Origin of the sequence: Acinetobacter sp. TSRC1-2 (assembly GCF_049895885.1) — a bacterium.
Lineage (GTDB): Bacteria > Pseudomonadota > Gammaproteobacteria > Pseudomonadales > Moraxellaceae > Acinetobacter.
Genome location: NZ_JAFCTF010000005.1, coordinates 1 through 57,671 on the forward strand (window position 1 = coordinate 1; position 57,671 = coordinate 57,671).

53 protein-coding genes and 7 pseudogenes (1 of these 60 running past the window's edge) are annotated in these 57,671 nt (G+C 37.2%); 36 read left to right on the forward strand and 24 right to left on the reverse strand.

Annotation, left to right across the window (positions count from 1 at the left end; translation table 11 throughout):
• Positions 1 to 173 (reverse strand): FAD-dependent oxidoreductase (locus ACP69Y_RS06780; protein WP_425917636.1); only part of this gene is annotated, 173 nt, incomplete at its 3' end.
• A gap of 388 nt (positions 174 to 561) precedes the next feature.
• Here ACP69Y_RS06780 and ACP69Y_RS06785 point away from each other — a divergent pair.
• Positions 562 to 1,770 (forward strand): MFS transporter, encoded by a 1,209-nt coding sequence (locus tag ACP69Y_RS06785; protein WP_425917291.1) that lies wholly within the window; start codon positions 562 to 564, stop codon positions 1,768 to 1,770.
• Here ACP69Y_RS06785 and ACP69Y_RS06790 read toward each other — a convergent pair.
• Positions 1,733 to 2,638 (reverse strand): LysR family transcriptional regulator, encoded by a 906-nt coding sequence (locus ACP69Y_RS06790; protein ID WP_425917293.1) that lies wholly within the window; start codon positions 2,636 to 2,638, stop codon positions 1,733 to 1,735. The two genes, ACP69Y_RS06785 and ACP69Y_RS06790, sit on opposite strands and share 38 nt — an antisense overlap.
• Positions 2,639 to 2,882: 244 nt before the next feature.
• Between ACP69Y_RS06790 and ACP69Y_RS06795 the strand changes: the two genes are divergently transcribed.
• The 8 genes and pseudogenes from ACP69Y_RS06795 (at position 2,883) to ACP69Y_RS06830 (ending at position 8,075) form a co-directional block, all read left to right on the forward strand.
• Positions 2,883 to 3,377, forward strand: coding sequence for a cyclophilin-like fold protein (locus tag ACP69Y_RS06795; RefSeq protein ID WP_425917295.1), 495 nt, complete (start codon positions 2,883 to 2,885; stop codon positions 3,375 to 3,377).
• Between the two features lie 46 nt (positions 3,378 to 3,423).
• Complete coding sequence (locus ACP69Y_RS06800) at positions 3,424 to 4,494, forward strand: alpha/beta hydrolase (RefSeq protein WP_425917297.1); 1,071 nt, start codon at positions 3,424 to 3,426, stop codon at positions 4,492 to 4,494.
• A gap of 77 nt (positions 4,495 to 4,571) precedes the next feature.
• Positions 4,572 to 5,693: an MBL fold metallo-hydrolase gene (locus ACP69Y_RS06805; protein ID WP_425917299.1), complete on the forward strand. Its 1,122-nt coding sequence runs from the start codon at positions 4,572 to 4,574 to the stop codon at positions 5,691 to 5,693.
• Between the two features lie 26 nt (positions 5,694 to 5,719).
• Positions 5,720 to 6,113 (forward strand): annotated as a pseudogene (locus ACP69Y_RS06810) (winged helix-turn-helix transcriptional regulator); the annotation flags it as partial.
• A gap of 37 nt (positions 6,114 to 6,150) precedes the next feature.
• A complete protein-coding gene (locus ACP69Y_RS06815; RefSeq protein WP_425917301.1) occupies positions 6,151 to 6,312 on the forward strand; it encodes a hypothetical protein in 162 nt (53 codons plus the stop codon).
• Positions 6,312 to 6,494 carry a hypothetical protein gene (locus ACP69Y_RS06820; RefSeq protein ID WP_425917303.1) on the forward strand — a complete coding sequence of 61 codons (183 nt, stop codon included), beginning with the start codon at positions 6,312 to 6,314 and terminating at the stop codon, positions 6,492 to 6,494. Before ACP69Y_RS06815 ends, ACP69Y_RS06820 begins: the two co-directional genes overlap by 1 nt.
• 591 nt (positions 6,495 to 7,085) lie before the next feature.
• Complete coding sequence (locus ACP69Y_RS06825) at positions 7,086 to 7,319, forward strand: VF530 family DNA-binding protein (protein ID WP_131218144.1); 234 nt, start codon at positions 7,086 to 7,088, stop codon at positions 7,317 to 7,319.
• 522 nt (positions 7,320 to 7,841) lie between these two features.
• Positions 7,842 to 8,075 (forward strand): VF530 family DNA-binding protein, encoded by a 234-nt coding sequence (locus ACP69Y_RS06830; protein WP_425917305.1) that lies wholly within the window; start codon positions 7,842 to 7,844, stop codon positions 8,073 to 8,075.
• 820 nt (positions 8,076 to 8,895) lie between these two features.
• Here ACP69Y_RS06830 and ACP69Y_RS06835 read toward each other — a convergent pair.
• Together ACP69Y_RS06835 and ACP69Y_RS06840 are read right to left on the reverse strand one after the other, a co-directional pair.
• A complete protein-coding gene (locus ACP69Y_RS06835; RefSeq protein WP_425917306.1) occupies positions 8,896 to 11,100 on the reverse strand; it encodes an OsmC domain/YcaO domain-containing protein in 2,205 nt (734 codons plus the stop codon).
• Between the two features lie 333 nt (positions 11,101 to 11,433).
• Positions 11,434 to 12,000, reverse strand: a complete 567-nt coding sequence (locus ACP69Y_RS06840) for a DUF4385 domain-containing protein (protein ID WP_425917308.1) — start codon at positions 11,998 to 12,000, stop codon at positions 11,434 to 11,436.
• Between the two features lie 51 nt (positions 12,001 to 12,051).
• On the opposite strand from ACP69Y_RS06840, the gene ACP69Y_RS06845 reads away from it, so the two are divergent.
• Positions 12,052 to 12,219 carry a hypothetical protein gene (locus ACP69Y_RS06845; RefSeq protein ID WP_425917310.1) on the forward strand — a complete coding sequence of 56 codons (168 nt, stop codon included), beginning with the start codon at positions 12,052 to 12,054 and terminating at the stop codon, positions 12,217 to 12,219.
• A gap of 45 nt (positions 12,220 to 12,264) precedes the next feature.
• On the opposite strand, the gene ACP69Y_RS06850 is transcribed toward ACP69Y_RS06845, so the two are convergent.
• Complete coding sequence (locus ACP69Y_RS06850; protein WP_425917312.1) at positions 12,265 to 12,480, reverse strand: cold-shock protein; 216 nt, start codon at positions 12,478 to 12,480, stop codon at positions 12,265 to 12,267.
• A gap of 410 nt (positions 12,481 to 12,890) precedes the next feature.
• On the opposite strand from ACP69Y_RS06850, the pseudogene ACP69Y_RS06855 reads away from it, so the two are divergent.
• Positions 12,891 to 13,970 (forward strand): annotated as a pseudogene (locus ACP69Y_RS06855) (zinc-binding metallopeptidase family protein).
• 392 nt (positions 13,971 to 14,362) lie between these two features.
• Here ACP69Y_RS06855 and ACP69Y_RS06860 read toward each other — a convergent pair.
• A pseudogene (locus tag ACP69Y_RS06860) lies at positions 14,363 to 14,649 on the reverse strand (biotin/lipoyl-containing protein); the annotation flags it as partial.
• Positions 14,650 to 14,848: 199 nt separating this feature from the next.
• Here ACP69Y_RS06860 and ACP69Y_RS06865 point away from each other — a divergent pair.
• Together ACP69Y_RS06865 and ACP69Y_RS06870 are read left to right on the forward strand one after the other, a co-directional pair.
• Positions 14,849 to 15,238 carry a hypothetical protein gene (locus tag ACP69Y_RS06865; protein WP_425917314.1) on the forward strand — a complete coding sequence of 130 codons (390 nt, stop codon included), beginning with the start codon at positions 14,849 to 14,851 and terminating at the stop codon, positions 15,236 to 15,238.
• A 300-nt stretch (positions 15,239 to 15,538) separates the two neighbouring features.
• Positions 15,539 to 15,988: a universal stress protein gene (locus ACP69Y_RS06870; RefSeq protein ID WP_425917316.1), complete on the forward strand. Its 450-nt coding sequence runs from the start codon at positions 15,539 to 15,541 to the stop codon at positions 15,986 to 15,988.
• A 561-nt stretch (positions 15,989 to 16,549) separates the two neighbouring features.
• Here the strand turns inward: ACP69Y_RS06870 and ACP69Y_RS06875 are convergent.
• Positions 16,550 to 16,761, reverse strand: a pseudogene (locus tag ACP69Y_RS06875) (IS5/IS1182 family transposase); the annotation flags it as partial.
• Between the two features lie 711 nt (positions 16,762 to 17,472).
• Between ACP69Y_RS06875 and ACP69Y_RS06880 the strand changes: the two are divergent.
• The 4 genes from ACP69Y_RS06880 to ACP69Y_RS06895 all read left to right on the forward strand — a co-directional run bounded on the left by ACP69Y_RS06880 (position 17,473) and on the right by ACP69Y_RS06895 (position 22,020).
• Positions 17,473 to 18,069, forward strand: coding sequence for a hypothetical protein (locus ACP69Y_RS06880; RefSeq protein WP_425917318.1), 597 nt, complete (start codon positions 17,473 to 17,475; stop codon positions 18,067 to 18,069).
• 85 nt (positions 18,070 to 18,154) lie between these two features.
• The gene (locus tag ACP69Y_RS06885) at positions 18,155 to 18,703 is read left to right on the forward strand and encodes a hypothetical protein (protein WP_425917320.1); all 549 of its coding nucleotides are present in this window, start codon (positions 18,155 to 18,157) and stop codon (positions 18,701 to 18,703) included.
• A gap of 1,047 nt (positions 18,704 to 19,750) precedes the next feature.
• Entirely contained in the window at positions 19,751 to 20,599 is an 849-nt protein-coding gene (otsB, locus tag ACP69Y_RS06890) for a trehalose-phosphatase (protein WP_425917322.1), read from the forward strand.
• The gene (locus tag ACP69Y_RS06895; RefSeq protein ID WP_425917324.1) at positions 20,587 to 22,020 is read left to right on the forward strand and encodes an alpha,alpha-trehalose-phosphate synthase (UDP-forming); all 1,434 of its coding nucleotides are present in this window, start codon (positions 20,587 to 20,589) and stop codon (positions 22,018 to 22,020) included. Before otsB ends, ACP69Y_RS06895 begins: the two co-directional genes overlap by 13 nt.
• Before the next feature lie 105 nt (positions 22,021 to 22,125).
• Here the strand turns inward: ACP69Y_RS06895 and ACP69Y_RS06900 are convergent, their stop codons facing one another.
• On the reverse strand, positions 22,126 to 23,316 hold the full coding sequence (locus tag ACP69Y_RS06900; RefSeq protein WP_425917326.1) for an MFS transporter: 1,191 nt from the start codon (positions 23,314 to 23,316) through the stop codon (positions 22,126 to 22,128).
• A 646-nt stretch (positions 23,317 to 23,962) separates the two neighbouring features.
• Between ACP69Y_RS06900 and ACP69Y_RS06905 the strand changes: the two genes are divergently transcribed.
• Positions 23,963 to 24,286, forward strand: a complete 324-nt coding sequence (locus tag ACP69Y_RS06905; protein WP_425917328.1) for a pyrimidine/purine nucleoside phosphorylase — start codon at positions 23,963 to 23,965, stop codon at positions 24,284 to 24,286.
• Between the two features lie 104 nt (positions 24,287 to 24,390).
• On the opposite strand, the gene katE is transcribed toward ACP69Y_RS06905, so the two are convergent.
• Positions 24,391 to 26,520 carry a catalase HPII gene (katE, locus tag ACP69Y_RS06910; protein ID WP_425917330.1) on the reverse strand — a complete coding sequence of 710 codons (2,130 nt, stop codon included), beginning with the start codon at positions 26,518 to 26,520 and terminating at the stop codon, positions 24,391 to 24,393.
• A 77-nt stretch (positions 26,521 to 26,597) separates the two neighbouring features.
• Positions 26,598 to 28,016, reverse strand: coding sequence for an iron-containing redox enzyme family protein (locus tag ACP69Y_RS06915; RefSeq protein WP_425917332.1), 1,419 nt, complete (start codon positions 28,014 to 28,016; stop codon positions 26,598 to 26,600).
• 240 nt (positions 28,017 to 28,256) lie between these two features.
• On the opposite strand from ACP69Y_RS06915, the gene ACP69Y_RS06920 reads away from it, so the two are divergent.
• The 4 genes from ACP69Y_RS06920 (at position 28,257) to ACP69Y_RS06935 (ending at position 31,008) form a co-directional block, all read left to right on the forward strand.
• The gene (locus tag ACP69Y_RS06920) at positions 28,257 to 28,727 is read left to right on the forward strand and encodes a CinA family protein (RefSeq protein WP_425917334.1); all 471 of its coding nucleotides are present in this window, start codon (positions 28,257 to 28,259) and stop codon (positions 28,725 to 28,727) included.
• A gap of 219 nt (positions 28,728 to 28,946) precedes the next feature.
• On the forward strand, positions 28,947 to 29,087 hold the full coding sequence (locus ACP69Y_RS06925) for a hypothetical protein (RefSeq protein WP_425917336.1): 141 nt from the start codon (positions 28,947 to 28,949) through the stop codon (positions 29,085 to 29,087).
• Between the two features lie 120 nt (positions 29,088 to 29,207).
• Positions 29,208 to 29,510: a hypothetical protein gene (locus tag ACP69Y_RS06930; RefSeq protein ID WP_425917338.1), complete on the forward strand. Its 303-nt coding sequence runs from the start codon at positions 29,208 to 29,210 to the stop codon at positions 29,508 to 29,510.
• Between the two features lie 631 nt (positions 29,511 to 30,141).
• Positions 30,142 to 31,008, forward strand: a complete 867-nt coding sequence (locus ACP69Y_RS06935) for an SDR family oxidoreductase (RefSeq protein WP_425917340.1) — start codon at positions 30,142 to 30,144, stop codon at positions 31,006 to 31,008.
• 107 nt (positions 31,009 to 31,115) lie between these two features.
• Here the strand turns inward: ACP69Y_RS06935 and ACP69Y_RS06940 are convergent, their stop codons facing one another.
• Positions 31,116 to 31,316: a hypothetical protein gene (locus tag ACP69Y_RS06940; RefSeq protein WP_425917342.1), complete on the reverse strand. Its 201-nt coding sequence runs from the start codon at positions 31,314 to 31,316 to the stop codon at positions 31,116 to 31,118.
• Between the two features lie 488 nt (positions 31,317 to 31,804).
• Here ACP69Y_RS06940 and ACP69Y_RS06945 point away from each other — a divergent pair.
• Both ACP69Y_RS06945 and ACP69Y_RS06950 read left to right on the forward strand, forming a co-directional pair.
• A pseudogene (locus ACP69Y_RS06945) lies at positions 31,805 to 32,381 on the forward strand (lipocalin family protein).
• A gap of 107 nt (positions 32,382 to 32,488) precedes the next feature.
• A complete protein-coding gene (locus ACP69Y_RS06950; RefSeq protein ID WP_425917344.1) occupies positions 32,489 to 33,910 on the forward strand; it encodes a cryptochrome/photolyase family protein in 1,422 nt (473 codons plus the stop codon).
• A 57-nt stretch (positions 33,911 to 33,967) separates the two neighbouring features.
• On the opposite strand, the pseudogene ACP69Y_RS06955 reads toward ACP69Y_RS06950, so the two are convergent.
• Positions 33,968 to 34,287, reverse strand: a pseudogene (locus ACP69Y_RS06955) (IS3 family transposase); the annotation flags it as partial.
• Positions 34,288 to 34,490: 203 nt separating this feature from the next.
• On the opposite strand from ACP69Y_RS06955, the gene xseA reads away from it, so the two are divergent.
• Together xseA and xseB are read left to right on the forward strand one after the other, a co-directional pair.
• Positions 34,491 to 35,753, forward strand: coding sequence for an exodeoxyribonuclease VII large subunit (xseA, locus tag ACP69Y_RS06960; RefSeq protein ID WP_425917346.1), 1,263 nt, complete (start codon positions 34,491 to 34,493; stop codon positions 35,751 to 35,753).
• Entirely contained in the window at positions 35,746 to 35,940 is a 195-nt protein-coding gene (gene xseB / locus ACP69Y_RS06965; RefSeq protein ID WP_425917348.1) for an exodeoxyribonuclease VII small subunit, read from the forward strand. The genes xseA and xseB overlap by 8 nt, the downstream gene beginning before the upstream one ends.
• A 339-nt stretch (positions 35,941 to 36,279) precedes the next feature.
• Here the strand turns inward: xseB and ACP69Y_RS06970 are convergent, their stop codons facing one another.
• The 6 genes from ACP69Y_RS06970 to ACP69Y_RS06995 all read right to left on the reverse strand — a co-directional run bounded on the left by ACP69Y_RS06970 (position 36,280) and on the right by ACP69Y_RS06995 (position 41,203).
• Complete coding sequence (locus tag ACP69Y_RS06970) at positions 36,280 to 36,489, reverse strand: hypothetical protein (RefSeq protein ID WP_425917349.1); 210 nt, start codon at positions 36,487 to 36,489, stop codon at positions 36,280 to 36,282.
• Between the two features lie 284 nt (positions 36,490 to 36,773).
• Complete coding sequence (locus ACP69Y_RS06975; RefSeq protein WP_425917351.1) at positions 36,774 to 37,445, reverse strand: glycosyltransferase; 672 nt, start codon at positions 37,443 to 37,445, stop codon at positions 36,774 to 36,776.
• The gene (locus ACP69Y_RS06980) at positions 37,442 to 38,041 is read right to left on the reverse strand and encodes a class I SAM-dependent DNA methyltransferase (RefSeq protein WP_425917353.1); all 600 of its coding nucleotides are present in this window, start codon (positions 38,039 to 38,041) and stop codon (positions 37,442 to 37,444) included. The genes ACP69Y_RS06975 and ACP69Y_RS06980 overlap by 4 nt, the downstream gene beginning before the upstream one ends.
• Positions 38,034 to 38,816 (reverse strand): PIG-L deacetylase family protein, encoded by a 783-nt coding sequence (locus ACP69Y_RS06985; RefSeq protein WP_425917355.1) that lies wholly within the window; start codon positions 38,814 to 38,816, stop codon positions 38,034 to 38,036. The genes ACP69Y_RS06980 and ACP69Y_RS06985 overlap by 8 nt, the downstream gene beginning before the upstream one ends.
• Positions 38,804 to 39,793, reverse strand: a complete 990-nt coding sequence (locus ACP69Y_RS06990) for an acyl-CoA dehydrogenase (protein ID WP_425917357.1) — start codon at positions 39,791 to 39,793, stop codon at positions 38,804 to 38,806. The genes ACP69Y_RS06985 and ACP69Y_RS06990 overlap by 13 nt, the downstream gene beginning before the upstream one ends.
• A 246-nt stretch (positions 39,794 to 40,039) precedes the next feature.
• The gene (locus tag ACP69Y_RS06995) at positions 40,040 to 41,203 is read right to left on the reverse strand and encodes a zinc-dependent alcohol dehydrogenase (protein ID WP_425917359.1); all 1,164 of its coding nucleotides are present in this window, start codon (positions 41,201 to 41,203) and stop codon (positions 40,040 to 40,042) included.
• Positions 41,204 to 41,726: 523 nt separating this feature from the next.
• On the opposite strand from ACP69Y_RS06995, the pseudogene ACP69Y_RS07000 reads away from it, so the two are divergent.
• Positions 41,727 to 42,440, forward strand: a pseudogene (locus ACP69Y_RS07000) (IS982 family transposase).
• Between the two features lie 418 nt (positions 42,441 to 42,858).
• Positions 42,859 to 44,046, forward strand: a complete 1,188-nt coding sequence (locus ACP69Y_RS07005; RefSeq protein WP_425917361.1) for a catalase family protein — start codon at positions 42,859 to 42,861, stop codon at positions 44,044 to 44,046.
• A gap of 185 nt (positions 44,047 to 44,231) precedes the next feature.
• Here the strand turns inward: ACP69Y_RS07005 and ACP69Y_RS07010 are convergent, their stop codons facing one another.
• The 4 genes from ACP69Y_RS07010 to ACP69Y_RS07025 form a co-directional block, all read right to left on the reverse strand.
• On the reverse strand, positions 44,232 to 44,456 hold the full coding sequence (locus tag ACP69Y_RS07010; RefSeq protein ID WP_131215394.1) for a hypothetical protein: 225 nt from the start codon (positions 44,454 to 44,456) through the stop codon (positions 44,232 to 44,234).
• 290 nt (positions 44,457 to 44,746) lie between these two features.
• Entirely contained in the window at positions 44,747 to 44,968 is a 222-nt protein-coding gene (locus ACP69Y_RS07015) for a hypothetical protein (protein WP_425917363.1), read from the reverse strand.
• A 493-nt stretch (positions 44,969 to 45,461) separates the two neighbouring features.
• Positions 45,462 to 45,731, reverse strand: coding sequence for a hypothetical protein (locus tag ACP69Y_RS07020; RefSeq protein WP_425917365.1), 270 nt, complete (start codon positions 45,729 to 45,731; stop codon positions 45,462 to 45,464).
• Between the two features lie 171 nt (positions 45,732 to 45,902).
• On the reverse strand, positions 45,903 to 46,337 hold the full coding sequence (locus tag ACP69Y_RS07025; RefSeq protein ID WP_425917638.1) for an I78 family peptidase inhibitor: 435 nt from the start codon (positions 46,335 to 46,337) through the stop codon (positions 45,903 to 45,905).
• A gap of 423 nt (positions 46,338 to 46,760) precedes the next feature.
• Between ACP69Y_RS07025 and ACP69Y_RS07030 the strand changes: the two genes are divergently transcribed.
• A complete protein-coding gene (locus ACP69Y_RS07030) occupies positions 46,761 to 47,198 on the forward strand; it encodes a DUF2147 domain-containing protein (RefSeq protein WP_425917639.1) in 438 nt (145 codons plus the stop codon).
• Between the two features lie 216 nt (positions 47,199 to 47,414).
• On the opposite strand, the gene ACP69Y_RS07035 is transcribed toward ACP69Y_RS07030, so the two are convergent.
• Together ACP69Y_RS07035 and ACP69Y_RS07040 are read right to left on the reverse strand one after the other, a co-directional pair.
• The gene (locus ACP69Y_RS07035) at positions 47,415 to 49,103 is read right to left on the reverse strand and encodes an AMP-binding protein (protein ID WP_425917367.1); all 1,689 of its coding nucleotides are present in this window, start codon (positions 49,101 to 49,103) and stop codon (positions 47,415 to 47,417) included.
• A 101-nt stretch (positions 49,104 to 49,204) separates the two neighbouring features.
• On the reverse strand, positions 49,205 to 49,831 hold the full coding sequence (locus ACP69Y_RS07040; RefSeq protein ID WP_425917369.1) for a TetR/AcrR family transcriptional regulator: 627 nt from the start codon (positions 49,829 to 49,831) through the stop codon (positions 49,205 to 49,207).
• A gap of 147 nt (positions 49,832 to 49,978) precedes the next feature.
• Here ACP69Y_RS07040 and ACP69Y_RS07045 point away from each other — a divergent pair, with 147 nt between their 5' ends.
• The 7 genes from ACP69Y_RS07045 to ACP69Y_RS07075 form a co-directional block, all read left to right on the forward strand.
• Positions 49,979 to 51,151: an isovaleryl-CoA dehydrogenase gene (locus ACP69Y_RS07045; RefSeq protein WP_425917371.1), complete on the forward strand. Its 1,173-nt coding sequence runs from the start codon at positions 49,979 to 49,981 to the stop codon at positions 51,149 to 51,151.
• Between the two features lie 42 nt (positions 51,152 to 51,193).
• Entirely contained in the window at positions 51,194 to 52,795 is a 1,602-nt protein-coding gene (locus ACP69Y_RS07050) for a carboxyl transferase domain-containing protein (protein WP_425917373.1), read from the forward strand.
• An 11-nt stretch (positions 52,796 to 52,806) separates the two neighbouring features.
• Positions 52,807 to 53,607, forward strand: coding sequence for an enoyl-CoA hydratase/isomerase family protein (locus ACP69Y_RS07055; protein WP_425917375.1), 801 nt, complete (start codon positions 52,807 to 52,809; stop codon positions 53,605 to 53,607).
• A gap of 13 nt (positions 53,608 to 53,620) precedes the next feature.
• Complete coding sequence (locus ACP69Y_RS07060; RefSeq protein WP_425917376.1) at positions 53,621 to 55,615, forward strand: acetyl/propionyl/methylcrotonyl-CoA carboxylase subunit alpha; 1,995 nt, start codon at positions 53,621 to 53,623, stop codon at positions 55,613 to 55,615.
• Positions 55,612 to 56,514: a hydroxymethylglutaryl-CoA lyase gene (locus ACP69Y_RS07065; RefSeq protein WP_425917378.1), complete on the forward strand. Its 903-nt coding sequence runs from the start codon at positions 55,612 to 55,614 to the stop codon at positions 56,512 to 56,514. Before ACP69Y_RS07060 ends, ACP69Y_RS07065 begins: the two co-directional genes overlap by 4 nt.
• A 75-nt stretch (positions 56,515 to 56,589) precedes the next feature.
• On the forward strand, positions 56,590 to 57,297 hold the full coding sequence (locus tag ACP69Y_RS07070) for a CoA transferase subunit A (protein ID WP_425917641.1): 708 nt from the start codon (positions 56,590 to 56,592) through the stop codon (positions 57,295 to 57,297).
• Positions 57,298 to 57,671: the 5' portion of a CoA transferase subunit B gene (locus ACP69Y_RS07075; RefSeq protein WP_425917380.1), read on the forward strand. It continues 256 nt past the right edge of the window; 374 of the gene's 630 nt are visible here — the first part of the coding sequence; its start codon is at positions 57,298 to 57,300; the stop codon falls past the right edge of the window.

The window sequence follows — 57,671 nt, forward strand, 5'->3', positions numbered from 1 at the left end:
TGTGCACCGACTTCAGAGCCCTTTTCCACGACACAAACGGACAGATCGTTTAGATTGTTTTCAATTGCAAGTTGGCGAATTTTGATCGCTGCAGAAAGACCCGCAGGGCCTGCGCCTACGATAACGACGTCAAACTCCATCGATTCACGATCAATCTCATCTTCTGGAAACATGCCTATACCATCTGTTAACAAAATCTATGTGTAGATAAGTATAGTTAGACAATTAATAAGTAAATTGCTTAAAACTCATAAATGTAGAACATACAGGAATAAGAAAGTGAAAATAGTCCAAATAATAGACTAACTTTTTCTAAGAGAATTATGGTAGTTCAACACAAGCGCTAAAACATACTAATAAAAACTTGTGTATTCCAATTGATGAACGATATCTTTTTAGATAGTCAAAAAATTTAAATGCATCATCGAATTTTAAACATTCATGTATAGAACTCATAACTCTATTCGTATTTCAGAATCTAATCTATTTCTCCAATTTTTGTTAATCTGCTGACTTCTTCGAACACCTCAATGCTTTGTTATTCTCAAAGCGGGAAGTCATATGCCTATTTCTCCCAATCAAATTGATCCAGTCATGGCACCATCAAGCACTCCTTCTTGGGGAGCTGTCTGGGTGATGTCTTTGTGTTGTGCTGTTTTGATTGCTTCTGAATTTATGCCAGTCAGTTTACTTACTCCCATCGCCTTCGATTTAAATATGCGCGAAGGACAAGTCGGACAAGCGATTGCCATTTCAGGGATTTTTGCAGTGATGAGCAGTTTAACCATCAGCAAAATCACCAAACACTGGGATCGACGTCATGTGATTCTTGCTTTGACCATCCTGATGATTATTTCAGGCCTCTTGGTGACCTTGGCACACAATGCCGTATTATTTATGACTGGACGTGCCTTACTGGGGATTGTGATTGGTGGCTTTTGGGCCATCTCCACTGCAATTGTGATGCGATTGGTACCTTTTAACCATGTACCCAAAGCATTGGGACTTTTAAATGGTGGCAATGCTTTGGCCATGACTGTGGCTGCGCCGCTTGGAAGTTTTTTAGGTTCGATCATTGGCTGGCGTGGTGCCTTCTTTTGTATTGTGCCTATTGCAATCATGGCTTTGCTTTGGCAACTCAAAAGTATGCCATCTTTGCCAGCCTTGAATACGCAACAAAAATCTGGACATGCATTTTCACTGTTAAAAAGACCTGTTGTTCTTTTAGGCATGCTCGGTGTTTTGTTCTTATTTATGGGTCAATTTGCACTGTTTACTTATTTACGTCCATTCTTAGAAAATGTAACCATGGTCAATACCAATATGCTTTCAACTCTACTTCTAGTTTTGGGTCTGGCAGGATTGGTTGGAACCTTTGTGATTAGCCATATTTTACATGCCCATGTATATCGCTACCTGTTCTTTATTCCAATTGGCATGGCTCTGGTTGCAACAGCTCTTGTTTTTTTTGGGCATCAAATTTGGATCGTCGCTTTGTTGATGGCAATCTGGGGCTTTATTGGGACTTCAGCACCTGTGGCTTGGAATACATGGCTGACACGTACTTTGCCCCATGATGCAGAGTTAGGTGGGGGTTTAATGGTGGCCATTATACAACTGGCAATTACGTTGGGCGCGACACTCGGCGGAGTATTGTTTGACGCTCAAGGCTACCAGTCCACATTCATCTTTAGCGCGTCGATTCTAGTCTTAAGTGCGATATTTTCATTACTTACTTGGCGTCATCTGTTACACGTAAAGTATCAATAACCAGTTTTAAAGCGGGCGATTGCTGTCTTCTATGTGGATAATATAAATGATAGCCAGGAAATGTAATGCTGTAATCCTCCAGTACTTTAATTAAACGGCCTTGTTCCAAATCGTCTTGCACCATATCTTCAGGAATATAGGCCATTCCTAAGCCGAGTCGTACCGCATCCACACTGTGGTAAGACTCGTTAAAAACCCACTGCCCTTGTATTTTAATTTTAATCTCTAGACCATCTTTAACAAATTCCCACGCATAAATTCCGCCCTGTGTGGTGAGTCTAAAACCAATACATTGATGCTGGATCAATTCTTGCGGTATTTGTGGTATCCCATTTTTTTCAAAATATTCGGGTGTCGCGACCACCACCATATTGACATCTTGACCGATACGTACTGCAATCATTCCATCTGCAACGCGGCTACCAAAACGCACGCCCGCATCAAAACGTTCCGCCACAATATCCACCATGCCACTGTTTGCTGTTAATTCAACATGGACATCGGGATAAAGTAGACTCAATTTTTTGAGTTTAGGTAATAAAATTTGTCGGATGGCATGACTACTGGCATTAATTCTAATTGTACCTGCTGGGGTATCTCTCAATTTGGTCAACAGTGAAAGTTCATTGTCAATTTGGTCAAAATTGGGACTAATGGTTTTTCGTAACCGCTCACCCGCTTCAGTGACTGAAACACTCCGTGTGGTACGCGTGAGCAATAAAATTCCGAGTCGTTCTTCTAGTCCGCGAATGGTATGGCTTAATGCAGATTGGGACACCCCCAGTTTACCCGCAGCTTTAGTAAAGCTTCCTTCCCGAGTCACCATGAGAAAGGCATATAAATCATTATAATTTTCTTTGGTGATCATCCGTGTATTCCACTCAAGATTAAAGCCGGTCTACGTTTCAGTATATCGCTTAATCAAAGCGATTTTAGCTTAATTGATGAAATTTACTCATAAGTTTATGTCTGTTTTTTAGTCTAATCATTTTTCTTGAAAGCACTTACACTCAATTCATTGAAGTTCTTTGAGTTGCTATTTTAGATGCGTTAAAAACCGATTTAAAAGTATTCGAATCCTTCAGTTTAATGACATTGAGATGGTCTCAATCATGAATAAAACACAGTATTCCTTCGTTGTTTTTGGCTGTTTAACCTTGCTCTGTGTTCTTTTCAGTTTAACTGTAGTAAATGCCGAAGCCAAAAACCGAGTCGATCATCATTTGCAAAAGAAGCGTCTAAACATGAATATTCAAATTCAGATTGAAGGATCAAAACAGCCCGTTTCGGTGACCTTAATTGAGTCACCTACGACGCAAGATTTCATTCAACAACTGCCTCTAACTTTGACCTTAAAAGACTATGCAGCATCAGAAAAAATTACTCATCTTCCTCAAAAATTATCAACTCAAAGCGCACCTAAAGGCTATGCAGGTCAATCAGGTGATCTTACCTATTTCGCACCGTGGGGCAATCTTGCATTTTTCTATAAAGATTCCGATGTTGGATATGCCAACGGATTAATTTTTCTTGGAAAAATGGACATATTACCCAACGATTTTTCTCAAAAAGATGAGCTGAAGATTTTCATCAGCCAAGTGAAATAGAGCCTCAACTGTCCTTTTATCAATTTTATGTTTTTTGGAAATCATCATGCAACTTTTAACATTTACACAGAAACTTCGCGTTTCTACAGCGAGTACACTCTTAGTCGCAACCATCGGTCTATTTTCTATCCCCTCAACAATGGCAGCAGATATGTCAAATGGTGCGAATAACTTTTACCAAAGCACTCAAGTTACCATTCAAAAAGTGACCTTTAAAAACCAGTACAATATGAATATTGTAGGTAATTTAATCATTCCGAAAAATTTAAAGAAAAATAGCAAAGCACCTGCAATTGTGATCGGACATCCAATGGGTGCAGTAAAAGAGCAAAGTTCGATGCTGTATGCGCAAAAGTTGGCTGAACAAGGTTTTGTCACTTTGGCGATTGATCAATCTTTTTGGGGTGAAAGCGACGGACAAGCGCGTAATGTGGTTGCACCCGATATTTATGCAGAAGCGTTTAGTGCAGCGGTGGATTATTTAGGGACACGTGATTTTATTGATCGTAACCGAATTGGTGCTTTGGGTATTTGTGGAAGTGGTAGTTTCGTGATTAGCGCAGCTAAAATCGATCCACGTATGAAAGCAATTGCAACCGTCAGTATGTACGATATGGGTGCTGCAAACCGTAATGCCCTAAACCATTCTCAGACTTTAGCGCAGAGAAAAAAAATCATTGCAGATGCAGCAGAACAACGTTATGTTGAATTTACAGGTGGGAAAACTGAATATACCAGTGGCACAGTTCATGAATTAGCAGCAGATACGCATCCGATTCAACGTGAGTTTTTTGACTTTTATCGTACAGCACGCGGTAAATTTACCCCGAAAGGTGCCGACTCAAAAACGACCACACATCCTACGTTGACCAGTAATATGAAATTTATGAACTTCTATCCATTCAATGACATTGAAACCATTTCACCACGTCCAATGCTGTTTATTACTGGTGATCAGGCACATTCAAAAGAGTTTAGTGAAGAGGCATATAAACGTGCAGGACAATCGAAAGAATTGTATTACGTTAATGGCGCAGGCCATGTTGATTTGTATGACCGTACTGATCTAATTCCATTTGACAAATTGACTAATTTTTTTACTAAAAACTTAAAATAACCATTATTTTAGCCAAGTTGGGTAGACTCAAATCAACTTGGCTTTTTTTAATTGGAAGCCCAGGTTCTTGTACAACCATGATGCGAAAAAAATATAAAGTTACCCTTATTCTGATTGTAGTAGGTATAGGCATATTATTTACCGCCTGTACCACTTTAAATTGTCCACAATTTGGAAAGTTACCAGAACAGGTACGCTTGGAACGAATCCAGAAATCTCCTCATTATATTCATGATGAATTTACTTACCCTGTCGCAACACCAATGCTACGTGATGGAGAAAGCACCCTAAAAATCTTCTGGGATAATTTCTGGGAAGAGAAACAGCAGACTGTACCCCCACAAGCCATTCCAAGTGTTAAAACCAATTTACTGGCTTTAAATCCACAACAAGATGTGGTGATCTGGCTGGGACATTCTGCTTATTATATTCAGTTGGCAGGAAAGCGCATTCTGATTGATCCTGTACTCAGTGACTATGCTGCACCTTTTTCATTTTTAGTGAAAGCATTTAAGGGAACAACGCTTTATAAAGTTGAAGATATTCCTGAGATTGACTATCTACTGATTTCCCACGATCACTATGACCATCTGGATTATACGACGGTGATCCAGCTCAAGGATAAGGTTAAAAATGTAGTCGTACCGCTAGGTATTGGTTCACATTTTGAATACTGGGGTTATCCTTTATCAAAAATCCATGAAAATGACTGGTTTGATACCCTGAAAACTGATAATGGCTTAAACATTCATACTTTACCTGCCCGCCATTATTCAGGGCGTACCTTTGCCCGCAATAAAACCTTATGGGCAAGTTATGCTCTAATAACCCCGACCCATAAAATTTATTTTGGTGGTGACAGTGGCTATGGTCCACATTTTCAGCAGATTGCATCCCAATTAGGTGGCTTTGATCTAGTCATGCTGGATAGCGGACAATACGATCCTCGTTGGCCTCTCATTCACATGACACCCGAAGAGGCTGTACAGGCCGCAGTAGATTTAAAAGCCAAAACCATGATGCCAATGCACATTGGACGCTTTGCCCTTTCCACACATTCATGGAAGGAACCTTTTAAACGAGTAGCTCAGGCTAGTGATAACGCATCTTTGATTTTGCTCACACCAAAGATTGGGCAGCCCCTGTGGTTGGATGATGAATTTAATGACTTTCCACGCTGGTGGGAAAATATTGAATGACTTATCCCTTTATAGAGTAAATACAATGGAGCATGTTAATTTTACGAGATGCACATGCAGGTTTCTCACGATTTGATCAATTTCGTAAAAGTTTAGGCATTGCTCCCACAATGCTAACTAAACGTTTATCTATTTTAGTCGATGAAGGATTACTTGAAAAAAGACAATACTCAGAGCATCCTCCGCGTGAAGAATATGTACTAACCCAAGCAGGAAAAGATTTTTTACCTGTTTTATTTGTATTGGGGGCGAAAACATAAGCCTTGTGAACATCCAGAAAAAATGGTCACATTTTTGGATGCTGAAAATGGTACAAAAATTAAACCTATCATCATTGATCAAGTGACGGGAGAAAAAATAGGCACACGTGCGATTTACCAACTTAGACCTGATGATAGGATGAACCGACAGTTTTTTTAGGTCTACGCTCTCAAATCATTCACAAAGAAAATTATGTATGTCTGATGCGATGCGAGAAAACCACCCATTAGCCTCTAAAGAGTTAGATATTGATACATTCTGTTCATTCAACCCTGTCTTGATTTCATATGACGGAGATGGTTTTTCAAGGACAATAGATATAGCCTTAGAAAAAATTGAGAAAAAAGAAATGTCGTGATGTCAATTACAAGCTTTCTATTATTACCAGAAATCTTAAAAAATAGTGACTGGATTGCTGTTGCTCCACATCATTTGTTAGAAAAAAATTCTGGCATTATTTCGAAAAACCCTCCTATTGAAATTGACGGGTATAATAAATTAATGGCATGGCATGAGCGCACACATCATGACCCTTTATAGCGTTGGTTCAGAAATTTTCTTTTAGAAATATGTTCTTATTTGTTTCAATATGAAAATTCAAAGATGGTAACAAAAGGCTTATGCAAAAATTTAGTTATTCATAACCTAACCATGCGCATGTGGCTTTTAAGATGTATTTATCTCCCCAGAGCTCTTTGCCTTCATTTTTAGTGTGTAGCGATCGGTTATTTAAAACATATTTCATCTAAATTTTACTAATTTTAGCGCTAATTAATTAAAAATTATCTAGGTTCATGAACTAAGATTTTTACTTTTTTAAATCTTGATTCTTAAGCAACTAAATTTAAAAAATAAATTTTAAGATTGTTCTATGAACTAGACTTTAGGTGAACATAAGTTAAATAGCGTGTACCTGAAAGAGGCCGTTTTCTTGTAGCTTTTTAACGGTAGCATATATTAAAAAGCTTTCTTTGAATTATTAATTTTTTGAAATATTTTATGCATCAGCACTGTTGTAAATAGGAAGATAAGCTGTAATTTTCTATGTTAATTACGTTTAAATTCCAACCCTCTCATTTTCCAACTAGCTCAGGTTATAATAATAGCCTCCCAAAATATTGTTGATCTATTATGAACACCTCCAATGACCCTTTACACGGCAAAAAACTTGCTGACATTTTGGATGAATTATTGGATTACTACGGTGGCTTTGAAGGCTTAAATCGTAAAATTGAAATTAGATGTTTTTGCATAGATCCAAGTGTTAAATCATCATTGCGATTCTTACGTACCACACCATGGGCACGTGAAAAAGTAGAAAGCTTATATCTGTATGTCTTACGCCAAAAAGCCAAACAGAATTAGTAGCTATCAAAACCCTAGTCTCAGCATAATATTTTATACCAAATAGTAACCTAGACTTATTGAATAGCCAACGATTTTGTAGACACCTTTTAATTAGTGGTGGACTGCCACCACTCTCCCAGACAAATTTAGTCTATTCTTAAGACCTTTTTAGTAGGAAAATATGTATTCATAGCTAGGTTCATGAACCAAATATTTTATAATTTATGACTTTAGTGCTCTAAGTAATTAAATTTATTTTTTATTAAACATAAATTTAATTGTGAACTAGATTCTAGGTGAACATAAGTTAAATAGCGTGTACCTGAAAGAGGCCGTTTTCTTGTAGCTTTTTAACGGTAGCATATATTAAAAAGCTTTCTTTGAATTATTAATTTTTTGAAATATTTTATGCATCAGCACTGTTGTAAATAGGAAGATAAGCTGTAATTTTCTATGTTAATTACGTTTAAATTCCAACCCTCTCATTTTCCAACTAGCTCAGGTTATAATAATAGCCTCCCAAAATATTGTTGATCTATTATGAACACCTCCAATGACCCTTTACACGGCAAAAAACTTGCTGACATTTTGGATGAATTATTGGATTACTACGGTGGCTTTGAAGGCTTAAATCGTAAAATTGAAATTAGATGTTTTTACATAGATCCAAGTGTTAAATCATCATTGCGATTCTTACGTACCACACCATGGGCACGTGAAAAAGTAGAAAGCTTATATCTGTATGTCTTACGCCAAAAAGCCAAACAGAATTAGTAGCTATCAAAACCCTAGTCTCAGCATAATATTTTATACCAAATAGTAACCTAGACTTATTGAATAGCCAACGATTTTGTAGACACCTTTTAATTAGTGGTGGACTGCCACCACTCTCCCAGACAAATTTAGTCTATTCTTAAGACCTTTTTAGTAGGAAAATATGTATTCATAGCTAGGTTCATGAACCAAATATTTTATAATTTATGACTTTAGTGCTCTAAGTAATTAAATTTATTGTTTATTAAACATAAGTTTAATTGTGAACTAGATTCTAGGTGAACATAAGTTAATTAGAATATCTTTAAAGTTCATATCCTTTATTTAGGTCAACGATCTATCTTACGTTCACCAATATTTAGTTTAATTGATAATATGTCCTAGTAGTTAAATCTGATTTATAAGTCTTTCTGTTTTTAGCTACATGAATACTATGTCAGGATTCCTTACCTTAAGTTGATTCGAATCCGAGATGTCAAAGTTTAGCAATATAATAAGCTGATCTTATGGCTCTCGAATATTGATGAAAATTGAGTAAGTTAGCGAATATATAATTCGCTACAAAGGATTTTATACTGATCAGCATGTGTCAAGAAAGTTAAATAAAACATTGAAAAGTATAGGTAAAATCAAAATTTAGCTTAGCACGTTCAAAAAAAATCTATTTCAGTGATTTAATCCGTATATGCTTTTTTTATGTACATATTCATATGCCACAAAATAAGCATTTAGGATAGCATTTCTTCAATGTATTGATTTCCCATCAAAAGTATAGGAGCAACTGCGTAATATTCGTGATTGCTCCCTACCCTACATAATTTTATTTTGATACGGTTGCAAACTTCGAGCGTGCCGTATGGAGCTTTTTATAGCTTTCGACCAGACGTAAATGACGGTCTAAGCCTTCCAGTTTCATACTGGTTTCAGTTAAACCATGGAAGCGGATACTGCCATCCATCGAACCAATCACGGCATCCATACGTTCATCACCAAACATACGGCGGAAATTGGTTTCATAATCATTCAAATCCATGTCGTCATCCAGTTCAACTTCAAGAACGACATTCAGGCACTGGTAGAATAAACCACGTTCAACCGTATTGGTATTGTATTGCAGGAATTGCTCAACTAAATCTTTTGCTTCTTCAAATTGCTGTAAGGCAATATAAATTAGTAGCTTAAGTTCAAGAATAGTGAGCTGCCCCCAAACGGTATTGTCATCAAATTCAATACCAATTAAGGTCACGATATCCGTGTAATCATCAGACTCACATTCTTCCAAACGCTCCACCAAAGCTACAAGCTGCTCATCATCCAACCGGTGGATATTTAAGATATCTTCGCGGAATTGAAGTGCTTTATTGGTATTGTCCCAGATAAGATCTTCAACCAAATAGATTTCAGAATAACCCGGCACCACGATACGGCAAGCAGTTGCACCTAAATGCTCATACACTGCCATGTAGACCTCTTTGCCCATCTCTTCTAGAATGCCAAACATGGTTGCAGCTTCATCGCTATTAGAATTTTCACCCTCAGAAGTGAAATCCCATTCGACAAATTCATAATCAGATTTTGAGCTAAAGAAACGCCAAGACACCAGACCGCTTGAATCGATAAAGTGCTCTACGAAGTTATTCGGTTCAGTGACTGCATTGCTGCTAAAGGTTGGTTTTGGTAGATCATTTAGACCTTCAAAACTACGACCTTGCAATAGCTCAGTCAAACTACGCTCTAAGGCGACCTCTAGCTTCGGATGTGCACCAAATGATGCAAAAACACCGCCAGTACGTGGATTCATCAGTGTTACGCACATCACTGGATATTTCCCACCCAAAGACGCATCCTTGACCAAGACCGGGAAGCCTTGTTCTTCCAAAGCTTTGATACCTGCCACAATGCCTGGATATTTCGACAATACATCTTCTGGTACATCGGGAAGTGCAATCTCGCCTTCTAAAATTTCACGTTTCACCGCACGTTCAAAAATTTCAGATAAACACTGCACTTGCGCTTCAGCCAAAGTATTTCCGGCACTCATACCGTTACTTAAATATAAGTTTTCAATCAGGTTCGATGGGAAATAAACCACTTCCCCATCAGAATGACGCACAAATGGTAATGAACAAATACCACGCTCGGTATTGCCTGAGTTGGTGTCGTACAAATGTGAACCCAGCAATTCATCTTCAGGATTGTAAATCTCTAAAGTATATTCATCCAAAATTTCTTTAGGCAATTCGTCATTCGGGCCTGGCTTGAACCATTTTTCATCTGGGTAATGTACAAATTCAGCATTGGCAATATCTTGACCCCAAAACTGATCATTATAGAAAAAGTTACAGTTTAGACGTTCAATGAACTCCCCCAATGCCGACGCCAAAGCACTTTCTTTGGTTGAACCCTTACCGTTGGTAAAGCACATTGGCGATTGCGCATCACGAATATGTAAAGACCACACATTCGGTACAATATTACGCCATGATGCAATTTCAATCTTCATGCCCAGACCGGCCAAAATACCTGACATATTGGCAATGGTTTCTTCCAAGGGCAGATCTTTACCGGGAATAAAGGTGCTGCTTTCTGCGGTCAGACTTGGCATTAACAAAGCTTGTGCATCTGCATCAATACTTTCCACTTCTTCAATAATAAATTCAGGACCCGTTTGGATCACTTTTTTAACCGTACAGCGGTCGATTGAACGCAAAATACCTTGGCGGTCTTTTTCTGAAATATCCGAAGGTAATTCCACCTGAATTTTAAAAATCTGTTTGTAGCGGTTTTCTGGATCTACGATGTTGTTTTGCGATAGACGAATATTATCGGTCGGGATATCACGTGCTGCACAATACACCTTTACAAAGTAGGCTGCACATAAAGCAGAAGATGCAAGAAAATAGTCGAAGGGTCCCGGTGCCGAACCATCCCCTTTATAACGAATTGGTTGGTCGGCAATTACCGAAAAATCATCGAACTTGGCTTCTTGTCGAAGGTTGTCGAGATAATTAACCTTAATTTCCATGCTGGCACCTAACTATTCTTATATGTCACTGTGGACCCATAAGATTCTAAATATTAAAACATAAGCCGAATCACGGGAAAGAAATTGACTTAAAAAAGAGAGTAACTAGCATCATCCGTTTAGTGATCACACCAAACATCTGACATTTGCAATAATGGGCGATATTATAGAGGGATTTGGTTTAATTGATAACTTTTGTCTGGCTTTGCAGCATATTTATGAAAAATAATTAAAATAAGAACAATTTATACAAACGCATATAAGTTTAAAAATATAGGGGATGCAAATACAATTAAATTCCTGATAGCGATTTATCATGAGCTTTAGGCCCTATTACAGCTTAGGTCCGGCTATTTTTTTATCAATAAACGCATTAAATCTATCTTTTAATTCAAGATAAGTGGGATTTAACTTGGCTTCATCCCATTTGTTCTTAAAAATTTGTGCTGCCGCCGCTTTAACAGGGTCTTCTGCACTACGCGCTAACTCTGGACGACCATGTGCCCCACTCAAGCCTTTTTTGTCTTCAGGAACTGAACCTTTATATTTTTTACCGCCTTTATGGTTGGCATAGCGACGTGCTCGGGTATAGCCCATTTGTAAAAATTTTCTGGCCATATCCGCACCAATAAAGTCATTCTGCTCTAAATACTCTAAAAATAAAGCATAAATCTTTTCGCTACTTTGTGTAGCTTTAACTTCATCGGCAAATTGCCAATAAGGCAGTATTTCTGATTTATACGGTTCTACCAGAAGTACTCCTTGTTCACCGCGGCCAATACGATACAGTTCGGGTCTTTTTCTAAAATTAATTTTTTTAAAATCCAAAGAATAATCAAAACTTTTTGAAAAAACGCGTGATTCTCGCTTAGGGATATTTTGTTGTTGATCTGGATTCATTAGAGTCTCCATGAGCATTGCGCAGGAACTTGAACGCATATGTAGAGCATCATGGCGGATTTGATTGAGAATTTGCAGCTGATTTTTGCAATCAGTTTGTTATTGTTATTAAATAAAGCTGCCACTGCCTTGTTGAATGTATTAAATACCTTATATATAGACATAAAAAAAGCCGAGAGTCTCGGCTTTTTTGGCATACAAAAAGAAAATAATGAGTAATTTACATTACTTTTAATTCATCTAATTTTTGTATATTAATATCTTTTAGATAGCAATGATATTCACTGCATTTGGGCCTTTTTGACCTTGTGCAACGCTGAATTCTACTTGCTGACCTTCCATTAAGGTTTTGAAGCCTGAACTAGCGATTTCGCTGAAATGAGCAAAAACATCTGGACCGTTTTCTTGTTGAATAAAACCAAAACCTTTAGTTTCGTTGAACCACTTTACAGTACCTTTAACAACATTTGAGTTTGACATAATAAATCCTATTGATTTTTAATAATTTTAGCCAATTTAATGACTATTCATAACTTGGAAAATAATAAAGAATGAAACTTAAAATCTGAAAAACGAAGGATTATGACTAAAACTGCGATACTTAAAGAAGATTTACCGAAACAAGACTTTTTTTCTAGTTGAGCTAATAATACATGAATTAAATTAATATTCAAGTTTTTTTATATTTATTATTTATTTTTATGATAAATAAATATATATGCTTAAGAATTAACAACTTGTATAAGGATCATTAATGTAAAATTTAACTATAAAACTAAAATATAGTGTAAGTATTTAAATTATATTAATTATTTTTTTATTTAGGCAATTTAAACACCTTCTCGATTAATCCTTAAAAAGGGACTTTATGATAAAAAATCGTACCTGTTATGAAGTATTTTGCGTGTGCTAGCTGTAATAATCAGGTGTTTTTTGCAAATTCAATGTGCGTCAACTGTCAAACCGTATTGGGCTATGTTGCTTCTGAAAAAGATATGGGTAGTTTTCAGCAAGAGTCTGATCAGCTCTGGTTTGCGTTGAATCCCTGTTTTCAGCAGCAACGCTTTAAGCCTTGCTATAACTATACGAATTATCAGGTTTGCAACTGGATGCTACCAGCGGACAGTGAGGAGGTTTACTGTGAATCCTGTCCAGTTAACTCAAATGCTTCCAGATCTAGATATTCCGGAAAATGTTATTTATTGGGGGCGCATCGAGCATGCAAAACGGCGTTTCCTGTATCTGATGCAGCGGCTGAACATTATGCCTCGCCCTAAAACTTCCCTAGATGACCGTTATGGTTTGTGGTTTAATTTTAAAATTTCGGTAGACGGGCAGCCGGTGCTGACAGGTCATGCTAATGGCATTATTACATTAAATGTTAGTGAAGCGGATGTCGTTTACCGTGAAACTACGCGCATTAAGATGGGCGAAAACTACCGGACACTTTTAGGGCACTTCCGCCACGAAAGCGGACATTATTATTTTGATGTCATGCAACATTTGCATCCAAAAGTGATTGATGAGTTTCGCGCTTTGTTTGGCGATGAACGTCAGAATTATGGCGAAGCATTAAAGCAGCATTATGAACAAGGTTCGCCGGCTAACTGGCCAGAGATTTTGTCAGTTCCTATGCCAGTACGCATCCCTGGGAAGACTGGGCTGAAACCTGGGTACATTATCAGCATATGATGGACACGCTGGAAACAGCATACTACGCTGGCCTTGTGGTAAAAACTAACAAGCCTGACCTATCCAATATGGAATTTATAGAAAACCCGATTGGTGCAAAGGATTTTGAAAAGATTTTGCGGAACTGGATGACGGTAACATTTAACCTCAATGCTTTAAACCGCAGCATGGGTGTGGAAGATGCTTATCCATTTACCCTGTCGAATGTAGTACTAGATAAATTCAGATTTATACATCAGCATGTGCTGAATAAAGTGTTAAAAAATACTGCGCCTTAATTTTTTTTACTATAAATAAAAACTGAAATTATTAAAGAATATTTACCATAAATTTAAATTTTTAGATCAATATACTAATGCTAAATTAGCCTCTAAATTTAGAGGCTTTTTTATGTCAGAACAACTATATTATTAGACAGAAAATTTAAAAGACTATAGTTCTGATAATGATTCAGAGCATGATGAAATTATAGAAATCAATTAGTTTAGGGTTTGTCAGCACATAATATAAATCAAATAATTTACCTCAACTCAAACATCAAACATCAAACAAATACTGGAAAAATATACTAAAATTCGAAATAATTTAGATGCCTATCAGTCATTTGACTTAATATATTGTAATCATTTATTTACAAAGGGCTATCCTGATTAGTAGCCTTTTCTGTATGTTAATGAGCAACTAGCGCAAGCGTAAAAAATACCTGCCCTGTTTTACCGTTTTCACTTTCTCAATAGTAATGGCATTGATATGCATACGCTTAGGGGTAATAATTGGAATCTCAAATTCCATGGTTTGAATCACGGCTAAGGTCGCACCTTCTGCCACAATATCCCCCGAAGCATATTTAATCTTTCGGATTGAACCCGGCATATGAGATTCCACTGCACAGCCATCTTAAAGAATCGCAACGGCTTCACCCTCGTCCACCGCATCAAGGCTTTCAGTCATATACTTAGAGCCAAAAATGATGCATTTAAGATAGGAGTTAAAATGCTTAGACCATAATTAATCAATTTCTAGAGCTATTGTTTTTTTATTACTTTCTCTTCTCTCGATCTGAATAAAATTTTGATTCATCTGATTGTCTAATGTTGTAGTTGTGTAAATTTGGACTCTATGATTAGATCATTAAAAAACAATAAGGAATAAAAAAATGAAATTCAATTTACTTATTATTTGTATGGTTGTGACTTATAATTTTGCTTATGCTGCACAATGCTTATCAGCAAGTGAATTAAAAGAGTTAAATAATATTTATAAAAATTCAAGTCAATTTTATGGTCATGTCAAACTTGATTGCCAATCTACGAATGAAATAGTTCAAAAAAACTGTGCTTCTTCCGAACATAAAAAAATATTAGAAATCTATCTTCGGACTGCAATCTATGATTATGAAAATACTCACGGAGAAACATTAACTGGTAAACCCTACAAACGTGAATATCATTCTGCTTTCAAAGAAGTCACTAACAGTTTTGATAATTGTGCCGATTTAATAAAATCTTTGAAATATTTCCTGGCTACTTCTATATGGTCGGATTGATTAGCATCTAAAGCGTTTTCCTAAATAATCGAGTTTTTTGCTTGTATTCACGTCCTCCCGTTTGTAGATCATGATTTTATTCGTTTTGGATGAAATGGAATAAATAGTTACTGGTAATGAGTACTGATAGTTAATCAGGTAGGTTGAAGTGCCGGCACTATGGGAACTACGAACTCAAATGCTTCCGCAAGATAAGAGAAGTATTAGCTAAAAGATAGATTTTTATCCTTTTTTATCACTGTACTCCAGTTATGCTAATCTTTGGGTAGATAACGAATCTTGAAACAACAGGAAAGTATCATGAATTACCAACACATCTTAGTCGCTGTTGATGATTCTCCTATTGCCATTGCAGCAGCTGATCAGACCATCATTTTAGCCAAAGCATTGGGAAGTAAGGTCACCATAGCAAGCGTTGTCGTGATAGATCCTTTAACCAGTGTGAGTTTTTATAAAACTGTACCTGGAATAACGGATTATTATATGGAAGCAAAAGCTCATGCTAAAAACATTTTGGCCGAGTTAGGGCTAAAATTTACCAATCTAGGTATTGAAACCAATACCAAACTTCTCAGCGGTCAATCACCCAGTGAGGTCATCGCCAAAATTGCTGATGAATTAAATGTTGATTTAATCGTCGTCGGTTCCCATGGGCGTACAGGTTTGAAAAAAACTTTTATCGGCAGTATTGCGCAAGAGATTCTGACCTCAAGCCATGTACCAGTACTCGTGGTAAAACACACAAAATAATTGGGAATGAACAATAAATTAGTCCACTAAAAAGTGGACTAATTTATTATATAAAAGTAGGATTGATTCATCTTTCATAGTGGTAACTAAATAAAGATAGAACCAAAGTAATAGAGCTTTTTAATATTGATAAAGATCATCACCACTTGCTGCGATTTCTCTAAAATATTTAAGTCTTACAAAAAATAGTTTTAACTAAGTTTATGATTTTTTATAAATATCTATCCATGTAATCATTATTTGACTTGGTGTTGGATTGTTTTGGAACATTACCCGAGTACAAGTGTTACTTTTGCGGAATTCCGTTCCTTATATTTAGTAGGTCAGATTCAAGCCCTGCCTAGAGGTGAAAAGAACCTTGGCAGATTGACTACTGCATCAGTCCGATACATGAATTTTAGTGTTTAAATCCTTTTTAATACGTCCAATCATCTACTCTCTTTTCCGGCATTGTGCTGATGAGCGCGAACAATGGTTAAGTCAAGCATGGTATATTCTTTGTAACTGTCATTTGCCAGCACTTCAAAACTCTTCCCCCACTTCTATTTCAGAGCAAACGCTAAAGCGAGTAGGCATTACTCTAAAAACAACCCGTGCTATTGAGTTTCGCCACGGAATATTTGAACGAGATGAGCACCATGGCTGCGTAAGAGTACTGCCTCAACAAATAACCGGTTATCTTTGGTGGTTAGCTCATTAGCACCCGTTCCTCCAGGTAACAGATCCTTAATTAGTTCCCATTGATGTTTTCTAAATGCATAACGTTTAGTCATGAAAAAAATAAGAACATGTGAGGTTTTTTCAAGTTAATTGATGACAGTTTCTAAGTAAATATAAGATAAATAGAATATCCAAGACTATGGCTTACTTAAACAACTATAGAACAAATCTGCATACAAAATATCAATCAAGTAAGTTATAGAAAATCTAAATTTAATTTAATTCCTTAAAATTCATGAAGAAGCCGTAAAAATACTATTATTCAACTAGTCTACCTTTGAAATTTAATGTCATAACAATTTTGATGCTTATTAATTAAAATACTGCACTTATTATGATCACACATTCAATGTATGAGAAGAAAATAGAACATTTACGAAACGAATTTCTCTTTGAAATAAAACGCTAACAATTCAAGCGTAAACTATAACGAAAAATAGGTGGTTACATTAAATAAATAGTTAAAAACGTATTACTCAGAACAAAAAATAGAATTTAGAAAAATGAGTCCAAAGATATTCTGGAGGTGCTTAATAATTTTGAAGTTGTTGCAAACAAGATGGAATTTACTACAAAAGCAATAAAAATTCATACTTTTGGGGTCAATTCTTAAACTGCATATGATAATGATTCAGCATCCCCTCTTTATCACCTCAACAAAAAGAGTGAAGCAATTGAAACTATTATCTAAATGTCGTGAATTTTGAATAATGTGAAACCGCACTGAGCGATGATAAAGCAACGATTGAACAGAAGGTAAAATAGTGAAAATTAATGATTTTAATAAAATTTTTCAAGCGACCGAACAGCTAAGTATAGAAGAGTCCAATTTAAACGGTTTGTTAAAGGAAGTTCCGAAAGTTGACGAGAGCAATAAAATTGCTTTTATCATGGATGGAAATAAGGAAGCGAGTCTAGACACACTAAAGAAGTCAGCAAAAATCAACAATGAGTATGATCCAGTTTCATATCATGCCGGTAAGATGGTTTTCAAAAAACCTAATTATGAACAGGCTGTTTTGGATTTGCTGAGTATTGATAACGAGACTCAAAAAATTTTTAAAAAAGCAAAGTTTGAAGGTTTTGTGATTGGCTTTTGGCATGAGGACAAATTTGCCTTCGCTAATATTTCCAAAGAGATGGATAAATCTGGAAAAACCCATGCGAATACCCACTTCTATGACTCACCTCGCTACGCCACTTGTATGTTAGATCTTTCCGAAGTTGCCGAACAGCTTATACATATTCAAAGTGTATCTAATGAACGCACATTTCAAATTTTCGTCCTGTATTTAGGCGAGACAAAATCTGGGGAAATCTATTTACCACTTCCCTTGTATTTTGAGGAAATGTTCGCTTAAAAGCAGGACGTTTAAGGTTGGAAAATCGTGTTTTCCAGCTTGTTTTTAATAAATTCTAAAAATATATTATTTCAAAAGGTATGATATGAACGACATTCAAGCAAAACGCAACCTATTAGAAACAGTCGACAAGTTAGTTCGTAAACCAACAACAATAAGCGAATTGGATTTGGTCAACATCTTCGTCCACTTAGGCTCAATTCTGAAAGAATCTTTTGCTGACCCTATGGAGATCACACCCATCTTTTCAGGTCGCAAATCTATAGTGCCAACTAAGCTTGGGGAATTAACTGCAGATCAAAAGGAGACTGAACGTCAAATGTTCATTCGCTTTCTCAAATTCCAACCTCATGTTTTAAATATTGGCTATAATACAGAGACACAACAGTTTCTCCTGAAAGAAGATCAGGCAGCATGGGATGCTTGGTTGTATCGTGCAATGATTGCACACAACCTTCTTCAATCAAATGAAGTACCAAAAGATCAGCTAGAGCGCTTTAATACACACTATAAGAAAACGCCAAAAGGTTATAAAATTACTGAGACGGTAATGAGTTTTTGGAATCGTGATTGTCAGCGTTTTATGATTGATGAAATTCAAAATGAATTTGAAACTTGGTCAAAGGCAAGTTAATACAATAAATAATCAGACGTTTCAAAGATAAACCCAGGAAAAAAATAAGTAATTCTTCTAGGGCAATCAATTTATGTTGTTCCGACAATTAGAAAGGGATTCGATATTTTAGGGCTTACATTTATTTATAATGCTTATATAGACATAAGACCAATTCCTCCTTGTCTACTGAATTAAATCAAAGAAGAAATATATTGCATGATGATGGCTAGGTTCCATCATCATGCAATTTACTATCTCAGTTTACTAAAAAATATCACAAGATCTTTACAGGATATCAAACGCTTTTATAAAATTGCTCAGGATGTCGCATAGGGGAAAAGGCTTTTCCTGCAGAATCAAAATATATCTTGAGTTTCTTATTTTGGCTCTTCAAAAGTAAAGTAGAGATAATATCCACGCAAAGGTATAAAACTGAATCAATCAAATGAGTTAGTACTGATTTTAAAAAATCTAATATTGAACATTTTCTGACGCATAGAGGTACAATTTATCTAATAATTTCAAGATAATAAATATTGGTTATTTAAGTAATACCTTCAACTAATCAGACTTGGTTTTCCCACACTTACGGCATTCAATATTCTCGAAATATTCATAAGTATGTAAGCAAAGTAATTCACGCAAAAGTTGAAACATAGTATTGATCTCCCATAGCAAAAAAGTAGTATCCAAATTGGGTATTACTATGTGTGGACCATATATTTATATGAGGGCATGACATCAAAGTTAAAGATTTTAAGTTCAAAATATTGTCTATTCTTGCTTTAAAACTCACCAGCATTTTTATCCATAAAATACTCCCATAAATAAATAGATTAACTTTGACTATGTATTAATCAAAAGGTTTTTTTATATAAAAATGCATAAATTATGTTGATAAATAATGTAAGCACATGTAAGTAAAAACAAAAAAATAACATGGTTAAAATAAGAAGAAAATATGTAATTTTTAATTAATTTATGTAGGTTTAATAATAAATTACGTCATTAATCAAGTTTTTAGTGCTATTAGTGATTAACCATAATAAGTAGTAGATATAAAACATGCATAATGCTACACGCCAATTTTTAAATAAAGAATCTTATTCTCAGAACTTATTATCTGTTATTAGCTATTATTTTTCTAAAGAAAAACAATGCTGTTTATTTCTTGATGTTGATGGAACTCTTTCCGAATTTCATATAGATCCTTTAAAAAGTTTTATTCCTAAAACGACCTTACGAATATTGCAACAACTCAAGGATTTAGATATTCCTGTGATTGCTATAACCGGACGTTCTGTACAGGTAGCCTCACAGTTATTCTCTCCTCTGCAGTTACCAATTGCGGGAACGCATGGGTTAGAAATACACATGCAACCATTTGGGAATTTAAATACAGATCTTAATAAAGATCATATTGCTTTGATCCAGCAAGATACTCAAAAGGCTTGCCTTCCCTATCCTGAATTGTTGATTGAAAATAAAGATTATTCAGTGGCTATTCACTACCGGCAATACCCAAAAATGGCTGAAATTGCAAAAAAAATTGCACATGATATCCAGCGTAGACATTCAGAATTTAAAATTAATGAAGGTAAATATGTATTTGAATTATTACCTATAGCGGCTGATAAAGGACAGGCAATTCAGAAGATATTAAATCATTTAAATTTTACCAATGTTTTACCTATTTTTATTGGTGATGACAAAACCGATGAATCCGGTTTTAAAGTAGTAAATCACTATCATGGTATCAGTATAAAAGTTGGAGAGGAGGAAACAGAAGCATGCTATCGCCTTAAAAATGTTGCAGATGTTGCTAATTTTCTTGACTTATTTTCAAAATTCTTCAAAACACATTTTTCAAGCCACTCTGAAGTATCGAATGGAGAAAAAGCATGTCTAAATTAATCGTATTATCAAATCGTGTAAATTTACCCAATCCAGAAAAATCAACAGCCGGTGGCTTGGCAGTTGCTTTGCAAGACGCGCTACAAGACATTGGAGGCATTTGGTTGGGGTGGAATGGTGAAAAAATTGAAAATCACCAGAATCCACATTTTAGCCAAGCTGAGTATCATGGCGTAGAATACATGACCTGCCCTTTAACTGAAGAACAATATAAGGGCTATTATTGTGGCTTTGCAAATAATACGCTTTGGCCAGCCATGCATGATCGTGATGATCTAATTCAGTATAAATCAGAAGAATTTGAAACCTATCAAGAAGTTAATCGCTTGTTTGCCCATCAACTTTCTAAAATTGCTCAACCAGATGACGTAATTTGGGTACATGATTATCATTTTTTAAGTGTGGCTCGTTATTGCCGTGAATTGGATATGCAAAATAGGATTGGCTTCTTTTTACATATTCCTTTTGCCGGTTTAAAGATCTGGGATCTAATTCCTACTGCTCAGTCATTGATTCAAGATCTTTGCCAGTACGATGTGGTCGGTTTACAAACTGAACATGACCAAAAACAATGTATGGAAATATGTCATCATTTCTTAGCTTCTCAAGTTATTAATAGCCATTTATTAAGCTATAACAATCGCCAGATCACTATTCAATGCTATCCAATTGGAGTTAATCCCGAACTTATACAACAAGTTGCTCAGCAAGCAACAGAGATTTCTCACCCTGTATTTGAATTTGAAGATTTAACTGATCAAAAAACCATTATTAGTGTTGACCGTATCGACTATTCCAAAGGATTAATAGAGCGTTTTAATGCTTATGAAGAGTTTTTAAAAAACAATCCTGAATATCACAAAAATATTACTGATCTACAAATTGCATGTCCATGCCGCATGGAGATTTCAGCCTATAAAAATCTGTATGACCATTTAAGATCCAAAATTGATTTTATTAATCAGGAGTTTTCGAAAGATGACTGGTCACCTATCAATTGTACTCATGAAACTGTTTCGCATGATGAGCTCATGAAAATTTATCGACAAGCCAATATTTGTTGGGTTAACTCATTGCGCGATGGAATGAATTTGGTAGCAAAAGAATTTGTTGCCGCCCAAAATTCAGAGGATCCGGGTGTTTTAATCCTTTCAAAATATGCAGGTGCAGCAGAACAAATGTCTGAAGCAATTATTGTGGATCCAGAAGATCGTAGCAGCATGATTAAGGGTTTAAAAAAGGCTTTAACTATGTCCAAGGCAGAACGTCTGGACCGCTATAAACACTTAATGAAGGGACTACAGCGTTTTAATATTAATGACTGGCGGAATGCTTTTCTAGAGGATTTAAGACGAGCTGAAGTACTTAAGATTTTTACCCCCCCGCTTCGCAAAACCTATAATCGAGTTGTTCCGTATTAAGGATATGCATTAGATAAATTGCATATTTTTCAATATAAAAAACCGGTACATCAATTGATCTACCGGTTTTTTATATATCTTAAATAAGCATTTAAAGCAGGCGAATTAAGAGACTTTAATTTGAGTAAATTGATTCAAAAATGCAATCAGCATCAGCAAGGCGGCAATCATCCCAAAAACAACAGTTAACCCTATCATTTCACTGGCCATTCCAACCAAAGCAGGACCTAATAATGATCCACTATAAGCCATAGTAGAAACACATGATAATGCGGCTGCTTTAGGCATGATATTCTGCCGTCCTACTCGCGAAAACATCACCGGTACAATATTAGAGCATCCTAGCCCAAGTAGGCTATAACCTAATAAAACAATCATCCAATGTGGTGCCATAACTACAGTGAAAAGACCAATCGATGCACAAATTGCACTGTAAACAATGATATTTTTTTCACCCAATATTCTTTGTAAGTAATGGCCCGCAAAACGTCCAGCAGTCATTGCGATAGCAAAAAATGTATAAGCTAGCCCAGCAAATGCCGGCTTTAGTCCATACTCACTTACTAAGTAAATACCACTCCAGTCCATAGCTGAACCTTCTGAAAGAAAAGCAATAAAGCAGACTAAACCAACCAATATAATGAACGGACCTGGTAATTTTTTGGACTTAGTCTCCAGTTCAACCGGATCTATTTTTTTGTCATTTTCAATTTTAGATAGACTATTCGGCACCGCAATTAAACTGATGATCATCAGTAAAGTGCAAATAGCCAGAGCACTCATTAACGGTGTTACCCCCATTGCCAGTAAAGCTGTCACCGTCATTACTCCAGCCAAGCCTCCTAAACTACACATACCATGGAACTGAGACATCATACTTTTAGCACTGTTTTTTTCTACAATTACAGCTTGTAAATTAATAGTAACGCCTAAACTACCTGCAGCTGTACCAAATAAGAACAATGCTACAGACATGAAGATGATGCTGCTACTCAAAGCAAAAGTCGGTAAAACGAGTAATAATATTAAAATTGCTACCGAGATAATCACACGACAGCCCACTTTCTGAATTAATAAACCTGTTGCAGGCATAGCAATCATGGAACCTAACCCTATACTCAGCAACAAAGTGCCAAAGTCAGCATGATTAAGATGAAGTCTTTGCTGAGCATAAGGAATAAGAGGTGCCCAAGCGGCAGTACTTAATCCGAGAGTGAAAAAACAAAGTAATGTAGATAGACGCTGCGCACTATGTTGCGTTGCATGGTCTAGATGTACTGTTTTGGAAGAAAACATGTGTGAGCCACCACGATAAGAAAGTTCTGGGCATCCAAATCCAAAATAATTCCATAGAAAAACCCCTGTAGATTTATTGGAAACCAATAAATGTACAGGGGTTAAATTTGGCGAAATTATACACAAAATAACTATAAATAAATTGCCTTTTTCAATTATTTAAAAACTGTTTTGTAACTGTTTCAAGGTACATAAAGTACGCTTAAGAAATGTTATAAATAAGCTATTAAAATTATAGATTATTTAATTGGCATACAAGCAATAGAACTCATTTTTATAATAGATGGAGTGATCTCGACTGGATGAAAATGTACATCAAAAATTATAATTGAAGCAGAAAATTTTAATATTTTATCTAGGTTCTGGCTCGCGGTGACGAGTAATTGATTACGTTAAATATCTTGTAAACTAAAATATAAAAGTTCACATAAAGGGACTCGGCTCCTATTTTAACTAGAAAATGAAAAAATAATTTTAAAATATTGAATAGTTTAGTTTTTTCATAAAAATGAGGTTGTCAGTAACAACTGTTAATTAAATTTACATAATTAAACTAAAAAACATAATTCTCCTGTATATGTTTGGATTTCAAATACATATTCTAATATTGCTCAATTATTATAAAAAACTTTTCAGGAGCATCTTAATGTCAACTCAATTTGATTTTGTTTCTGTGGTAAAAAAGCCAAATATTTATTTTGATGGTTTATCTATTAGTCGTACTATTCAGTTTAAAAATGGCACAAAAAAAACAATAGGCGTAATTTTACCTACTGAATACCCCCTTACTTTCGAAACAAATGTGTCTGAACGTATAGAAATTATTTCAGGAAAGTGTCATGTTCAACTAGAAAATGATGTACAAGGCCAGATTTACTATGCTGGCCAATCTTTCTATGTTCCAAGGAATAGTCGGTTCAAGATTAGGGCAGATGAAGTCTTAGATTATATTTGTCACTTAGAGGACTAAATTTTTATAAAATCATAAAATAAGGGGAAACATTGCGTTTCCCCTTACTTGTTGAAAATTTGCCCTACATAAACTTGCTAAAAAATTTATGCTTTTATAAATATTTAAGCTGGAATCGCTTCTGCTACTTGTTCTCGTGCCCAAATACGATGAGCTCGAATCAGATCCTTAAACTCATCTCTTACTGCATTAAACTCTTCAGCCACTAGCGTACCTTTATCCATCACCAATTTTAGATCATCAATTAAGGTTTTCTTATCGCCCAAGAAAATGATGGGTTTTAAATGTTTATAAGCTTCCAGGATATAATGGGTAGCAATACCATCTGCCTTGACTACATCGTAATTATCACCATCAACAATTACAACTGCATCATACATAATAGAAGGTTCACCCTTTTGCATTCCATTGGAAGGCAATTTAGCTTTCTGGTTATTTAAAACAGGCGCAGGGGTTGGGGTAAGAATATGAGCCACGGCATTTTCAGCTTTAGCCCATGTTAAAACTGCATCAATATTGGCTTGATTCACATTATCATGCACCAGCACAGCGATTTTTCTGGCTTTAATATCTTCAGGTACAAAAGCCTCAAAACTTAATTTGGCAGACTTCTCAACTGAGGATTTCTTAAGATCTTTGTCGGTATTAGTAGGGATTTCTATGCCTAACTTTAGACCGACCTGTTGAGCTAAATCTAAATCAATATTCGCCAACACTTCTTTTACTTCCCGCTCTCGAATATGTAGACGTTGAACTTTACTTAATTCGAATACGTAGGCATCTACCACGTGCTTTTGCTCATACGGAGCCAAGCTTTGGTAATAAAGACGGGCTTGAGAGAAATGATCAGAGAATGAATCACTGCGTGCACGAATTTTATTGCCGTCAATACGTTCCTGATAACTCTCGAATCCCCCACCTTGAGCTGCGGATGGTGTTTCTACTGGCCAGTTATTGTCTATAGAGTCTGGCTCATAGGAGGCTTGTCCGCGATGCACAAATGTTTGGTGCATACCATCACGCTGATTGTTATGGAATGGACATACAGCTCGGTTAATCGGTAACTGATGGAAGTTTGGACCGCCTAAACGGCTTAATTGGGTATCGGTATAAGAAAATAAACGTGCTTGCAATAAAGGATCATTGGTAAAATCTATGCCAGGAACAATATGACCTGGACAAAATGCAACCTGTTCAGTTTCATCAAAGAAGTTGTCAATATTGCGGTTCAGAACTAGTTTACCCACTGGAATAACAGGTACGAGTTCTTCTGGAATAATTTTTGTTGGATCCAGCAAATCGAAGTCAAAACTCATTTCATCTTCTTCGTTCACGACTTGGATGCCGAGTTCCCACTCTGGATAATTCCCAGATTCAATTGCCTGATATAGATCGCGACGATGAAAGTCCGGATCTTTACCCGCTATTTTCTGTGCTTCATCCCAAACCAGCTGAGCTAGCCCCTGTTTTGGAGTCCAGTGAAACTTGACAAAAATTGCTTTGCCCGCAGCATTGATCAAGCGGAAGGTATGCACCCCAAAGCCTTGTATCGAACGTAAGTTTCTAGGAATACCCCGGTCCGACATGGCCCACATCACTGCATGCGCCGTTTCTGGAACCAAGGAAACAAAGTCCCAAAAAGTATCATGAGCACTAGCACCTGTGGGGATTTCTGTATTAGGTTCTGGTTTTACTGCATGGACAAAATCGGGGAATTTAATCCCGTCCTGCACGAAGAAAACAGGTGCATTGTTACACACCATATCGTAATTGCCTTCCTGAGTATAAAACTTGATTGCAAAACCGCGAATATCTCGAACAGTATCTGCAGAACCACGTGGCCCCTGCACAGTAGAAAAACGTACAAAGACTGGGGTTTGTGCACTAGCATCAGTTAGAAAAGCCGCTTTTGTATATTGTTCATTACCTTCATAAGCCTGAAAATATCCATGCGCGCCTACACCACGTGCATGCACAATACGCTCTGGTATACGTTCATGGTCAAAATGGGTGATTTTTTCTCTTAAAATAAAATCTTCCAGTAAAGTGGAACCACGCACACCTGCCCTTAAGCTATTTTGGTTGTCAGAAATTTTGACCCCATGATTTGTGGTCAGCGCCTCGCCAGTGGCATCGCGGCGGAATTCATCCAACTGTTGCGATTTGGCATTGGTATTTTGTTTATCTAGAGTATCAGTTCCTGCTACTTCACTTTTCTTTGCGTTAGGGTTCATATTCCTACCTATAATTGTTAATTAAAGTACTACTGAGGATAGTAAAAAACGATGAAAATAAACTTTTTTTCATGCAGTTAATGAATGGATGAGTTTTTCTCGCTAAGAAAGGGAAAAAGATAATCCACAAAACGTTGAGTACACCAAAGGCCGGTTTCTTTATGATGAGCATGAGGTGCCAGATAAGGTAGCAATTTATTTATTTTGACAGCTAAATTACCTGATTCAGAAATCTGCTGTTGTATGGTTTCTAACTCTCCATCAGCTAAATAACTGAACATGAATTCATCTATAGCGTTAGAAGTGGAGCTAACCTTTTTATACTTCGAATACGATTGTTTAAAATAGTCACCTGCAATCCAGTCATGAATAATTTGCTTTTCAGTCGCATTAAAGACCCCATACATTTTGCCTTCTTCATGACTGATCAACTTCCAGAACCGGCTTTGTTCAGGATCTTGATTTAGGAGGATCCACTGCTTTTCAATCAATATTTCTACAAATTCTTCGACAAGATTCGGCTCAGAAAGCCACTCATTAATAGAACGATTATTTAATTTACATTTATCATTATGAATGACATTGCCAACCAACGCTTTTCGTTTCAAAATTTTAAGAACTAGAGCCTCTGAACTTAAATTTTTAATAATTTGTCTAGAGGATAATCCTTTATTATTCAAAGCAAAGCCAATTTTCATTTTTTCCATAAATGATTCTTTATCTTTGAATTTTTTATAAATTTTTTCCAGGGCCTTAATAGATAAGTTTGCATGACCATTGTCCATATTATCTATAGTGATATGCAGATTAAAATACTGGGAATTAATGCCTAATTCATTTAGCTCATAATTGGTAATCAGAAGATGTAATGGCAACTGTTCGTAGCCCAAATTAAAACCGACTATTTCGGGAATAAATTCAGGGGGAGCATAAGCAAGTGCTAATTGAATTGCAGGCTGATGATAATACTCATCCTCTAACTCTAATACGAAGTGTTCTAGACCCAGCTTAACCAGTAAATCATCAAATAAACTCACATGATTAGATTTGACTAAGCCCAACCCTAACTCCTCTACATATATTTGGATTAATTCACGAAAAATTGGATCATTCCAGTAATGAACTAAACTATATAACCATGCACCATCTACCCGCTTTACCGGAGCAACTTTAATAAGAAATTCAAATGCTTGACTTACATTTTTAAAATATTCTCGTTTTCCCCCGCTATTCCTTCTGTCTTTATATAACTGATATTCACTACATTGAACTTTATTATCATTACACAGCCATTCAGAAATTTTATTCAATTCCGAAGGAAATTCTAAGTTATCTAAATTCAAGGTTTGAATTTCTTTGCGTAGAAAACTCGCAGCTTTCCGCTCTTTATCGTGTTGAGTAATTTGTGAATTCATAAAATAATTCACTATATCGCAGTAATTCTGATGATTTTTATCAATTAAATCGAGCAAGCGTTCTTTTACTGCTACTGGCATTTTTATTCTCCAAGCGGTAAGTCTGCTATAAACATAATTTACCAATATGACACGGTAAAAGATTCAAATTGTTATAATTCGTTTAATTTGTGTTTAATTGGTTTTTATCTATTTATATAATTCAAACAGTTAAATTACATAACTCATAAATTATAATGAAAAATTTTTAAAAAATATATTGTTAATATCTATGTTCATCCTTAAGATATTATGATCAAAGCCTAAAATAAGGTTGTGAATATGACTACTAAATGTTGTAAATTAATGGCTAAAAATAAAATTACTATTACTTTTATTGAAAGTGCTTCTGCAGGTTATTTGGCTTACCGTTTCTCTCTCACTCCTTTTTCCGGTGAAATTTTAAATGGTGGACTGGTTTGCTATGATTTAAAAGTTAAAAAAAATATTTTAAAGATTCCATCAAAAATGATTAAGAAATACACACCTGAATCTTCTAAAATTACTGAAGAATTAGTTAAAAAATCAAAAAGAATTTTTAAATCAGATATATACGTTGGGTGTACTGGGCTACTCAAACGTGGAGGCTCAGAAACCAAGGATAAGCCTGTAGGAACTTTTTTCTATGCTATTTTATATAAAAACAAAATTTATAGTTATCGTTGTTTTTGTAAAGGAAAAAAGGAAGAGAAATTAAAGAAACTAATTAATTATATCTGCAAGAGTTTAGTTGAAATTATTCAAAATAATTAAGTCATTAAGTTTTATAATTTTAACTTGGAGTTAAATCTCCTATTTTATAAATTAATTTAAACGGGTTATTCCTCAATATTTTTTTAAATAAAAATTAAATTAGATTGTAAACAATATGTAACATCTCTTTTATTTTTAATCTAAAATTCATGCTAATAATTATATCTGATTTATACAGATTCTAAAATTTTACTAACTATATATATTATGAGGTGTAAAATGATTAATTTAAATAATCTACAAGATCAAGAGAATGGTCGTTCTAATAATCAAAATCAACAGCAAAATGGCAACCAAGGCCAACTGAAAAAACAGAATGATCCGCAACACCAGCAGCAGCAAAATCCTAATAGCCTTTAAAACATGTTAATGATGAGCAACAACAATAGAATGATAATCAGCAGAAATAATATTTAAATTATTAGATTAAATATTCTTTCCTGTACATAAGAGTATTAAATTATCTTATTGACTCAAATAATGACTGATGCAAATTTAGAAAATCAAAATGGTACTCCAAACAGTATAGATTCTGAAAAATATTGGCGAGAAAGCTATACTAATCGACTATATTACAATGATTCACATCGTGATATTCCAGATATTAATTATGATCGAGATTTATCTTCCGCTTATGAATTTGGACGTAATTCCCGATCTGAATATGGTGAAAATGCACGTTTTGAAGACTCCGAAAGTGATCTGCAAAAAAAATGGGATAGTTTTAAAGCAAAGTCTTATTTAAAGTGGAATCAAGCTAAATATGCAGTAGAAGATGCATGAGATAGAATGTAATATTCTAGAATATGGACTTTTATAACCCATATTTTTTCTTAAATTATAAATTTTTTAAAATTAAATAAAATTCTTTAAATTGTTACTCATGACACGAATGCAACTTTTACGCTATCAATTTATTACTTAGAGGTATAAGGAAAAGTAAAAATATAAAACATCTTGTCGCTAAGTAAACTAATAGTTTTGAAAATGAAATTTTTATTATAGAAAGTTGTCTAAGTATTATTTTTTTAAAAAACAAATGAAATGAGGGACTTCTTATAATTCCAGATTAAGATCAAAGAATAAATACATTTTATACTAATCAATTTCCTCATTTATATTATGGATTAATCTCCCGATCAATAAAATTAAATAGAATCTTTATCAGTTATTATAAGAACAAAAAACCTAATTAATTTACTAAAGACTAGATTTAAAGTAATGGATTTTTTATATTTAATTAAATCACTGTCTTAATTAATTGACTCATTAATCTAATAAAGAAATTTCATGTATTTAGACTTTTTAAATTTATGACTATTAAATAAATTATGTTATTTAATGTTTATTCGTAATAAAAAATATAAAAATTCAAATAATATATTATCTAAACCATAAAATACTGGAAAATAATATGAGCCAATATCCCGAAACGCCATCTACGGAAATGCAAAGCCATCAACCGGGCATTCAATCAAAAATGCATCCACAGCCAGAAATAATCAAAGCCAATTACAAAGGAAGTAATAAATTAAAAGATAAGGTCGCGTTGATCACTGGCGGCGACAGTGGAATCGGCAGATCGATTTCCGTATTATTTGCCCGCGAAGGTGCAGATATTTGCATATGCTATTTAGAAGAAGATCAAGATGCGTTTGATACTAAAAAAATGGTTGAAAATGAAGGACGACGTTGCCTACTCATTAAATGTGATTTACAACACCAAGATGAAATAAAGAAAATGGTAGAAACTGCCCTTCAAGAATTTAAAACCATTAATATATTAGTTAATAATGCAGGTGTGCAATACCCACAAAAGTACATTACCGATATCAATACACAGCAACTTTTTAAAACCTTTGAAGTTAATATTTTTTCTATGTTTTATTTAACTGAATTATTAGTTCCTTATATGAAACAAGGCGATACTATTATTAATACCACAAGTATTACTAGTTATCACGGGCATGATCTGCTTATCGATTATGCAAGTACCAAAGGTGCAATCACCTCATTTACACGCAGTTTATCTACAAATCTCTTAAAAAATAAGACAGGGATTAGAGTGAATGCTGTCGCTCCCGGACCTATCTGGACACCATTAATACCGAGTAGTTTTGATGAGGAACAATTGAAAGACTTTGGTAAAAATACTCCAATGGGACGTATGGGACAACCTAGTGAAGTTGCCCCGGCCTATTTATTTCTTGCCTCTGATGAAGCAAGTTATATCTCTGGACAGGTTATTCATGTCAACGGCGGTAGCATCGTAAATGGCTAGATAAAAATTAAAAACTTAAATTCCTATCAGATAATGCAGGATGATTATTAAATAGAAATTGATACGAAAACGCGGACCTTAAGATCCGCGCTTTTATTTATCACTGATTACTTTTGCTGATTTTGTTGGTGTTTTTGATCATTTTGTTGCTGCTGTTGACGTTGCTGATCCTGTTGATTTGGCTGACGCTGTTGATCATTCTGTTGCTGCTGACGTTGCGGATTCTGTTGATTTTGTTGGCCCTGCTGATCATTCTGTTGTTGTTGCTGGCGTTGTTGGTCTTGCTGGTTTTGTGATTGATTAGCCATTTTTATATTCATCCTAGTTTTAAAATAAGTCACATGAGTTTGTAACTATTCTAAATTTGCACATTCATTGTGATAAAGCTATGAGGCTCATGTGACATTTCTTGTCATTGTAAATTTAAATTTTTTAAAAGCAGAATAAATCGTTCATTAAAATCAAATTATTTAAATATTTTAAAAGGAATTAATTACATTTTTTACTGAATCAAAACATAAATAAAATTCAAACCAATGGATTAATTTTAATTATTTTAAAATAATATTTTTTATATAAATTTTCTAAAATAATGCTTCTTTTAAATAGAATGTAACTTTTATAATTTACTTAATTTTTATATTAGGTCGCTCACTTTGCGCTTGAATAGGTGCTCTCAAATGAATGATTAGTTAATATTTATTTTCTTTAGCATATAATATTCAACCAATTTTTAAAAAAGATAATTAATGTAAGTATATGAAGTTAATCTCCTATTTTAATATAATGAATATTTATGTCAAATATGTATAAAAGATCAAGTCTTAACTTGGCGAAAATCACATTAGGTCTGGTGATTGGCGCTAACAGTATATTAACTCTAGAGCATGCACAAACTGAACCATTACAGGCTATTGAAAAAATTAAATTAAATAAGTATTAAGGGAATTGGTATGAAGTTGCCAGAAAACCTTGGTATTTTCAAAATAAATGCAAAATGGGATCGCTAACTATCATTTAAATAAGAATGGCAATATCAAAGTTGACAATAGTTGTTATACAAAAGATGGAAAGTTCAAACAGTTAATTGGTGAAGCATTTGTACAAAATGCCCCTCTTAACTCTAAATTGAAAGTAAGTTTTTTACCTAAAATCATCCGTTGGCTTCCAGTCGCACGTAGTGATTACTGGGTTTTAAAATCTGATGAAAATTATGGAATTGTATTAGTCAGTGAACCCGATAAAAATATATGTGGATCCTTTCTCGTTCACAGCCCCCCCAACCAGAAGTGGGACAGGAATATGTAGATTATGCGGAATCCAGTGGATATGACTTGAGTGATCTAATTAAAACCAAACAGACTCAGAAATAACTTACATAATGAATCATTCGAAGCATGGACCACATGTTCATGCTTTTTTTCTATCTCAACTTTGCATAGAATAATAATCAACAATCTTCTCAAGACATTATAATTCCATGCAATTCATCTGGTTTCGACAGGATTTACGCATTCAAGATCACGCTGCTCTTTGGCATGCTACACAAGCAGGACCCTGCATTGCATTGGTCATCATTTCACCTGAACAATGGGCTTTACACAACGACGCTGCTGTTAAAATAGATTTTTATTTAAGACAACTTCAAACGCTTAAAACGCAGCTAAAGAACTTGAATATTCCGTTAGTGATTCGGCAGACTCCCTTCTGGAAAGATGTTCCTCAGGGCATTCTGGAGCTTACCCAACAGTTCAATATCAATTGTATACATGCCAATATTGAACTGGGTGTAAATGAGTTAAAGCGCGATGCACAGCTTCAGAAGCTCTTAGAAAAAGATAATAAATCATTCGAGCTGTACCATGACCGCACTTTATTTCCAGTAGGCAGTATTCGAAACAAGAGTCATCAACCTTATCAGGTTTTCGGTGCATTCAAGAAAAATTGCTATGAACGACTTAGTGTAAGTTTACCGCAATGTTATCCTCAAATTGAAGCACAGGCTGATCTTCAGCTTGACTCTCTCGTGGACAAACCTGTTTGCACTTTTACCGAGTTATATCCAAATCATCCTTCAATAGAACTACAGGATCGTTGGCCAATCAGTGAAGAATATGCTCTAACTTCATTGGATGATTTCATCAATGATAAAGTGATTCACTATGAGAAAGAGAGAGACTTTCCTCATCTGAATTCAACCAGCCAATTATCACCTTATTTAAACTTAGGGATAATTTCTATCCGTCAATGTATTCAAGCTCTATTTCGTCGACAGCATGGCCACTTCCATATAGAACATTTAGGTCAGCAAACCTGGCTTGATGAATTATTATGGCGCGAGTTTTATCAACATATACTCTTCGATTTTCCTCAAGTCTCTAAACATCAGCCTTTTAAGGCAGACACAAAAAAAATCCAATGGCGTGATGCCCCCGAAGACTTGGTTGCATGGCAGCAGGGACAAACCGGCATTCCAATTGTAGATGCTGGGATGCGCCAATTATTGGCAACGGGCTGGATGCATAACCGTGTTCGTATGATCACAGCCATGTTTCTGACCAAAAACCTGCTGATTGACTGGCGACTGGGTGAACAGTGGTTTATGCAACATTTAATTGATGGTGATCTGGCAGCCAATAATGGCGGGTGGCAATGGTGTGCCTCTACAGGCACGGATTCAGTGCCCTATTTCCGTATATTCAACCCCATCAGCCAGTCGCAAAAGTTCGATACAAATGGTGATTATATTCGTAAATGGGTTCCTGAACTGGCCCATTTAGATGCTAAAGCCATCCATGATCCTTATGCCAGAAACTCCAATTTGGCTTTGAATTATCCCAAACCAATTGCAGATCTGAAGCAAACTCGAATTCGGGCAATTGAGGTTTTTAAAAGTATCTAAAAGCTAATAAGCATTAGATATTTGGACTCCTTCCCCTATCCCAGACATAAGGCAGCCTCATTTTGAAGCTGCCTCAAATGCTTCCGGGTTCATACCATCGAGATGCGAATGGCGTCTAATCCGATTGTAAAATATTTCGATATAATCAAACACATCTGCACGGGCTATTTCTCGTTTTTTATAGATCCTCTTTTTAATTCTTTCCTTCTTTAAACTGCTAAAAAAGGATTCTGCAACGGCGTTGTCCCATGAGCAGTATACTGCGCAAGGCTTCGACAACTCATGCTGGGAATCAAGTTATGCTTCTGACAGAATTTTTGCCAGTCTCCGCTGCTGTAGTGTGAACCTTAGTCTAAGTGTAGGATTACAGGTTCATCTTAAATTCTGGGGGAGATCGTTGTCCACTACTCATAAGGTTCTCTTCTATGCAAAAAGAATAGATGATATTTGTCTAGGAGAGTGGTGACAGTTCAATTTAGTTTTTGTGTAAACCGAATGCAGAGTTAAGCAAGTTCAATTGCCTTTGAACGATCAGTTCGATACTATTTTTATAATTATACTTTGCAAACATATTTATTCTATGTCCATATCCCAGCTTTCATTAAGTGAATACTTATCTGCGGTAAAGGAAGTTATCCGTATCACTTTTAATGAGCCGGTGTGGGTGAAAGCAGAGATTCGTAATCTCAGTATCAAAGGTGGTCATTATTATTTAGAGCTTGCAGAAAAAGAACAAGATACCGATAAAGTCATTGCCAGTTGTAAGGCAACGATCTGGAAGTTTTCAGCGGCCAAAATGGTTTTAAAGTTTGAGCGTGAAAGTGGGATTGAGCTAGCGAGAGATTTAAATGTTCTCATAAAAGTGAAAGCTACCTTCAGTCCTCAGTATGGTTTTTCAGTCAATATAGAAGATATTGATTCCAGTTATACCTTGGGTGATATTGCTAAACGTTATCAGCAAATATTAGAGCGCCTTCGCTTAGAAGGCTTAGCCAATAAAAATAGATTACTCCCTACTCCTTTCGATATTCAGAATGTTTTGGTGATTGCTCCTGAAAATGCTGCAGGTTTAGGTGACTTTAAAAAAGATGCCGATGCTTTAAATCAAGCTGGCGTATGTCACTTCGTATATCACACGGCGACCTTCCAGGGAAATACAGCAGCGGTCAGTATGATTGAATCTTTAGCGAATGGCTTAGATCAATGGGCTATAGATTTCAATTCTGCTCCCGATTTGATTGTGATCATTCGAGGCGGCGGCGCTGTAAATGACTTAGCGTATTTAAATGACTACCCTTTAGCAGCTTTCCTGTGTAAATGCTCAATTCCCATATGGGTAGGCATTGGTCATGAAAAAGATCGAACTATTTTAGATGAAGTCGCCCACCGTTCTTTTGATACACCAAGTAAAGTAATTGGAGGAATTCGAAATCTGATTGTTGAGCGTACTCAAGACGTACTAGATTCTCTGCAAACCATTAAGCTTTTATCTCATCACCAGATCTCGGCCTATCAAAGTCAAAATGATCAGTACATTAAAGTGATTAAGACGCTTGCCCAAAATCAGATTAATACGACTAAGCAAACACTTGAGTTAATGAAAAGCAATAACCAGTATTTCGCGCAACAACAACTTAAAATGGCATCCACCCAAGTTGAATCATTGATGCGGGAAACCCTATTACAGAACCCAAGAAATGTAATGGCCAAAGGGTACGGGATCGTCCGCAGTCAAGGACAAGCTATTCGTTCGATTCAACAAGTTTCAGGTGATAGCATCCAGATAGAATTACAGGATGGTATTATTAACGCCAATGTTAAAGAGGTGATCGGCAATGGCTAAGAAAGAATTAACCTTTAAACAAGGCTATGAAGTTCTTAAAAAAAATGTAGAACTACTTGAGTCTCAGAAAGAACCGGATATTGATAATTTAATGAAAATTGTTGAAGAATCTATGTCTGCATACAAAGCCTGTAAATCGCGTGTAGACGCGGTGCAACAAGCTCTGAACGAGACCTTTAAAGATTGATGAAGCAACTATCTTTTCAAGTTGTTAGATTCGTATTTGAATTAAATATCTTCGGGTGTCTTGTTAAGGTTTTAATCTTTGGGAAAATTATCAACCAAGATTTTTAGAACCTTGGCAAGTGTCTTTCTCTGCGTAACAGGCCCAATATCTCTTTTCGCTGCATAATCTGATCATCAGTGAATGGTAAGTTGATTCTCAGCTTTGCAAAGGTGAGTGAATGGTTCTCAATCAGACAACCATCCTGCTCTGTGGTCCAGCTAGTTGTGGCTAATTCAAGTGGTTTTCTGGTTCGTCTATTCATTTATAAAATTATAGAACATCTATCAACCATTAGACAATTTAAACAATTATTTCCCAAATAATAGAATTTTCTTCGGCTTCATAAAACCCAACCACCTCATTAGTGTCATCCATTTGGGGAATAAAATGATTGTTATGCATATCATAATAACCGGCATGGTCTTGTGCCTTAGCTAAAGTGACTTCATCACCGAGAACTTTATTAATCGTTCTTTCTTCTCCAGAATCTGGATTTTTAATTTTGATCATATCTGTTTTAACTCCTTATCTAAGTTTCTATCATAAGGAATCTAGAGTGAATGTATAACTTACTTTGTTAGCTTCAATGTAAATGTACAGTTGATTTTTGATATTTATAGCTCGTTCTTTTATTGAAAACATGACTGCTATTGGCAAAATCAATTTTGGAATCATTTTTTAAATCAATTATATTTTAAATAATTACCTCATATAAAAGCCAATATACCCTTCATTCTTTTTATTATTCTTAACTGGTTAAATTTCTAATTTATAAAAATATTTATACCTCAAAACTATTCGATTGAACTGCTTGTTATTTCTAGCTGATGTAAAAAACTGGAAAACCCTTCGGGAGCACGGGCATTTAAACGGCTACTCGTCTTAACACGTACTAAATTGCTCCAGATAATTTTCAAATTCAGACTCTGCATTCGTTGTATTAAATCAATATCTTCATGACAGCACAATGCTTTAAACCCACCCGCTCGGACATAGGCAATTGAACTGAAACTCAAATTGGCTCCATGAATATGGGTATGATTCATCATGTCTTGATAATGTGCCAAGTATTTTTTTCGGGTAAGAATAGAAAAATTGCGCCAGCTATCGACATCCACCACACCACAAATTGCATCTGCAGGTTGATGATTGAGTTGTTGCAAAAGCCATTGGCTATCCACACAGGTATCGGCATCAGTACATGCAATCCAGGTAGCACCTGAATTAATAAGGTGGCGCACACCTAAATCACGTGCTTTGCCTACGCATCGAAAATTGCACTGTAAATAGTCTACTCCTGCACTTTGGACAATTTTTAAAGATTGATCGGTACAACTGTCTAATACAACGAGTACACGGACTTCCCTGCTCAAAATTGGCAGGGCTTGTATTGCCAAGTGTATAGAATGCAAACACTCTTGAAGATATTGTTCTTCATTACAGGCTGGAATTACAATTCCAATCATATTAAGCCCTCTTTGGAAGCCAAAGTGGTTGTTTCTTTACTCCATAAATCAATTATAAAATCAGGATCGTTGACATTCAAATAATGCTGTAAATGAAACTGCTGCTTCAATAAATGATGAACTTTCTCACCTGTCAATACAAATCCATCAATCGGATAACGCCAATGACAACATAAGACTACCCCTTGTGAGGTTAAGCTGTTCTCAACTTTTTCTATTAACCTGAATAATTCTTCTGGTTTAAGATAATACATAATTTCATTGATGATAATCAGATCAAATGATCCAGCAGGAAATTGTTCAGGAATACGCTGCTGGGTAACTTCTACGTGAGATAAATTTTCAAGACGTTTCTTCGCCAACTGTATCGCTTTAGAATTAGCATCCAGACAGATTAATTGCTGAGCTCTTTGAGCCAGGTGCTGACTAAAAACGCCGTTAGAACAGCCAATTTCCAATACATTTGAATAGACAGGTTTTAACAGTAAGGCCAAACAAATTTGCCGTTTACGCTCTTCATACCAACGCTGTTCATACTCCCAAGGGTCATCACTATTTTCATAAAGTTCATCAAAATAATCTGTTTGATTAAGCACAAATATATACCTCGCAAGGCAATAAAATTCGTTGAATAGTCTGCTTGGATAAAATAGGCGATTGTCCTGTACTTGTATCGATTTCCAATTGGCTTTTAAAACACAAAATTGCATCGCTTTTACGTTGTAATTGTTGCGGTGCAAGTTCCAATTTTAAAGCCTTTTGCCATGGAATACGGCAATCATCTGGAATTGCCCAATGCCATGCCCAGATCAACACTTGATAACAGCTTAAGTGAGCTTCATTTGCCAGTTGTTGCACCACTCGTCCTGTGGCTTCATGATCAGGATGCCCATCTTTATCAAAAGTACAAACCAGAATATCATCAGGCTCAATCAACTCTGTTAAAGCTTGATAAAGCCTATCTTGCTGCGCAGTAATTTCGCCATCCATCAAGTTTAAAGCAATACGCTTTAGCGCATGATTTATTCCTAATACCTCAAGCGCAGCATGGGTTTCAGCCGGCCGTATCGTATTTAATTGATTCGGGGTATAAAGCAGTGAATCCGGATGACTTTGAGTCCCGTTGGTGACTGCAACCAGTACAATGTTACGCTTAAGCTCAGCAAGTTGTTGTAATAATCCTGCACACCCGAGAATCTCGTCATCCGGATGAGGTGCCACAATAACAACACGTCTTCCTTCATGAAAACAGGAGGTTACATTCAGCTGTTTTAAAGTATCGAGTCCAGACCAGTCTAGCCATTGCTGATAAGTTGTACCTTCTCCGTAAATCAGGCGATCTTCTACTAAGTTGTCGCTTATAACATCCATGCAGCACCTTCATCTTCCTGAAGTACAAGCTTTCCAATTTGTTCTAAATCAAATGCAGCATGACTCTGTCTCAAAAATACCGGCAAGTCTGCTGCTAAAGCTGCAAATGTTCTATTTTCGCAGAAAGGTCGCGCACCGAGTGCCTTACCCACCTGCTCTAAAACCAGCTGTGCCGTTTGCTCAACTTTAGCACGTAATATCCGAATAATGAGTTCATGGCTTTGCTCAGGATACTGATCAATTTGATCTGCAACATAGTGAAAATATTGTTTCGTTGTGAACAGTAAAGTGCTGATTTCTCCCAGATACATCAGACCATAAGCATGCGGCTTTGTTTTGCATTGTTGATATAAAAAATCGGCCAAACGTGCTGCAGCCCCAAACCAGCAGGCAGCTACTCCAGCTGCGCCGTGCCAAAACCCGGATCTTTCTAAATAGGCATTTGAATCACCGACCGCTTCCGCACTCACCTGATTAAAAGAGATTGATGCAGTGCGTGTATGCTGCATTCCAATGGCGTGCCAACCTTGGTGATCGATTTGAATATCAGGCTGATTCATATCGACAATGAGTAATTGGGCATGATCTTGTTCATCGCGGTAAGTAAGTAAACCATAACCGACTAGTCCTGCACCCGAACACCAGTTTTTCTGGCCTGAATAGAAACCTTGCTTAAAATAAATGGGATCTTGACTTCCTTCCGCTGCCCATACCGCCCAAAGTCTGTTATTGACCGAACTATAATTTAGTTCATTTAAAATGCTCAGTGCATCTAAATGTGATTCAAACCATTTGGCTAAATTTAAATTAGTGGCCCCAACTTGAGCCAGTGTTTTCCATCGGGCTAATGTTCTTCCCTCTCCTGGATGGGGAATATCGGATGCGAACATGAGTAATTTTTTAATGGTATTTTCTAAATTTTGATCAATATCAGTATCATTTTGTTCAAATTCAAACAAAACTTTATTTAAACTCAAGGATATTTCTCCTTTTATTTCTATCTATATTCATGAATAAGATTCTATAAGTAAATTTTATTTATCTTGCATTTTATTTAATTTTAGATCTGTTAATTATTTGAATTATAGTAATTTTGTATAGCAATAATAAAATAAGATGAACGCATTAAAGCAAAACAGTAACGACATTTTAAATATCGCTACTGTTTAAAATAATGGATTTTCATATAAATTATTTAAGAATATCAATACACTTTTTAAGTTTTAAGGGGTCAAAATCACCTTACGGCAATCCTGTTCACGTTTATCAAAGATACGATAACCTTCAGCTGCTTCCGAAAGATTCATACGATGTGTGATAATGACGTCAGGAGATAAATCCCCATTTTCAATAAACTCTAAAAGTTTGGGCAAAAATTTATGTACATGCGTTTGTCCCATTTTAAAGGTCAGACCTTTATCGAAGGCATCTCCAAACAGGAATCCATGGATAGGACCTGCATACACGCCAGGTACACTGACCACCCCACCGCGACGCACAGCGGCTATACATTGACGTAGTGCTGCCCCGCTTGAGCCTTCAATTTTAAGATTGGTGAGCACAGTTTCAATCATGCTTCCCTTGGCTTCAAAGCCAATTGCATCAATAACTGCATCTACACCGCGTTGACCAGCAGTATTACTGATAATAAATTCAGCCGCATCTACCTTGTCAAAATTTACGGGAATGGCTCCATATGTGTTGCGAGCATACTCCAGGCGGTAATTGTTATGATCCACCATAAAGATCTGTTCAGCACCTAACATTTGTGCACATGCAGCGGATAGCAACCCCACAGGCCCTGCTCCATAAATGGCTACACTGGAACCTTTACCAATATTTGCATTGGTCACCGCTTGCCAAGCCGTGGGTAAAATATCTGTCAGGAATAATACTTTTTCATCAGACAATGAGCCTGGTACCTTAAAAGGTCCTACATTTCCCTTTGGCACCCGTACATATTCCGCCTGTCCACCTGGTATACCACCATATAAATGACTGTAGCCAAATAACGCTGCGCCTGGGGGAATCTGTTTCTTATTTAAAATGGCTCCTCGCCCGGTATTGGTCTTTTCACACGCTGCGGTCAAATCATGTTCACAGAAAAAACAGTGGCCACAGGCAATAACAAAAGGAATAATCACCCGATCACCTTTTTTAACTTCGGTGACCTCTGGCCCTACTTCTTCAACAATTCCCATAAATTCATGCCCGAAGATATCACCTTCTTCAGTTGCAGGAATTTTACCGCGATAAAGATGCAGGTCTGAACCGCAGATGGCAGTTGCAGTAACCCGTAGAATAACGTCATCAGGTTGTTGAATAACAGGATCGGGAACAGACTCAACTCGGACATCTCGAGTACCATGATAAGTAAGAGCACGCATAATTATTTCCTTTAATATTTGACTTTTAAATGCTGTATTACTAGTGAATAAATTGTTTTAAATATTTACAGCAGATGGACTCACCTATATTGAAAGATACTTAATTAAAGTTATGTGGAGAAAGACAACTCTTCATGTTCAAAATTGTATAAAACATAATATTTGAGTTATTCAATTGTGTGTTGGAGGTATCTACAAATGATAAATTTTATAATTCATTCACTAATTTCGTTTATATAAAACTTTCTAATGCCTACCAACAGAATAGTTTTAACTGGTTTTTTTCTATTTATAATTTATTATCTTAGTCAAAAATGAAGGCACTATAGTCTTTTTCAAAACTATAAAGCTTAATAGCGTAGCTTCTCCTTTTATGATTTACATTTATATAAGTTCAGAGTTATCTTATTATTAACCTGAATCGCGGATAAGAAATTAATTTGAAAAAGAGAAGGGTTAGCGCCATCAGTTGAGTTATCACACCAAACCAATGACTCTACTCCTTATGTTCCTTTTACCATATATGACTCATACTGAATTATTTTGTGTAATTGATGATTTTTTTCAAAAAATTGAAGCAACTTATTGGGAGTTTTTAAAACACAACAACAAGGATTTAAGAATGCGGTCTTCTCAATTGAAAGTTTCAGAAATCGTATTCTTTGCCTTGTGAAAGATCGTCAAAGTAGTCATTTATGGATCGATTCAATTACGCTGCCTGTATGCAAAAATCAATGTATTCAACGGTATAAATCCATAGCATCGATTGCGAGCCGCGGCAAAAGCTCAATGGGAGGGTTCTTTGGCTGCAAGCTGAATTTAAGCATGAATCAGTCAGGAGATATTGTCAGTACAGCTTATCGAATGGGTATACAGCAAGCAGATCTTAAAATGCTTGAACAGTTGGTAGAAGGATTAAAAGCAAAGCTCCATGCTGATCGTGGCTATATTAGTCAGGAATTAAAATCAAATCTGAAGAATCAAGATATTGATTTAACTACCTATCATCAGAAAAATATGAAATCTATTCAACTCTCAACATCAGATGAATATCACTTAAAGTAGCGTAATAAAATAGAAACTTTATTCAGCTTGTCAAATGGCAAATATAATTTGGTCAGCAGTAAAGCTAGAAGCATTGAAGGATACTTAGCTGGAATCTATGCATCTTTATGTGTTTACCCAATTATGCCAGTGAAACAAGCCAACCATTCAAGTTAGCGAAGCATTGGCTTAAGCAGGAGTCGGGTTAGAGTATTAATACGTCTCTTAATTCATGTTTAATTTTCATATTCTTATTTCAATAAGGCATAAGGAGTTCAAAAATCATAAAACAATAATTATAAGTATTAAGTATTAAGTAGGAAGTAAGGGATGACCATAGTTATAGCAAAACCACATATGAAGCAGCCACAACAGGACGTCGGCGCTGCTGTTATTTGTAGTGTGCTTTTCTATAAACCCTAAAAAGATATTTCGAAAGGTATCTATAAAATTAGTTTCTATTTATATCGTACATTGTGACTAAATGAGTCAAAAAAATGTCACAGAGATTATAGTCATTTAGTGTATTAAATAAGCTCTAGGCCTTTAAAATTCTCACCGCAAAAAATTAATGTGATTGTGCTGTTATCTTTGCAGCAAGGAGAAAATCGATGCCAAACATGATGCGGCCGATACACTTTACGCTACTGTTCACTCTGACACCTCTAGTGGTGACGATCATCGGTTGCTCGGCTACGCAACCTCAAAACTCCACTCTTACACCGCTGAACCATCCTAACCGGACTCCTTACCCCAGCATTGATCCTGGTCTAAGTGAAAATCTGTATCCTCATGAAGAGGAAATAGCCGAAAAAATCTCGGAGGTTATTGAAAAATCCATCCGTAAACAATATTCCGCGGGCACTACCCTCCGTGATGCACATCCGAAAGCTCATGGATGTGTACGAGCAGAGTTTCATGTGAGGGAAACGCTTCCTCATTACCTTGCGCAGGGAATTTTTATTCCCGGTAAAACCTATCAGGCATGGATTCGTTTCTCGAATGGTTCCCGTGATGCAACGAAGGCAGACATTAAAAGAGATGCAAGGGGGATGGCAATAAAAATTCTAGGTGTACCGGGGAAAAAACTTTTAGAGGATGAGGCCGCCACACAAGACTTCATTATGATCAATCATCCAGTATTCTTCGCTAATGATCCTGAGCGCTATATGGCATTGATGCAGGATATAAATAGCGATAATTTTTTTAGAAAGCTGCATATTCCTTTCGCACTTGGTCTTAAAGGAACTCTGATTGCCTTAAACCTCAATACCAGAATTTCAAATCCCCTGCAAACCCGATATTGGTCTATGGTTCCCTACCAGTTAGGACTAGGTTCTGATCGTCAGGCGGTAAAATATTCTGCTAGAGCTTGCTCAACAGTAACAGACCCTATGCCAAAAAAACCGAGTCATGATTTTCTGCGAGATGCACTACGAAATAGTCTGCAAAAGGGCGATGCCTGTATGGAGTTTCTGGTGCAACCCAGAACATCAGACATGTTGCTCGTCGAAGATTCAATGACCGAATGGAAAGAAAAGCAAGCCCCTTTTTATCAGGTCGCGACTATTCGTATTCCTGAACAGATTTTTGATACACCTGATCAGAATAAGTTTTGTGAAAATCTTTCTTTCACGCCATGGCATTCTTTACCTGAACATAAACCACTGGGAGCAGTAAACCGACTGCGTAAAGTGATTTATGACCGTATCAGTCGAGTCAGACATGAGATGAATTCCGCCAAAGGATACGAACTCCCAAGCAATGATTCATCGAAGCCTATTAACTCAGTTAAGTGATCATTATCAGGATAATATAGTGAAATTTCAGGTTCGAGGAATGTATTAAGTACTCACCCTTTCAATCTAAGTACCCGTACAATTTTATGAGATGTGCTTCTTCCTCTTGAGCATTTAGATTAATGGATAGATATGGTCTATTCATAAAATTTACCCCTAAAAAACCTCCCGCAGAAAGCTTGTTATTATTCTATTATTTCTATAATTAAGATTAATCTCTGACCCAAAGCAAAACGCATATTAGGCATCACCGAATGTCTAGGCATTTTGCCATAGGGATGTTTAGATGAACGCAAATAATTTCCCTCTTGATCACGATAAAAATAATTTAAAGTCCCCATGCTCGTATCTTCTTCAGCATCGAGTTCTATCAGTTCACCTGTATTTCGATCTCTAGCAATAATTTTCATTCTAATGCCTTTCTATGGATTAGGATCTATAACTTATCATGACGAATGAATACAATTTCATCTGCGAACTTAACACATACTGATGCTTACATAAGAAAAGAAAAAACCGCCCATAACTCGTATGTGGCGGGGTTTTATGGGCCGTAGCAGATTCGGCTATAGGGAGAGAAAATCATATTTTGTCTAGGTTTTTTCCACATTTTCGGCACACTTTGATCATCTTGCCCTTGTCATCCTGTTCATACTCATACGCGTGCCAACAACATAACTCTCTTAAAAATTGCATTAAATTAATACTCCACAGTAATCACAAATGTATTCTCGCCCTCTAAATGAGTTTGAAAATTAAAAGCGTGTTTTCGGCAGTATTCTTCCAATTCTAAAATTGCACCCTTCTCGATAGAATCTAAAGATTTTTTCAACCGAACGGGATTTTGCTCTCGTTTAGCAATAGCATTGTGAAGTTCAGTAAATAATTCTTCAAATGTTAATAGCGAAGTGGATACAGTCATTTTGGTCACCATTGATTACCAAAAATACGATTATAACCTAAATACAAAATCATAAAGGCATGACGAATAAATCATAAATATTTGTTTTATATTATTAATTATATATTTAATCTTTACCAATTCACTTCCGATACTCAATTTCATCAAAGTATTCATAGACATGGAGACAAAATAATTTACGTAGAAATTAGCGCATTTAAATCTTTTTAAAAAAATAGAATTTTAAGCAAAATAAAATCCGCTTAATCGGGTGAACTAGTCGAATTTAAGTACTTAATTTATTTTTTCTCTATTTTCGAACAACTAAAATATATCGCTCATATTTCATCGATAAAGTCTAGAGTAACTATTTTCAACAATTTGTTTTAATTAAATTTTTATTTTAAAAATGTAACTATTTTAATAGTCATAAAAAAGCTCCCCCCTTTGCTAAGGGAGCTTCCTCTTGTCATCTGAGTTGATTAAAGGAACATTATTAAAACAAATTAAGCAATTATCGATGCAACTGTTTATATACCCATGCCAGAAACTCATTTTTATGCCGTATGGGAGGCGCTAAATTAATATTGATTATTTGTCGACTACCAAATTTACCAATAATTTTAGAAGGTGAATCCAACCTTATCTCCGATGTTTGATCCTGCTGTATTTCTGAAAAAAATTCTAATAATAGATCTAACTCTCCCTTGGTTTTAAAGTTTGGTTTCTCAGCCATAAAGTTATAAACTTGCTGCAACATCTGAAAATTAATGGCACTTTTCATTTTTCATTGCTCCAGCAAACATATTAATTAAATAATATACACCCGAAGAATTTCAAAGATATTCACTGCATTTGTTAGCTGATTGTTCACATTTAGTTATAAAAAAACCCATCTTTCGATGAGCTTTTTAAGTTCTTCTTTTTACTTCAATAACTTTACTTTAATAAAAAATTAACCACAGCTTGCCTGGGCGATTTTTTTAGTAACTGGATCAATTGTCACTGTAATTCGATTTGCACGATAATCCATAGTTACTGGCTGACCAGGTGCAACACGACGAATAATTTCAGATTGAGTTTTTTGTTTAATTTGAGCATCCGTTAAACCCGTTTGCCCTACCAACACTTTCGCTTCCTCTGCTAAGCATTCTTTTGAACTGTCTTGGAAATATTTCCACTCTTCAATAACTTGACTATTTGGCAAATGGCAATAACCTACCTGACCGTTCGTCTCATTTTTGATTTCTAATTTTCCACCTTGGTTAATACAATATTCACTCGCAGGATTGGCTGCACCTAACTTTGCTGCAGTAGTATCTGTGTTGTGTACAGTTGAACATGCGGCAAGTGAGGAAATCATAAAGCCTAGTAACAATATTTTTTTCATCATTTTGAATTCTTACTAAAATTCAAAGATATCAAAAATAGGAATATTATCAATATTGTTATTTGAAACCCAAAAATCCCTCTTTGGATAAGCTATTTCATTTTCCTTCTTCTATTAACCCGAATCCTGCTTAAGCCAATGCTTCGCTAACTTGAGGTGTGACAACTCAACTGATAGCGCTAACCCTTCTCTTTTTCAAATTAATTTCTTATCCACGATTCATGGGTAATTACTTTATCTAGCTATAGGCTAAAAACACAAATACATGAGAAATCCATAATAAATACTATTTTATTTATCATAATCCTGACTGAACATAGTTCTTCGATACATGTTTTGCGAATAGAAGCTCTGTATGTATAATCTATAACTTCTATTAGTCTTGAAGAAAAACTTACTCAAATCAGTTGAGGTCTAATGATGATAAAAACAACTCTAAGCGTATTAGGACTATCTCTAGTTTCTAGTCTAGCTCTAGCTTCCGATCCATTACATGGCACTAAATGGAAAACCATTGATGATGTGACTAAAAAGCCATTATCGGTTGTGCAATTTACTGAAACTTCTAACGGTGTGCTCTCTGCAAAAATCGTAGATGTAATGGAAGCGAGCGAAAGTGAAAAATGCACAAAATGTTCGGGTAAATTCCATAACAAACCCCTTAAAGGTATACAGATTGTCTCAGGTCTAAAAAATACTGCAAACAATGTGTATGATGGCGGAAAAATTACCGACCCTAAAAATGGTAAAACATATAGTTTTAATGCCAAGCTATCTCAAGATGGTAAAACCTTAGCGGGTCGTGGGTATATTGGTATTTCTGCCTTAGGACGTAACCAAACCTGGGTTCGCGTGAATTAATCCTAACTGATGTATTAAAAAAAGCGACTTTATTAAGTCGCTTTTTTATTGATGCGTTAACCGTTAATCATCAGCTGCAATGACAATGACTAGCTGTGTCATATAAACCTAAATCATTTTTTTAATATTTTGATTCCATTAGATGTCTGCTCCTCCTGTTATTTACCATGATATCGGGAGGTATGCAGACAATGGCTAGCCAATCTTGAATCAAGATTAAGCGATATCTTCCAGTTGCAACTCTTGGCGCATCAATTCCTGCAATTTAAATTTTTGCGCCTTGCCTGAAGCAGTCATTGGAAATTCGGTAAAGAAGCGCACATATCGCGGTATTTTATTGTGCGAGATATGCTCTGCACAATACTGCCGAATTGCTTCTTCATTTACCTGATGATGCTCATGCAGGATAATACAGGCACACAGCTCTTCGCCATATTTTGGATCTGGCAGCCCAATGACTTGTACATCTGAAACATCGGGATGCGTATATAAAAAGTCTTCGATCTCTTTCGGAAATAAATTCTCGCCACCGCGAATCACCACATCTTTAATTCGGCCTTTAATTTTTACAAAGCCATCTTCATCCATTTCGGCAATATCACCGGTGTGCATCCACTTGGCAACATCAATCACTTCCTGAGTTTTGTCGTTATCTTCCCAATAACCCAGCATGACAGAATAGCCGCGCACACACAATTCACCCAGTTTTCCTCGTGGCACAACTTTGCCATTTTCATCGACAATTTTGATTTCCAGATGAGGGTGGACACGACCAACTGTTCCGACACGGCGTTCGACCGAATCTGAAGTCGAACTTTGTACACTAACTGGTGCGGTTTCAGTCATGCCATAACAGATGGTAATTTCGGTCATATGCATTCGATCTATCACGCGCTGCATAATTTCACGCGGACATGGACTGCCTGCCATGATGCCGGTACGTAAGCTTGAAAGATCGAACTCATCAAATTGTTCATGCTCAAGTAGAGCAATAAACATAGTCGGCACACCATACGCTGCGGTACATTTTTCTTGCTGGATGGTTTTTAGAGTGTCGAGCGGATTAAATACCGCCGATGGATACACCATGGTGGAACCATGCGTAATACAGGCCAAATTGCCCATCACCATGCCAAAACAGTGAAATAGCGGCACCGAAATACATACCCGGTCTTGGGGGGTTAAATGAATCGCTTCACCGACAAAATAGCCATTATTCAAAATATTATTATGCGTCAGCATGGTTCCTTTCGGATTACCTGTCGTGCCAGAGGTAAATTGAATGTTAATGGTTTCATCAAACTGTAAATCAGCGGCAATCTCTTGTAATTGCTCTAACTGAACAGCAGTCGGTTCTGGCAACAAGTCAGCAAAACGATGAATACCGATATGCTCTTCATGATCAATTTTAATCACGTGCTGTAAATGCGGCAGGCGTTTTGCAGAAAGTCGTTTACCTACCGACTCGGTAATTTCAGGGGCAATCTTAGTCAAAATTTCCTGATAATTACTGGTTTTAAATTGCGCTGCAATCACTAAGGCCTTACAGGACACTTTATTCAGTACATATTCAAGTTCACTGCTTTTATAGGCAGGATTCAAATTGACCAGAATCAGGCCGGCTTTAAAGGCTGCAAACTGGGTGATGGTCCATTCCACACAATTGGGCGACCAAATCGCAATCCGATCACCCTTTTCCAAGCCTAATTGAAGCAGGCTACAAGCAAATGCATTGACCTGATCCTGCAACTGTTTATAGCTTAAGCGTACATTCTGATGCACACTGACCACAGCATCCCGTTCGGCATATTGCTGACAGGCCTGATCAAACTTTTCACCAATGGTCATCCCAAGTAAAGGCTGACTGCTTGTTCCATAGGCATAACTTAACCGTACTTGTGTCATTGAATCACTCTCCTTGATTCTTTGTAATTATGATTCTTTCACTTTAATTGTTTTGACTCAGACGACTTTCCCAAACAACCTTATTTTTTTGTGTTAACCGATCACTCACCCTCCTTTAAATAAACTCCACTCACACAAAAATCGGCAATCTGTTTGACAAAATAGTCTTTATACGCCTGATCAAACCTGACATTTTTAGAAGGATTCAAAGGTTCAATCACCACAAAAGTCATTGCGCCAACGACGCACAGCGCTGCAGTATTTAAATCTTCAAATCCAAACTCGCCATTAATTTTACCTTCGGCCAGTATTTGATTAATGCTTTGTTTAATCAGTTGCTTACTACGAAAACGTTCATGCTCTATCGAAGGATCGACAGGTTCAAACATTAACGAATACGCAAGCTGGGGACTGTTTAATGCACGTTTAACGAAAGTTGATACTGCTTTGTGTAATTTTTCAGCTGCCGAAAGATGACTTGCAGCAATGTTATTCAAAATTTGAATTTCATGATGAATAGCTTCTGACAACACTTCAATTAACACTTGGCTTTTGTTGTCAAAATAACGATAAACCAGACCACTAGATACGCCTGCACGATCAGCAATCGCCTGAATTTGCGCATCTTTAAAGCCCCCTTGAGCAATCAGTTCACGCGCAGACTGCAAAATCGTTTGACGATTTTGCTCCATTCTTTCCTGCATCAATGATGATCTTTTATAACTCATAATCTTATTCTCAACCAGATAAAATGAATTGTAAATCATTTTGTGAATATATATTCACTTTTTCAAAAAATAGTTGTATTGTAAAAATCAAGCACAACAAAAATGCTTTTTGGAACAACAAATATAACCATCAGGATGAATGAAGAAATGAATCTACAAAGTTTAAATTTCGGTTTGGATGAAACGCTAATTGCCCTTAAAGATTCAATCGCAGCATTCTGTGCAAAGGAGATTGCACCGATTGCTCAGCAAGTTGACCAAGACAATGAATTTCCCGCTCACCTGTGGAAAAAATTTGGTGATATGGGCTTGCTTGGTCTGACTGTCAGTGAGGAATACGGTGGCACGAACCTTGGTTATTTGGCCCATATTATTGCCATGCAAGAAATTTCCCGTGCGTCTGCCTCTATTGGCTTGTCCTACGGTGCACATTCTAACTTATGTGTAAACCAAATTAAGCGAAATGGTTCTGAACAACAAAAACAAAAGTATTTACCTAAACTGGTTTCCGGTGATTTTGTCGGTGCCCTGGCAATGTCAGAGCCTAATGCCGGTTCAGATGTCGTCAGCATGAAATTAAAGGCTGAAGACAAAGGCGATCATTATCTGCTAAATGGTTCAAAAATGTGGATCACCAACGGCGGTGATGCTGACGTACTGGTGGTGTATGCCAAAACTGATCTGAAAGCCGGCTCAAAAGGCATGACCGCCTTTTTGGTTGAAAAAGGTATGCCGGGTTTTAGTCATGGCACTCATTTAGACAAACTGGGAATGCGCGGTTCAAACACTTACCCGCTTTTCTTCGACAATGTAGAAGTGCCGAAAGAGAATGTGCTGGGTGGTGTGGGTAATGGTACCAAGGTTTTAATGAGTGGTTTGGACTATGAACGTGCAGTGTTAAGTGCAGGTCCGCTAGGCATTATGGATGCCTGCCTTGACACGGTACTTCCGTATATTCATGACCGTAAACAGTTTGGTCAGGCACTCGGTGAATTCCAGTTAATGCAAGGAAAAATTGCCGATATGTACTCCACTTGGCTGGCATGTAAAGCACTGGTTTATGCCGTGGGCGCTGAATGTGACAAGGCTGAACATAGCCGCAGCCTACGTAAAGATGCAGCAAGTGCGATTTTATATGCTGCTGAAAAAGCCACCTGGATGGCAGGTGAAACCATTCAAACTTTAGGCGGTAATGGTTATATCAATGAATTTGCAGCGGGCCGTTTATGGCGCGATGCCAAACTTTATGAAATTGGTGCGGGAACTTCTGAAATCCGTCGCATGCTGATTGGTCGCGAACTGTTTAATGAAACAGCTTAAATCACGGTTTGTAGGCACATTGAATTAAAAGGAAGTTCGAAGATGAATAGATTACAAAGCAAAATTAATATTCGAAGCGAAGATTTTAAAACCAACCAGGCTGCCATGCAGGTTTTGGTGGATGACTTAAAACAAAAAGCGCAGCAGATTGCTTTGGGCGGCGGCGAAAAAGCCCGTGAAAAACATTTGGCTCGCGGCAAACTGTTACCGCGTGAACGGGTTGATCATCTGATTGATGCCGGAACTGCTTTCTTGGAAATTGGACAACTGGCAGCTTATCAGGTCTATCCCGATGACGTCCCTGCTGCGGGCGTGATTGCCGGAATTGGTCAGGTGAATGGCGTGACCTGCATGATTGTGGCCAATGATGCCACGGTAAAAGGTGGAACCTATTATCCGCTAACGGTGAAGAAACATTTACGTGCTCAAGAGATTGCTGAACAAAACCATTTGCCGTGTATTTATCTGGTTGATTCAGGCGGTGCGTACTTACCGATGCAGGATGAAGTTTTCCCTGATCGTGATCATTTTGGACGTATTTTCTATAACCAGGCGCGTATGTCGAGCCAAGGGATTGCCCAAATTGCAGTGGTGATGGGTAGCTGTACCGCAGGAGGTGCTTATGTCCCTGCCATGTCGGATGAAACCATTATTGTTCGTAACCAAGGCACGATTTTTCTGGGTGGCCCGCCATTGGTGAAAGCCGCGACCGGTGAAGTGGTCAGTTCTGAGGACTTGGGTGGTGGCGATGTGCATACCCGTCTTTCTGGGGTGGCCGATCATCTGGCTGAAAGCGATGAACATGCGATTGCCATTGCCCGTAATATTGTGGCGAACTTAAATAAAAAGCCCAATAAAACTGCAGATGAAATTGAAGCGCCATTATTTGATGCCGAAGAACTATATGGCGTCGTACCAAGTGATGCACGTAAACCATTTGATGTGCGTGAAGTGATTGCCCGTATTGTCGATGGTTCACGTTTTGATGAATTTAAAGCCCGCTTTGGTACCACACTGATCACAGGTTTCGCTGAACTATTTGGTATGAAAGTCGGCATCATTGCCAATAACGGCATTCTGTTTTCGGAGTCTGCACAAAAAGGTGCGCATTTCATTGAACTGTGTACCCAGCGCAGTATTCCCCTGCTCTTTATTCAGAATATCACCGGTTTTATGGTTGGTCGCCAGTATGAAAATGAAGGTATTGCGAAAAATGGTGCCAAACTGGTGATGGCGGTTGCCAATGCCAATGTGCCTAAATTGACTTTAGTGATAGGTGGTTCATTTGGTGCGGGTAACTATGGCATGTGTGGTCGTGCCTATTCTCCGCGCTTCCTTTGGACGTGGCCAAACTCGCGTATTTCAGTGATGGGCGGTGAGCAAGCCTCGAGTGTACTTTCTACCTTAAAACGCGATCAAATTGAACAAAAAGGTGAAACATGGTCAGCCGAACAGGAAGATCAATTTAAACAACCGATTCGTGATCAATACGAGCGCCAAGGTCATCCTTATTATGCTTCAGCGCGTCTTTGGGATGACGGCGTGATTGATCCTGCACAAACCCGTCAGGTCTTGGGCTTAAGTTTGGCAGCTGCGCTGAATGCCCCAATTTTACCAACCAAATTTGGCGTGTTCCGCATGTAAGGGGTGAAAAAATGACCTATCAATTTTTACAACTCGAACAACAGAATCAAGTGGCTACAGTTTGGATTAATCGTGCTGAATTACACAATGCCTTTAATACCACCGTCATTGAAGAACTGCATGCCTGCTTTCAAGCATTAAATACCCGTAATGATGTGCGTGTCGTAGTTTTGGCTGGACGAGGGAAAAGCTTTTCAGCCGGAGCCGACCTGAACTGGATGAAACAGGCCGGACAAGCATCGCAAGCGGAAAATGAAGCCGATGCGCTGAAACTGGCGAAAATGTTGCAAAGTCTGGCGACTTTAAAACAGCCGACTATTGCGCGGGTACACGGTATTGCTTTTGGTGGCGGTATGGGTCTGGCTTCAGCCTGCGATATCTGTATTGCTAGCACGGATGCCAAATTTGCTACGTCTGAGGTCCGTTTAGGTTTAGCACCGTCTACGATTAGCCCTTATGTGATTCGTGCTATTGGTGCCCGTCAGGCTTCACGCTATTTCTTAACTGCTGAACGCATTACTGCCGAGCAAGCACAAAAAATCGGTCTGGTGCATGAAGTCACTGCTGTTGAAGAACTGGATAGCAAGATTGATGAAATTGTTCAAGCCTTACTCTTGGGTGGTCCTGAAGCACAGGCAGCATCCAAACAATTGATTCAGATGGTCGACCAACAGGTATTAACCGAAGAATTACTGCTGCAAACAGCGCAACATATTGCTCATGTACGCCAAGGATTAGAGGCGAAACATGGCTTGAGTGCTTTTTTAGATAAGCAAAGTCCTTCCTGGATTATCTCTACAGCACAACAATAATAAGGATCATATAATGTTTGAAAAAATCTTAATTGCAAACCGTGGTGAAATTGCCTGCCGTGTGATTCGTAGCGCAAAAAAACTCGGAATCGCGACGGTGGCAGTCTATTCAGATGCCGATGCACAATCGCAACATGTCAAACTTGCCGATGAAGCCATTTATATTGGTGAATCCCCTGCCGCACAAAGTTATTTACAGATTGATCGCATTATTCAGGCAGCTGTAAAAACTGGTGCTCAAGCCATTCATCCAGGTTATGGTTTCTTGTCGGAAAACGACCAGTTTGCCGAAGCCTGCCAAGCCAACAACATTACCTTTATTGGTCCGCCGGTCGCAGCCATTTTGGCCATGGGTTTAAAAGCGACTTCTAAAGCCTTGATGGAAAAAGCCGGTGTTCCGCTGACACCGGGTTATCATGGAACTAATCAAGAGGCTGATTTTCTAAAACAACAGGCCGATGCAATTGGCTATCCAGTACTGATTAAAGCCAGTGCCGGTGGTGGTGGTAAAGGTATGCGTCTGGTAGAACGCAGTGAAGATTTCCTAAGTTCACTGACTTCTTGTAAAAGCGAAGCTAAATCAAGCTTTGGCAATGATGAAGTATTAATAGAACGTTATGTGATTAATCCGCGTCATATTGAAGTACAAGTCTTCGGTGACTCACACGGCAACTACGTGCATTTATTTGAACGCGATTGTTCGGTACAGCGCCGTCATCAAAAAGTGCTTGAAGAAGCCCCTGCACCACTGGTTTCACAAGACAAGCTCGATGCCATGCGCCAAGCGGCAATTGATGCTGCCCGTGCTGTTGATTATGTCGGTGCAGGAACGGTTGAGTTCATTGTAGAACAAGACGGAACCTCATATTTCATGGAAATGAATACCCGTCTACAGGTTGAGCATCCGGTCACTGAGATGATTACTGGCGTTGATCTGGTGGAATGGCAATTGCGTGTAGCCTTTGGTGAGCCATTACCGAAACAGCAACATGAATTAAGCATTCATGGTCATGCGATTGAAGCGCGCGTGTATGCAGAAGAACCGGAAAAAGGCTTTATTCCTGCGATTGGACAAATCAGCTATTTACACTACCCTGATCAAAATCAAAATGTGCGAGTTGACAGCGGTATTGTTCAAGGCGATGAAATCAGCAGCTATTATGATCCGATGATTGCGAAACTGATTGTCTGGGGCGAAAACCGTGAAGCCGCCTTATTGCAAATGCATCATGCCTTAGGTCAGTTCCATGTCGATGGCTTGGGCAATAATATTGCATTCCTGGACCGTATCATTCGTTGTGATTCATTTAAAAATGCCGAATTGGATACCAATCTGATTCAGCGTGAAGATGAATTTTTGTTTAAAAATATTCCATCGCTGCAACCTGAGTTGGTGGTTGCAACGGCATTGACTGAGTTATTGCTCCGCTTTAGTAAGAATAAACCGGCAAGCAATCCGGTCTGGCAAAGTGAAACGTTGTGGCGCGTGAATATCAGCCCAAGCTATGCCATTAAATTGAAGTTAGATGAAGCACTTGTTCAAGTCAATTTAAGCGCTGAAAAACAGGGATTTGTCGCCGAATATCAAGGTGAAAAATTCTATATTTCTGGACAGCTTTTAAATAGTAATACCGCACATTTCACTATTAAAGGCAAACAGGACAAAATTGCATTTAGCCAAAACGCACATGGCCTCACCATTTTCAAGAATGGTCAAAGCCACAAGTTTAGTTATTTGAATCAGAAATTCAGTTCTGAGGATGCTCAAAGCACTGAAGGTAACTTAAAAGCGCCAATGCCAGGTGTGATTACCCAAGTTCTGGTTGCCGCCAATGATCAGGTGAAAAAAGATGATGTGCTAATGACGCTTGAAGCCATGAAAATGGAATATTCAATTCGTGCACCACATGATGGCATTATTACGGCATCCTATTTCCAGGCCGGTGACCAAGTCAAAGCCGGTGATGAGCTTGTGGAATTTCAAGCCCTGGTGGAGGAAGTTGCATGAGTGAATTTGTCAAAATCGTTGAAGTCGGTCCACGCGATGGCCTGCAAAACGAAAAGACTCCGCTTACACTGGCACAACGCAAAGACTTTATTCTGGATCTGATGCAAACAGGTTTGAAGTCGATTGAAGTCGGTTCTTGTGTTTCGGCCAAATGGGTTCCGCAAATGGCAGAAAGTGATGTGCTTTTTAGCCAGTTACCGCACGATCCCAATATTCAGTTCAGCTTGCTGACCCCGAATTTAAAAGGTTTTGAGTCTGCACTGGCGGTTGGCTGTAAAGAGGTTGCAGTATTTACCGCAGCTTCTGAAAGTTTTACCCGCAAGAACATCAACTGCTCCATTGATGAAAGCTTGGAAAAGTTTGCAGATGTCATGGCAGCAGCCAAAGCCAATGATATTAAAGTTCGTGGCTATGTCTCCTGTATGGTCGATTGTCCTTATGAAGGCGCAATTGATCCTCAGCAAGTGGCCAAAGTCAGCAAGCGACTGTTGGATATGGGCTGCTATGAAGTGTCCTTAGGTGAAACCATTGGTACTGCCACCCCGGATCGTATTAAAAAGGTGTGGGATGCCTGCCTTGCCGAATTAAACAGTCAGGTTCTAGCAGGGCATTTTCATAATACTTATGGTATGGCGATTGCCAATATCTATCAATCGCTTAATCAAGGTATTCGGATATTTGACTCTTCGATTGCCGGTTTAGGCGGTTGTCCTTATGCCAAAGGTGCTTCGGGCAATGTGGCCACGGAAGATTTGTACTATTTATTGTCCAAGATGGGTTTTGAAACCGGGATTAATCGAGATGCATTAATGCATGCCAGCCGAAACATCAGTCAGGTGTTAAAGCGCAATAATCCATCAAACTATGCCAATGCCTATTGGCAAACCCAGTGTGCTTAAAAAGCATGTAGGAAATTGATAAAAAGTTAAAGTTGGTCATACCAAGGACTGACCATGGATAAAAAGAGGGATCAAATGCCAAATAAAGTTTATGAAAGTGCACAAGCAGCCTTACAAGATATCGTCAAAGACGGTCAAACCTTAGCGGTCGGTGGCTTCGGTTTATGTGGCATTCCAGAAGCATTAATTGCGGCACTTAAAGACACTGGTGCCAAACAACTGACCTGTATTTCCAATAATGCCGGCGTGGATGGTTTCGGTTTGGGTCTTTTATTAGAGACCAAACAGATTAAAAAAATGATTTCATCTTATGTGGGTGAAAACAAAGAATTTGAACGCCAGTATTTAAACGGCGAACTGGAAGTCGAACTGACCCCGCAAGGTACACTGGCTGAAAAACTCCGTGCCGGAGGTGCCGGTATTCCAGCCTTTTTCACCCAGACCGGTGTCGGCACTTTAATTGCCGAAGGTAAAGAAGTTCGTGAATTTGATGGCAAGGAATACATTCTGGAAAATTCCTTAACTGCGCATATTGCACTGGTCAAAGCCTATAAAGCCGATAAAGCCGGGAATCTGATTTTCCGTAAAACCGCACAAAACTTTAATCCGGTCTGTGCCATGGCTGGCAAAATCAGCATTGCTGAAGTCGAAGAAATTGTAGAAATTGGCGATTTGGATCCCGATGAAATTCATCTTCCTGGCATTTATATCAACCGGATTATTTTAAATCGCAACCCTGAAAAACGTATCGAACAAATGACATTAAAAGCGGAGGCGGAATAAATGGCTTGGACTCGTAATGAAATGGCACAGCGTGCCGCTTTGGAACTTGAAGATGGTTTCTATGTCAATTTAGGCATTGGCTTGCCGACGCTGGTCGCGAACTATATTCCTGAAAATATGGATGTCTGGTTACAGTCAGAAAATGGCCTACTCGGTATTGGTGAATTTCCGACTGAAGCAACGGTGGATGCCGATCTGATCAATGCCGGCAAACAAACCGTCACTGCACGCAAAGGTGCGGCGTTTTTCTCCAGCGCTGACTCTTTTGCCATGATTCGTGGCGGTCATGTCAACATTGCCATTTTAGGTGCCATGGAAGTCTCCCAAACAGGTGATTTGGCCAACTGGATGATTCCGGGTAAAAAAGTCAAAGG

Excerpts from the sequence above, each read along its gene's own strand:
- ACP69Y_RS06785 (WP_425917291.1), top strand. The coding sequence starts at position 562 with ATGCCTATTTCTCCCAATCAAATTGATCCAGTCATGGCACCATCAAGC.
- ACP69Y_RS06790 (WP_425917293.1), bottom strand. The coding sequence starts at position 2,638 with ATGATCACCAAAGAAAATTATAATGATTTATATGCCTTTCTCATGGTG.
- ACP69Y_RS06795 (WP_425917295.1), top strand. The coding sequence starts at position 2,883 with ATGAATAAAACACAGTATTCCTTCGTTGTTTTTGGCTGTTTAACCTTG.
- ACP69Y_RS06800 (WP_425917297.1), top strand. The coding sequence starts at position 3,424 with ATGCAACTTTTAACATTTACACAGAAACTTCGCGTTTCTACAGCGAGT.
- ACP69Y_RS06805 (WP_425917299.1), top strand. The coding sequence starts at position 4,572 with ATGATGCGAAAAAAATATAAAGTTACCCTTATTCTGATTGTAGTAGGT.
- ACP69Y_RS06815 (WP_425917301.1), top strand. The coding sequence starts at position 6,151 with ATGTCTGATGCGATGCGAGAAAACCACCCATTAGCCTCTAAAGAGTTA.
- ACP69Y_RS06820 (WP_425917303.1), top strand. The coding sequence starts at position 6,312 with ATGTCAATTACAAGCTTTCTATTATTACCAGAAATCTTAAAAAATAGT.
- ACP69Y_RS06825 (WP_131218144.1), top strand. The coding sequence starts at position 7,086 with ATGAACACCTCCAATGACCCTTTACACGGCAAAAAACTTGCTGACATT.
- ACP69Y_RS06830 (WP_425917305.1), top strand. The coding sequence starts at position 7,842 with ATGAACACCTCCAATGACCCTTTACACGGCAAAAAACTTGCTGACATT.
- ACP69Y_RS06835 (WP_425917306.1), bottom strand. The coding sequence starts at position 11,100 with ATGGAAATTAAGGTTAATTATCTCGACAACCTTCGACAAGAAGCCAAG.
- ACP69Y_RS06840 (WP_425917308.1), bottom strand. The coding sequence starts at position 12,000 with ATGAATCCAGATCAACAACAAAATATCCCTAAGCGAGAATCACGCGTT.
- ACP69Y_RS06845 (WP_425917310.1), top strand. The coding sequence starts at position 12,052 with ATGGCGGATTTGATTGAGAATTTGCAGCTGATTTTTGCAATCAGTTTG.
- ACP69Y_RS06850 (WP_425917312.1), bottom strand. The coding sequence starts at position 12,480 with ATGTCAAACTCAAATGTTGTTAAAGGTACTGTAAAGTGGTTCAACGAA.
- ACP69Y_RS06865 (WP_425917314.1), top strand. The coding sequence starts at position 14,849 with ATGAAATTCAATTTACTTATTATTTGTATGGTTGTGACTTATAATTTT.
- ACP69Y_RS06870 (WP_425917316.1), top strand. The coding sequence starts at position 15,539 with ATGAATTACCAACACATCTTAGTCGCTGTTGATGATTCTCCTATTGCC.
- ACP69Y_RS06885 (WP_425917320.1), top strand. The coding sequence starts at position 18,155 with ATGAACGACATTCAAGCAAAACGCAACCTATTAGAAACAGTCGACAAG.
- otsB (WP_425917322.1), top strand. The coding sequence starts at position 19,751 with ATGCATAATGCTACACGCCAATTTTTAAATAAAGAATCTTATTCTCAG.
- ACP69Y_RS06895 (WP_425917324.1), top strand. The coding sequence starts at position 20,587 with ATGTCTAAATTAATCGTATTATCAAATCGTGTAAATTTACCCAATCCA.
- ACP69Y_RS06900 (WP_425917326.1), bottom strand. The coding sequence starts at position 23,316 with ATGTTTTCTTCCAAAACAGTACATCTAGACCATGCAACGCAACATAGT.
- ACP69Y_RS06905 (WP_425917328.1), top strand. The coding sequence starts at position 23,963 with ATGTCAACTCAATTTGATTTTGTTTCTGTGGTAAAAAAGCCAAATATT.
- katE (WP_425917330.1), bottom strand. The coding sequence starts at position 26,520 with ATGAACCCTAACGCAAAGAAAAGTGAAGTAGCAGGAACTGATACTCTA.
- ACP69Y_RS06915 (WP_425917332.1), bottom strand. The coding sequence starts at position 28,016 with ATGCCAGTAGCAGTAAAAGAACGCTTGCTCGATTTAATTGATAAAAAT.
- ACP69Y_RS06920 (WP_425917334.1), top strand. The coding sequence starts at position 28,257 with ATGACTACTAAATGTTGTAAATTAATGGCTAAAAATAAAATTACTATT.
- ACP69Y_RS06925 (WP_425917336.1), top strand. The coding sequence starts at position 28,947 with ATGATTAATTTAAATAATCTACAAGATCAAGAGAATGGTCGTTCTAAT.
- ACP69Y_RS06930 (WP_425917338.1), top strand. The coding sequence starts at position 29,208 with ATGACTGATGCAAATTTAGAAAATCAAAATGGTACTCCAAACAGTATA.
- ACP69Y_RS06935 (WP_425917340.1), top strand. The coding sequence starts at position 30,142 with ATGAGCCAATATCCCGAAACGCCATCTACGGAAATGCAAAGCCATCAA.
- ACP69Y_RS06940 (WP_425917342.1), bottom strand. The coding sequence starts at position 31,316 with ATGGCTAATCAATCACAAAACCAGCAAGACCAACAACGCCAGCAACAA.
- ACP69Y_RS06950 (WP_425917344.1), top strand. The coding sequence starts at position 32,489 with ATGCAATTCATCTGGTTTCGACAGGATTTACGCATTCAAGATCACGCT.
- xseA (WP_425917346.1), top strand. The coding sequence starts at position 34,491 with ATGTCCATATCCCAGCTTTCATTAAGTGAATACTTATCTGCGGTAAAG.
- xseB (WP_425917348.1), top strand. The coding sequence starts at position 35,746 with ATGGCTAAGAAAGAATTAACCTTTAAACAAGGCTATGAAGTTCTTAAA.
- ACP69Y_RS06970 (WP_425917349.1), bottom strand. The coding sequence starts at position 36,489 with ATGATCAAAATTAAAAATCCAGATTCTGGAGAAGAAAGAACGATTAAT.
- ACP69Y_RS06975 (WP_425917351.1), bottom strand. The coding sequence starts at position 37,445 with ATGATTGGAATTGTAATTCCAGCCTGTAATGAAGAACAATATCTTCAA.
- ACP69Y_RS06985 (WP_425917355.1), bottom strand. The coding sequence starts at position 38,816 with ATGGATGTTATAAGCGACAACTTAGTAGAAGATCGCCTGATTTACGGA.
- ACP69Y_RS06995 (WP_425917359.1), bottom strand. The coding sequence starts at position 41,203 with ATGCGTGCTCTTACTTATCATGGTACTCGAGATGTCCGAGTTGAGTCT.
- ACP69Y_RS07005 (WP_425917361.1), top strand. The coding sequence starts at position 42,859 with ATGCCAAACATGATGCGGCCGATACACTTTACGCTACTGTTCACTCTG.
- ACP69Y_RS07010 (WP_131215394.1), bottom strand. The coding sequence starts at position 44,456 with ATGAAAATTATTGCTAGAGATCGAAATACAGGTGAACTGATAGAACTC.
- ACP69Y_RS07015 (WP_425917363.1), bottom strand. The coding sequence starts at position 44,968 with ATGACTGTATCCACTTCGCTATTAACATTTGAAGAATTATTTACTGAA.
- ACP69Y_RS07020 (WP_425917365.1), bottom strand. The coding sequence starts at position 45,731 with ATGAAAAGTGCCATTAATTTTCAGATGTTGCAGCAAGTTTATAACTTT.
- ACP69Y_RS07025 (WP_425917638.1), bottom strand. The coding sequence starts at position 46,337 with ATGAAAAAAATATTGTTACTAGGCTTTATGATTTCCTCACTTGCCGCA.
- ACP69Y_RS07035 (WP_425917367.1), bottom strand. The coding sequence starts at position 49,103 with ATGACACAAGTACGGTTAAGTTATGCCTATGGAACAAGCAGTCAGCCT.
- ACP69Y_RS07040 (WP_425917369.1), bottom strand. The coding sequence starts at position 49,831 with ATGAGTTATAAAAGATCATCATTGATGCAGGAAAGAATGGAGCAAAAT.
- ACP69Y_RS07045 (WP_425917371.1), top strand. The coding sequence starts at position 49,979 with ATGAATCTACAAAGTTTAAATTTCGGTTTGGATGAAACGCTAATTGCC.
- ACP69Y_RS07050 (WP_425917373.1), top strand. The coding sequence starts at position 51,194 with ATGAATAGATTACAAAGCAAAATTAATATTCGAAGCGAAGATTTTAAA.
- ACP69Y_RS07055 (WP_425917375.1), top strand. The coding sequence starts at position 52,807 with ATGACCTATCAATTTTTACAACTCGAACAACAGAATCAAGTGGCTACA.
- ACP69Y_RS07060 (WP_425917376.1), top strand. The coding sequence starts at position 53,621 with ATGTTTGAAAAAATCTTAATTGCAAACCGTGGTGAAATTGCCTGCCGT.
- ACP69Y_RS07065 (WP_425917378.1), top strand. The coding sequence starts at position 55,612 with ATGAGTGAATTTGTCAAAATCGTTGAAGTCGGTCCACGCGATGGCCTG.
- ACP69Y_RS07070 (WP_425917641.1), top strand. The coding sequence starts at position 56,590 with ATGCCAAATAAAGTTTATGAAAGTGCACAAGCAGCCTTACAAGATATC.